50 protein-coding genes and 1 riboswitch (1 of these 51 running past the window's edge) are annotated in these 56,804 nt (G+C 71.3%); of the genes, 23 read left to right on the forward strand and 27 right to left on the reverse strand.

What is annotated here, in order from left to right; all coding sequences use genetic code 11:
- A partial coding sequence (locus ACTWQO_RS13665) for a protein phosphatase 2C domain-containing protein (protein ID WP_443237550.1) occupies positions 1–907 on the forward strand: 907 nt, incomplete at its 5' end.
- A 57-nt stretch (positions 908–964) separates the two neighbouring features.
- Here the strand turns inward: ACTWQO_RS13665 and ACTWQO_RS13670 are convergent.
- Positions 965–2,299, reverse strand: coding sequence for a helix-turn-helix domain-containing protein (locus tag ACTWQO_RS13670; RefSeq protein ID WP_443237551.1), 1,335 nt, complete (start codon positions 2,297–2,299; stop codon positions 965–967).
- 216 nt (positions 2,300–2,515) lie between these two features.
- On the opposite strand from ACTWQO_RS13670, the gene ACTWQO_RS13675 reads away from it, so the two are divergent.
- Positions 2,516–3,124, forward strand: a complete 609-nt coding sequence (locus ACTWQO_RS13675) for a hypothetical protein (protein WP_443237552.1) — start codon at positions 2,516–2,518, stop codon at positions 3,122–3,124.
- Positions 3,125–3,488: 364 nt separating this feature from the next.
- Entirely contained in the window at positions 3,489–3,965 is a 477-nt protein-coding gene (locus ACTWQO_RS13680; protein ID WP_443237553.1) for an ATP-binding protein, read from the forward strand.
- A 57-nt stretch (positions 3,966–4,022) separates the two neighbouring features.
- Here the strand turns inward: ACTWQO_RS13680 and ACTWQO_RS13685 are convergent, their stop codons facing one another.
- Entirely contained in the window at positions 4,023–5,069 is a 1,047-nt protein-coding gene (locus ACTWQO_RS13685; protein ID WP_443237554.1) for a DUF2637 domain-containing protein, read from the reverse strand.
- 304 nt (positions 5,070–5,373) lie between these two features.
- Positions 5,374–6,222, reverse strand: a complete 849-nt coding sequence (locus ACTWQO_RS13690) for a (2Fe-2S)-binding protein (protein ID WP_443237555.1) — start codon at positions 6,220–6,222, stop codon at positions 5,374–5,376.
- Between the two features lie 166 nt (positions 6,223–6,388).
- Between ACTWQO_RS13690 and ACTWQO_RS13695 the strand changes: the two genes are divergently transcribed.
- Positions 6,389–7,216, forward strand: a complete 828-nt coding sequence (locus ACTWQO_RS13695; protein WP_443237556.1) for a GntR family transcriptional regulator — start codon at positions 6,389–6,391, stop codon at positions 7,214–7,216.
- A 57-nt stretch (positions 7,217–7,273) separates the two neighbouring features.
- Here the strand turns inward: ACTWQO_RS13695 and ACTWQO_RS13700 are convergent, their stop codons facing one another.
- Positions 7,274–8,041: a hypothetical protein gene (locus ACTWQO_RS13700; RefSeq protein WP_443237557.1), complete on the reverse strand. Its 768-nt coding sequence runs from the start codon at positions 8,039–8,041 to the stop codon at positions 7,274–7,276.
- Positions 8,042–8,185: 144 nt separating this feature from the next.
- Complete coding sequence (locus tag ACTWQO_RS13705) at positions 8,186–9,859, reverse strand: PucR family transcriptional regulator (protein WP_443237558.1); 1,674 nt, start codon at positions 9,857–9,859, stop codon at positions 8,186–8,188.
- Between the two features lie 377 nt (positions 9,860–10,236).
- On the opposite strand from ACTWQO_RS13705, the gene ACTWQO_RS13710 reads away from it, so the two are divergent.
- From ACTWQO_RS13710 to ACTWQO_RS13735, 6 genes are all read left to right on the forward strand, one after another.
- Positions 10,237–11,127, forward strand: a complete 891-nt coding sequence (locus ACTWQO_RS13710) for an FAD binding domain-containing protein (protein WP_443237559.1) — start codon at positions 10,237–10,239, stop codon at positions 11,125–11,127.
- Entirely contained in the window at positions 11,127–11,714 is a 588-nt protein-coding gene (locus ACTWQO_RS13715) for a (2Fe-2S)-binding protein (RefSeq protein ID WP_443237560.1), read from the forward strand. The genes ACTWQO_RS13710 and ACTWQO_RS13715 overlap by 1 nt, the downstream gene beginning before the upstream one ends.
- 4 nt (positions 11,715–11,718) lie before the next feature.
- A complete protein-coding gene (locus tag ACTWQO_RS13720; RefSeq protein WP_443237561.1) occupies positions 11,719–14,115 on the forward strand; it encodes a xanthine dehydrogenase family protein molybdopterin-binding subunit in 2,397 nt (798 codons plus the stop codon).
- Positions 14,116–14,374: 259 nt separating this feature from the next.
- On the forward strand, positions 14,375–15,832 hold the full coding sequence (locus ACTWQO_RS13725; RefSeq protein WP_443237562.1) for an NCS2 family permease: 1,458 nt from the start codon (positions 14,375–14,377) through the stop codon (positions 15,830–15,832).
- A 37-nt stretch (positions 15,833–15,869) separates the two neighbouring features.
- Positions 15,870–17,027: an XdhC family protein gene (locus tag ACTWQO_RS13730; protein WP_443237563.1), complete on the forward strand. Its 1,158-nt coding sequence runs from the start codon at positions 15,870–15,872 to the stop codon at positions 17,025–17,027.
- Between the two features lie 4 nt (positions 17,028–17,031).
- Complete coding sequence (locus ACTWQO_RS13735) at positions 17,032–17,844, forward strand: amidohydrolase family protein (protein WP_443237564.1); 813 nt, start codon at positions 17,032–17,034, stop codon at positions 17,842–17,844.
- 15 nt (positions 17,845–17,859) lie between these two features.
- Here ACTWQO_RS13735 and ACTWQO_RS13740 read toward each other — a convergent pair whose 3' ends face one another.
- Positions 17,860–18,300: an SRPBCC family protein gene (locus ACTWQO_RS13740; RefSeq protein ID WP_443237565.1), complete on the reverse strand. Its 441-nt coding sequence runs from the start codon at positions 18,298–18,300 to the stop codon at positions 17,860–17,862.
- Between the two features lie 245 nt (positions 18,301–18,545).
- Here ACTWQO_RS13740 and ACTWQO_RS13745 point away from each other — a divergent pair, with 245 nt between their 5' ends.
- Positions 18,546–19,559, forward strand: a complete 1,014-nt coding sequence (locus ACTWQO_RS13745) for a DUF2278 family protein (RefSeq protein ID WP_443237566.1) — start codon at positions 18,546–18,548, stop codon at positions 19,557–19,559.
- 35 nt (positions 19,560–19,594) lie between these two features.
- Entirely contained in the window at positions 19,595–20,818 is a 1,224-nt protein-coding gene (locus ACTWQO_RS13750) for a cytochrome P450 (protein WP_443237567.1), read from the forward strand.
- Between the two features lie 23 nt (positions 20,819–20,841).
- Here ACTWQO_RS13750 and ACTWQO_RS13755 read toward each other — a convergent pair whose 3' ends face one another.
- The 6 genes from ACTWQO_RS13755 to ACTWQO_RS13780 form a co-directional block, all read right to left on the reverse strand.
- Positions 20,842–21,096 (reverse strand): hypothetical protein, encoded by a 255-nt coding sequence (locus ACTWQO_RS13755; protein WP_443237568.1) that lies wholly within the window; start codon positions 21,094–21,096, stop codon positions 20,842–20,844.
- Positions 21,097–21,226: 130 nt separating this feature from the next.
- The gene (locus tag ACTWQO_RS13760; RefSeq protein ID WP_328354039.1) at positions 21,227–21,619 is read right to left on the reverse strand and encodes an SCO5389 family protein; all 393 of its coding nucleotides are present in this window, start codon (positions 21,617–21,619) and stop codon (positions 21,227–21,229) included.
- A gap of 54 nt (positions 21,620–21,673) precedes the next feature.
- The gene (locus ACTWQO_RS13765) at positions 21,674–22,633 is read right to left on the reverse strand and encodes a nucleotide-binding protein (protein ID WP_443237569.1); all 960 of its coding nucleotides are present in this window, start codon (positions 22,631–22,633) and stop codon (positions 21,674–21,676) included.
- A gap of 137 nt (positions 22,634–22,770) precedes the next feature.
- Complete coding sequence (locus ACTWQO_RS13770; RefSeq protein WP_443237570.1) at positions 22,771–23,592, reverse strand: class I SAM-dependent methyltransferase; 822 nt, start codon at positions 23,590–23,592, stop codon at positions 22,771–22,773.
- A gap of 71 nt (positions 23,593–23,663) precedes the next feature.
- A complete protein-coding gene (locus ACTWQO_RS13775; RefSeq protein ID WP_443237571.1) occupies positions 23,664–24,854 on the reverse strand; it encodes a GTP-binding protein in 1,191 nt (396 codons plus the stop codon).
- Between the two features lie 86 nt (positions 24,855–24,940).
- Positions 24,941–25,399, reverse strand: a complete 459-nt coding sequence (locus ACTWQO_RS13780) for a MarR family winged helix-turn-helix transcriptional regulator (protein WP_443237572.1) — start codon at positions 25,397–25,399, stop codon at positions 24,941–24,943.
- Between the two features lie 86 nt (positions 25,400–25,485).
- On the opposite strand from ACTWQO_RS13780, the gene ACTWQO_RS13785 reads away from it, so the two are divergent.
- Positions 25,486–26,901, forward strand: coding sequence for an MFS transporter (locus tag ACTWQO_RS13785; RefSeq protein ID WP_443237573.1), 1,416 nt, complete (start codon positions 25,486–25,488; stop codon positions 26,899–26,901).
- Entirely contained in the window at positions 26,783–27,580 is a 798-nt protein-coding gene (locus ACTWQO_RS13790) for a sigma-70 family RNA polymerase sigma factor (RefSeq protein ID WP_443237574.1), read from the forward strand. Before ACTWQO_RS13785 ends, ACTWQO_RS13790 begins: the two co-directional genes overlap by 119 nt.
- Here the strand turns inward: ACTWQO_RS13790 and ACTWQO_RS13795 are convergent.
- The 10 genes from ACTWQO_RS13795 to ACTWQO_RS13840 all read right to left on the reverse strand — a co-directional run bounded on the left by ACTWQO_RS13795 (position 27,501) and on the right by ACTWQO_RS13840 (position 40,392).
- A complete protein-coding gene (locus ACTWQO_RS13795; protein WP_443237575.1) occupies positions 27,501–28,427 on the reverse strand; it encodes a sugar phosphate isomerase/epimerase family protein in 927 nt (308 codons plus the stop codon). The genes ACTWQO_RS13790 and ACTWQO_RS13795 overlap by 80 nt on opposite strands.
- Complete coding sequence (locus tag ACTWQO_RS13800) at positions 28,424–29,032, reverse strand: nucleoside deaminase (protein ID WP_443237576.1); 609 nt, start codon at positions 29,030–29,032, stop codon at positions 28,424–28,426. The genes ACTWQO_RS13795 and ACTWQO_RS13800 overlap by 4 nt, the downstream gene beginning before the upstream one ends.
- Positions 29,029–30,558: a GMC oxidoreductase gene (locus ACTWQO_RS13805; protein WP_443237577.1), complete on the reverse strand. Its 1,530-nt coding sequence runs from the start codon at positions 30,556–30,558 to the stop codon at positions 29,029–29,031. Before ACTWQO_RS13805 ends, ACTWQO_RS13800 begins: the two co-directional genes overlap by 4 nt.
- Before the next feature lie 48 nt (positions 30,559–30,606).
- Positions 30,607–31,746 (reverse strand): ROK family protein, encoded by a 1,140-nt coding sequence (locus ACTWQO_RS13810; RefSeq protein ID WP_443237738.1) that lies wholly within the window; start codon positions 31,744–31,746, stop codon positions 30,607–30,609.
- A 23-nt stretch (positions 31,747–31,769) separates the two neighbouring features.
- Positions 31,770–32,651: a carbohydrate ABC transporter permease gene (locus ACTWQO_RS13815; protein WP_443237578.1), complete on the reverse strand. Its 882-nt coding sequence runs from the start codon at positions 32,649–32,651 to the stop codon at positions 31,770–31,772.
- A complete protein-coding gene (locus ACTWQO_RS13820) occupies positions 32,648–33,559 on the reverse strand; it encodes a carbohydrate ABC transporter permease (RefSeq protein ID WP_443237579.1) in 912 nt (303 codons plus the stop codon). Before ACTWQO_RS13820 ends, ACTWQO_RS13815 begins: the two co-directional genes overlap by 4 nt.
- Positions 33,560–33,566: 7 nt before the next feature.
- On the reverse strand, positions 33,567–34,865 hold the full coding sequence (locus ACTWQO_RS13825; protein WP_443237580.1) for an extracellular solute-binding protein: 1,299 nt from the start codon (positions 34,863–34,865) through the stop codon (positions 33,567–33,569).
- Between the two features lie 219 nt (positions 34,866–35,084).
- Positions 35,085–37,406 carry a 5-methyltetrahydropteroyltriglutamate--homocysteine S-methyltransferase gene (metE, locus tag ACTWQO_RS13830; protein ID WP_443237581.1) on the reverse strand — a complete coding sequence of 774 codons (2,322 nt, stop codon included), beginning with the start codon at positions 37,404–37,406 and terminating at the stop codon, positions 35,085–35,087.
- Between the two features lie 151 nt (positions 37,407–37,557).
- A riboswitch (cobalamin riboswitch) is annotated at positions 37,558–37,784 on the reverse strand.
- Entirely contained in the window at positions 37,783–39,660 is a 1,878-nt protein-coding gene (locus ACTWQO_RS13835) for a SpoIIE family protein phosphatase (RefSeq protein ID WP_443237582.1), read from the reverse strand. Its footprint overlaps the riboswitch before it by 2 nt.
- A gap of 42 nt (positions 39,661–39,702) precedes the next feature.
- The gene (locus ACTWQO_RS13840) at positions 39,703–40,392 is read right to left on the reverse strand and encodes a class I SAM-dependent DNA methyltransferase (RefSeq protein ID WP_443237583.1); all 690 of its coding nucleotides are present in this window, start codon (positions 40,390–40,392) and stop codon (positions 39,703–39,705) included.
- 160 nt (positions 40,393–40,552) lie between these two features.
- Between ACTWQO_RS13840 and ACTWQO_RS13845 the strand changes: the two genes are divergently transcribed.
- The 5 genes from ACTWQO_RS13845 to ACTWQO_RS13865 all read left to right on the forward strand — a co-directional run bounded on the left by ACTWQO_RS13845 (position 40,553) and on the right by ACTWQO_RS13865 (position 45,446).
- Positions 40,553–41,059, forward strand: coding sequence for a SigE family RNA polymerase sigma factor (locus ACTWQO_RS13845; RefSeq protein WP_443237584.1), 507 nt, complete (start codon positions 40,553–40,555; stop codon positions 41,057–41,059).
- A 10-nt stretch (positions 41,060–41,069) separates the two neighbouring features.
- Positions 41,070–41,582: a hypothetical protein gene (locus ACTWQO_RS13850; RefSeq protein ID WP_443237585.1), complete on the forward strand. Its 513-nt coding sequence runs from the start codon at positions 41,070–41,072 to the stop codon at positions 41,580–41,582.
- 85 nt (positions 41,583–41,667) lie between these two features.
- Complete coding sequence (locus ACTWQO_RS13855; protein ID WP_443237586.1) at positions 41,668–42,939, forward strand: glycosyltransferase; 1,272 nt, start codon at positions 41,668–41,670, stop codon at positions 42,937–42,939.
- Positions 42,936–44,195 carry a hypothetical protein gene (locus tag ACTWQO_RS13860; protein ID WP_443237587.1) on the forward strand — a complete coding sequence of 420 codons (1,260 nt, stop codon included), beginning with the start codon at positions 42,936–42,938 and terminating at the stop codon, positions 44,193–44,195. Before ACTWQO_RS13855 ends, ACTWQO_RS13860 begins: the two co-directional genes overlap by 4 nt.
- A 27-nt stretch (positions 44,196–44,222) precedes the next feature.
- Positions 44,223–45,446, forward strand: a complete 1,224-nt coding sequence (locus ACTWQO_RS13865) for a mannosyltransferase family protein (protein WP_443237588.1) — start codon at positions 44,223–44,225, stop codon at positions 45,444–45,446.
- Between the two features lie 36 nt (positions 45,447–45,482).
- On the opposite strand, the gene ACTWQO_RS13870 is transcribed toward ACTWQO_RS13865, so the two are convergent.
- Entirely contained in the window at positions 45,483–46,271 is a 789-nt protein-coding gene (locus tag ACTWQO_RS13870; RefSeq protein WP_443237589.1) for an IclR family transcriptional regulator, read from the reverse strand.
- 115 nt (positions 46,272–46,386) lie between these two features.
- On the opposite strand from ACTWQO_RS13870, the gene ACTWQO_RS13875 reads away from it, so the two are divergent.
- The 3 genes from ACTWQO_RS13875 to ACTWQO_RS13885 all read left to right on the forward strand — a co-directional run bounded on the left by ACTWQO_RS13875 (position 46,387) and on the right by ACTWQO_RS13885 (position 50,155).
- On the forward strand, positions 46,387–47,346 hold the full coding sequence (locus ACTWQO_RS13875; RefSeq protein WP_443237590.1) for a 5-dehydro-4-deoxyglucarate dehydratase: 960 nt from the start codon (positions 46,387–46,389) through the stop codon (positions 47,344–47,346).
- A 92-nt stretch (positions 47,347–47,438) separates the two neighbouring features.
- Positions 47,439–48,776 carry a gluconate:H+ symporter gene (locus ACTWQO_RS13880; protein WP_443237591.1) on the forward strand — a complete coding sequence of 446 codons (1,338 nt, stop codon included), beginning with the start codon at positions 47,439–47,441 and terminating at the stop codon, positions 48,774–48,776.
- 50 nt (positions 48,777–48,826) lie between these two features.
- Positions 48,827–50,155, forward strand: coding sequence for an enolase C-terminal domain-like protein (locus ACTWQO_RS13885; protein WP_443237592.1), 1,329 nt, complete (start codon positions 48,827–48,829; stop codon positions 50,153–50,155).
- A 43-nt stretch (positions 50,156–50,198) separates the two neighbouring features.
- Here ACTWQO_RS13885 and ACTWQO_RS13890 read toward each other — a convergent pair whose 3' ends face one another.
- The 3 genes from ACTWQO_RS13890 to ACTWQO_RS13900 all read right to left on the reverse strand — a co-directional run bounded on the left by ACTWQO_RS13890 (position 50,199) and on the right by ACTWQO_RS13900 (position 53,818).
- Positions 50,199–51,014, reverse strand: coding sequence for an oxidoreductase (locus ACTWQO_RS13890; RefSeq protein ID WP_443237739.1), 816 nt, complete (start codon positions 51,012–51,014; stop codon positions 50,199–50,201).
- Positions 51,015–51,130: 116 nt separating this feature from the next.
- Positions 51,131–52,222 carry a DUF5937 family protein gene (locus ACTWQO_RS13895; RefSeq protein WP_443237593.1) on the reverse strand — a complete coding sequence of 364 codons (1,092 nt, stop codon included), beginning with the start codon at positions 52,220–52,222 and terminating at the stop codon, positions 51,131–51,133.
- Positions 52,223–52,243: 21 nt separating this feature from the next.
- Positions 52,244–53,818, reverse strand: coding sequence for an AbgT family transporter (locus ACTWQO_RS13900; protein ID WP_443237594.1), 1,575 nt, complete (start codon positions 53,816–53,818; stop codon positions 52,244–52,246).
- A 266-nt stretch (positions 53,819–54,084) separates the two neighbouring features.
- Here ACTWQO_RS13900 and ACTWQO_RS13905 point away from each other — a divergent pair, with 266 nt between their 5' ends.
- Complete coding sequence (locus tag ACTWQO_RS13905) at positions 54,085–55,983, forward strand: CocE/NonD family hydrolase (protein WP_443237595.1); 1,899 nt, start codon at positions 54,085–54,087, stop codon at positions 55,981–55,983.
- Between the two features lie 29 nt (positions 55,984–56,012).
- On the opposite strand, the gene ACTWQO_RS13910 is transcribed toward ACTWQO_RS13905, so the two are convergent.
- Positions 56,013–56,804, reverse strand: the 3' portion of a protein-coding gene (locus ACTWQO_RS13910) for an oxygenase MpaB family protein (RefSeq protein ID WP_443237596.1). It continues 366 nt past the right edge of the window; the window shows 792 of its 1,158 coding nt (coding positions 367–1,158); its start codon lies beyond the right edge, outside the window — the gene reads right to left on this strand; the stop codon is at positions 56,013–56,015.

A 56,804-nucleotide genomic window follows, 5' to 3' on the forward strand; every position in this document is an offset into this window, starting at 1 on the left:
GCCTCCCGCCGACCCGGACGAACTCGACGACCTGGTTGCCGACACCGTGCTCGACGGAGCGCACTACGGGGCCTGTTCGTTGCGGGCTGTGTCGGTGCGTGGGGACTCCGCGCGGTACCGGGGTGAGCCGCGTCGCGACTCGTTGCTCACCGCGCGGTTCGGCAGCGGTGAGCAGGCGCTGATCCTCGTGGCGATGGCGAACGGGGCATGCGCGACAACGGGCGCGCACCGGGCGGCGGCCGAGGCCTGTCACTGGATCGGGCGGGCCGTGGGCCGCAGTCATGCCCGGCTCAGCGAGGACATCCTGGCGGCCCGGCGAGGCGATCTGAAGTCGGGGCTGCACCGGCTCACCGACCGCAGTCTCGGCAAGCTCCGCGCCAGCGCGGCCGAGCAGGGCATCGACCCGGAGGAGTACGCGGCCACCCTGCGCTGTCTGCTGCTGCCCGCCGACCCCGAGTGCCGTACCCGTGTGTTCTTCGGCGTCGGCGCGGGCGGACTGTTCCGGCTCAGGGACGGCGAGTGGCACGACATCGAGCCGTCGGTCGGCGACATCGCGGGCGAGCCCGTCGTCGGCTTCGGTTCGCTCCCGCACGAGACGCCCGAGGGCGACCGGCTCACCATGGACCTGGGCATCCCGACGCCCCCGAGCCCGTATGAACCCGCCCCCGAGCCGCCCCGCGAACCCTTCCGCTTCCGCGCCTCCGTCGCGCGCCCGGGTGACACGCTCCTGATGTGCACGGGCGGCCTGGCCGAACCCCTGCGCGGCGAACCGGAACTGTGCAAGTACCTGACCGGCCGCTGGTCGGGCCCCACCCCGCCCGGCCTCGCCGCGTTCCTCGCCGACACCCAGACCCGGGTCAAGGGATACGCCGACGACCGCACGGCTGCCGCCGTTTGGGAGGCTTGACGCCAACTCGTGACCCCAACGCGTGACCCCAACGCACCGCGCCCGTAAGGGTGTTGCTCACTCGGTCCAGGGGCTCCACTGGAGCTGGTAGTACGAGTACCGGGACAGGCCCTCGATGCTGCTGGTGCGGAACGGGCGGCCGTGGTCGTCGATACGGACCGTTCCGGAGCGCCCTTGGGAGGACCAGTCGAGCTCCAGGAACCAGCGGCAGTCGCAGGTCTTGGTCGTCGCGGTGACCAGCAGCACCTCCGGGTCCTCGGAGGAGACCCGGTAGGGCATGCGCACCGCCGGGATCGGGCCGTTCTCGTCGCCGCCGTCGACCGGGCGGGCGATGGGCCGGTTGATGTCCAGGTCGACGGCGAAGTAGCGCGGCGACAGCGCTCCGCCGCAGCCCTGGTCCATGGAGTACGCCTTCCCGGCGACCGGCTCGCCGCGGCCCACCACCCGGACGCGGAGCGCCTCCAGCACCACGGCCGTGCTGGAGCGCCCCTGCACGGAGATCTCCACCAACTGCTCCCGCCCGTGCACCGCCCCCAGCGCCCTGGCCCAGTTCGCGGCGTCCTGCGGCGCCGGCGGCGGAGGGACCTGCTGCGGCGGCTTGTCGATGACGTAGTCATGACTGCAGCCGAGCGCCCACTCATGGGAGTTGGCGGTCCAGGTGAGCGGAACGGCGGCCGTCCCGGTCGGCGTCTCCTCACCACCGGAGGAGCTGCCGCCGGACGGCCCGTTGCCGGAGGCCGCGCCACCGCCGCCGGTGGGCGGCGCCGAGGTGGCCGCCTTGCCACTGACCGACGGTGACGGTGTGGCGGATCCGGAGGAGGAGGGGCTGGCCGACTTGGGCGAGGCGCTCTTCGGTGCGCCGGACGTCGTCGTACGGGTGGGGTCGGCGAGCCGGCCATCGGCCTCCACCGAGGAGCTCCCGTCCGGCAGCGCGGACAGGGTGCCCAGCGTGGCCAGCAGCACGGCGGCCACGGCAGCCGTGGTGACGGTGAGGCGGCGTCGGCGGTACCAGGGGGTGGCGCGGGAAGCGGGGGCGGCATTCGAAGCTCCGGCTGCCGCGGCTCCCGTAGCAGCGGCCACTGCGGCTCCCGCGGCACCGGCCGGCGCCTGCGTCATCTCCGGCTTCCCGGCCGGCCGCTGTCGCGTCGCCACCGCCGCCAGCCACAGCCGGTGCAGCTCCAACCGCTCCTCCGCGGACGCCCCGCACAGCGCGGCGAAGCGTTCCACGGGGGCGAAGTCGAGAGGGACCGCTTCGCCCGCGCAGTAGCGGTGCAAGGTCGAGGTGTTCATGTGCAGGCGGCGGGCCAGCGCGCCGTAACTGCGGTCCGTACGGTCCTTGAGCTGCCTCAGCAGCGCCGCGAACCGGGCGACGTCGTCCTCTTCCGGCACCATTTCCCCCGTATCCCCTCCCGGGACGCCATCCCAGGCACCCCCTGTATCTGCACGTCGGACGGGCTGGGACGGTTCCACCGTCGCCGATGGTGCGTCGGCGGTTGCGTCCGCCCACCGTGACCGCTGATGCTCTGGGTGCCGCACCGACCAGGACCGGGCCGACCACCCGGAGTCGCGGCGGCTCTTGTCATTCACGCACTCACCACGGGGACACCCATGCCCAAGCAGACCCACGCAGGCGCGCTCACCCTACTCGCCCTCACGGGCCTCACGCTCGGTTCCGTACTCACCGCACCGGCCGGCGCGACACCCCGCACGGGGTTCCTCTCGGCGGCCGACCTGCCGCCGCACCCGTCGTCGTCCTGGACCGCCGGCGAGATCACCGACGGCGTCCCGGAGGAACTGCTGCAGTGCCTGGCGGACGCGCTGCCGGGTTACGACTCCCGCTACCGTGAGTTCCACACCGAACTGGACACCAACGCCCGCCAGTTGACGATCGTCACGGGCACGCCCACCAAGGCCAGGGCCCTCGCCACCCGCCTCAACAAGGAGATACGGACCTGCCCCGCCCGCATCGAGCAGCGGGACCCGGAGATCGAGGCCACGCACAAGAACTACGGCACCCTGCCCGTCGAGGAGGGCGCCCGCGTGCACGGCCTGCACACCGCCGCCTCCTGGGGCGCGACGGACATCCACCTCCTGTCGGTCGGCCGGGACGGACGCACCGTCACCGTCGTGGAGTGGTCGCAGCTGGGCGACTTCGACGACGCGCCGGTGAGCGCCTTCAAGAAGACGACCACCACGGCTGTCGCCAAGCTCCACTGAACCTCCACTGAACAACGCCCGACGGCGGCGATTTCAGGCCAGCTTCACGGGCCGGGGGAACCGGTCGGACCCAACTGCCCCACGGCTTCGTCGCGTACGGCGGGATCGGCAGCGCGCCATGGGCAGTTGGGCCGATCCCCTGCAGCCGTGTCCCCGTACGGCGTGCGGCGTACGAAGGACGATCCGGCCTGCCCCAAGGCGGCCTCCACCAGGGTTCATCGACAGCGCGGACGCTGTCGTACGCATGGCCGAACAGCCCGTCGTTGACGATTCCACATGACTGTCGAGTGAGCCAACGGGCATGGATCCCCGTGAACGTGTTCGAGGCAGGAGGGGAACCGACATCGGCACGCAGGCGGGGGTCATGAAGAGGCAGGCACGAGGAGGCGGTCCCACGGCGATCGGGGCCTTCTCGGCTCACACAGTGGAGGAAGAGGCCGACGGCGCCACGGCGCAGCCGCCGCAGTTGCGGCGCAGACTCGGACGCGCGGACCTCACGGCGGTCCCGGAGGCACGCAGGGCACTGCGCGAGCTGTTACGGCACTGGGGCAAGCCCGGGCGGTCCGAGATAGCGGAACTGCTCACCAGCGAACTCGTCACCAACGCCATCGTCCACACGGACAACGACGCGGTCCTGACGGCCGTCGTGGGACCCCGTGGACTGCGGGTGGAAGTACGGGACTTCGTCGCCCGCAGGCCCAGGCTGTGCGTACCGAACGCCGACGACGGTACGCACGGCAGGGGCCTGGTCCTGGTGCAGTCCCTCGCGGACGCCTGGGGCGTACGGCCGCACGGGGTGGGGAAGGCGGTGTGGTTCGAACTCGACCCGGGGGCCGTGTGACCGGCGAAAGGGGGTACGGCCCCGGGCCGTACCCCCTCACGTCGAGTGCGTCCGTTCCTAGCCGAACTGCTGCTCCAGGTCCTTGAGCTTGCGCTCCAGGGAGTCGAGGCGCGGCAGCGCCATCGTGTCGTCCTCCGCGGTGAGGTCCACGGTGATCGGGTCAGAGCTCTGGCGGACGGGCTGCAGGGAGGGCCGTGAGCGCACGGGCGGCAGCTGCTCCGGGGTGGATATGGCAGGCTCCGCGGTGACTCGGTCGGTGCCGCGCTCCATGGCCGGCACCTCCATCGGCCGTCCGGGGCCGCGTCCGACGAAGCCGCGGTGACCCCGGCTGATCGCCTTGAGCTGGGCCCGCTCGACCCGCTCCTGCTCGCGCCGGCGCAGTCGGGCCGCTTCCTTCTGCCGCTTGTCCTCGCGCACCTCGTCGACGGCCTCGTCCAGGCTGCGTACGCCTTCCAGCAGCATCAGCGACCAGGCCTTGTAGGTCTCGCGGGGCGCCCGCAGCCAGCGGACGATACGGATCTGCGGCAGCGGGCGCGGCACCAGGCCCTGCTCGCGCAGCGCGGCCTTGCGGGTCTGCTTCAGCGCCCGGTCGAAGAGGACGGCCGCCGACAGCGACATGCCGGCGAAGAACTGGGGGGCACCGTCATGGCCCAGACCCCTGGGCGCGTGCACCCAGTTGAACCAGGCCGCGGCACCGGCGAACGTCCACACGAGTATCCGGGAGCCGAGCGCCGCCTCACCATGGCTGGCCTCGCGCACCGCGAGCACCGAGCAGAACATGGCCGCGCCGTCCAGGCCGAACGGGACCAGGTACTCCCAGCCGCCGGACAGGTTCAGGTTCTGCTGGCCGAAGCCGACCAGGCCGTGGAAGGAGAGGGCGGCGGCGACCGCCGCGCAGCAGAACAGCAGGACGTAGGAGGCGGTGCCGTAGATGGCCTCCTTGCGCCTGCGGCGCTCCTCGGATCGCTCCCACGAATCGTCCGCGCTCGCATCCTTCCCCGAGGAGCGCTTGCCGCGCGCGAGCACCGCTACCGCCGCCAGCATGCCCAGGAGCAGTACGGCGCCCGGAAGCAGCCAGTTCAGCGATATGTCGGTCAGTCTCATCTGGGGTCCCTTGCATTGGGATAGGGCGTGTAACGCCCGCCATGGTGGCCCAATTCCACCGCCCCTCAGGGGGTTTCGGGGCAAGAGGCCGCCAAGGAAGTGCAAGGGGATGCCCAGGGCGACGTTCTGCTCGAACTGCCGCTTGAGGGGCGGGAGTTGAGTTCGAATAAGACTACCCGTACGGATGGTTCGACGGAAAGTTCCCGCGAGAAGTGAGGAAATTGTGAATCGCCTGTAACCCTGGGGCTGCCGAGCCGCAGTTGATCTTACGGGGTGTGCGGGGGTGTGGCTGTCCGAGGGGTCCTCAACTGGCCGCGTCGGCCAGGAGCTTGACGACGCGGTCCGCGTCGCAGGTGCGCGGGCAGGTGGCGCAGGCGTCCTCGGGGTCCAGCGTGTAGAACATGCAGCAGCTCGCCCGGTCCCGGGTGGGCAGCGGCTCGCCGCCCGGCCCGGTCAGTTCACGGAAGGCGGCGGAGCCGACGTACGGCTTGGTCGCCCCCGGCAGCAGCAGCTCCAGCTCCCGCCTCGCCCGCTCCTGCTCGCCGAGCACTTCGGCGACGTACCAGAGCCCCTCGACGACCTCGTCGGTCGCCATGCCCCACAGCGCCCGTCCGCGCCGCCGCATGCGCGGACCGAACGCCGCGAGCACGGGTTCCAGATGCTCGGCGACGGCCTCCCGCACCTCGCCGCGCAGTGCCTCCTCGTCGGCGACGACACGGGCGCCGGGCAGGGTGGCGGCGGGGTCGCCGGGCAGACAGGCGAAGCTGTGGGCGCGGACGGCCAGGCGGCCGATGTCCAGGTCCGGGACCGTCCGGTCGTACGAGACGTCCGTCACGTGGAAGCGGGGCACCCGGCGGCTCAGGAACCACGGCACGGTGATCAGCAGACAGGCCGGCCAGGCGTACCGGTGCAGACCGAAGCTGGCGACGACATCCGGTCGCGCTCGCTGTCCGTAGTCCCGCAGGACCTGGGCGTCGTCCCAGGCCAGGAACGCATCCAGCCCGGCTCCACCCTCCGCGAGCGCGTCGGCGGCGATCCAGCCGCCGTCCCGGGGGATCTGCTCCCCGGCGCCGAGCTGTGTGATCGGCAGCCCCGGGAGGACCCCGGCCAGACGCGTGTAGGCGTCCGCGAGGGCCGAGCGGGGCACGGGCATACGGGACCGCCGATCTGGTGTGTCTGCGGGCTGGCTGGAGGTAAGCCTTACCTTACCCAACATCATTGAGATGTGAACCGGCCGCTTCTGGCCCTATGGTGCTTGACGGACGAGTAACAACCCGCAGTAATGACCCCAAGTACCGACAAGGCCGGAGGAGGACCCCGTGAGGCAGAGCGCGCAGGGCTCCACGGAGACGGGGCATCCGGAGCGGGCGCGGATGCCGGCCGGCGGACCGCGGGTGCCGCCCCAGCCGCGGGCGGCCGACGTGGACCGGCAGCGGGACGCGGCAGCCGCGCCCGGGCCGGGCGCCGGGGGCGTCCGGGGTGAGCACACCCACAGCGAGACGCCGATTCCGCGTCCTCGCCCCACCGTCCAGCGGTCCTCCGTGCGCGGGCAGATCCTCGACGCCCTGCGCGCCGCGCTGGTCTCGGGCGAACTGACCCCGGGCGAGCTGTACTCGGCGCCCGCGCTCGGCGACCGCTTCGGGGTCTCGGCGACGCCCGTGCGGGAGGCGATGCAGCAACTGGCCCTGGAGGGCGCCGTCGAGGTCGTGCCGAACCGTGGCTTCCGCGTCATCGAGCGCGGCGCCCGCGAGCTGGCCGAGCTGGCCGAGGTCCGGTCCCTGATCGAGGTACCGGTGATGCTGCGACTGGCGCGGACGGTGCCGGTGGAACGCTGGGCGGATCTGCGTCCCCTCGCCGAGGCGACGGTACGGGCGGCCGGCACCGGCTGCCGGGTGACGTACGCCGAGTCGGACCGGGCCTTTCACCGCGGGCTGCTCACCCTGTCCGGCAACGAGCAGCTCGTGCACCTCGCCGAGGACCTCCACCGCCGGGCCCAGTGGCCCTTGGTGGGCGGCCCTGCCGGACGCGGGCGCGCGGAGCTGCTCGCGGACGCGGCGCAGCACACGGCGCTGCTGGACGCGTTGATCTCACGGGACCTGGACGGGGTGCGGGCGCTGGTGGGGGAGCACTTCGCGGGGGCGAGCTGAGCGCACGCGGCGCGGGCCCTGGTCAGCAGCCCGCCCCCGCTCAGCCCGTGACCCCGCTCAGGCCGTCGCCGCCGGTGGCGCAGGGGGCGCCAACTCCCGTGCCAGCCACGTCGGTACGCCCCCCAGCAGCCGGAACAACCGGCGGGCCTCCTCCCGCAGGCGTGACGCCTCCGGCTCCACCTCCGCGTCGGCCAGGGACACCAGCGCCGGCGCCGTACCCACGAGGTAGCCCAACTCCTCCCGGATGCGCAGGGATTCGGTGAAGCCGTGCCGCGCCTCCGCCAACTCGCCGTCCCGCAGGGCGAGTCCGGCCAGATGGCGCCAGGTGAACGACAGCAGGAGAGGGTCGGAGTGGGCCGTGGCGCCCGCATGGGCCCGGCGGTACGCGGCGCGCGCCGCCTGCGGGGAGAGGGTCAGGTTCTCGGCCAGCAGGCCCCGGCGGAAGTCCAGCAGCGCGCGGCCCGGCGCCCCCGGCGGGATCAGCGCCGTCGCCCGGCCCAGCGCGGCCCGTGCCTCGTCCGCCCGGTCCCGGACCGTGTGCAGCGTGGCGGCATAGGCAAGTTGCCCGCGTTCACAAGCGGCCGCGCCCCGCTCCTCGTCGCTGTGGGCCAGCGCCTCGGCCGTACGCAGCCCGTCCTCGGCCTCCTCCCAGCCCTGCTCGGTGTGCAGACACCGTTCGACCAGCAGCGCGGCCCGCTGCAACGCGGAGGCCGGGGTGTCGGGCCGGAGCAGGGCCGCCGCGTCCGCCCAGCACGCGCGGGAGCGCAGCCGCCATACCGCGGTCTGGAGGGGATCGTCACCAGGGGTCGTTCCGAAACCAGACATGGCGGTATGCGCCACATTGCCCTCCCCGAGCGCGCCGTCGAGCTATGAGTGGTGGCGGCATCTCAGCACGAATCGTCGGCCCTGGCCAAGAGGGAGTGTGAAAGTTTTCACTTGCGCTAAACTCGCGCGGCCACTCTGGTCGCCTCAACTCATGCGCAACGCCAGGAAGAAATCGAGCTTGTCCTCCAGGCGGGACAGGTCACGGCTCGTCAATTGCTCGATTCTGCCGACGCGGTAGCGCAGCGTGTTGACGTGCAGGTGCAGGCGGTTGGCGCAGCGCGTCCAGGAGCCGTCGCAGTCGAGGAAGGCCTCCAGGGTGGGGATCAGCTCGGCGCGGTGCCGGCGGTCGTAGTCCCGGAGTGGGTCGAGGAGCCGGGCCGTGAAGGCACGCCGCACGTCGTCCGGGACGAAGGGCAGCAGCAGGACGTGCGAGGCCAGCTCCTGGTGGCCCGCCGCGCACACCCGGCCGGGCCGGGCCGCCGCCACCCGCCGTGCGTGCCGGGCCTCCTCCAGCGCCCCGCGCAGCCCCTCCGCCGAGTGCACGGCCGCGCTGACGCCGAGCGTGACCCGCCCGTCCTCGTCCAGCCCGGCCGCCAGGGGATCCCGCACGGACTCCAGGAGCGCGTCGGCGTGGATCCCCGACTCGGAGCCGTCGTGCTCGGTCGACACCGCCGGGAGGGGTACGAGGGCGATCGCCTCGTCGCCGGTGTGGGCGACGGCGATACGGTCGGAGGGCTCCGGTCCCGTCGACAGCGGGTCGACGAGGATCTCCTCCAGCAGCGACTGGGCGACCGGCCCGCCCTCGATGTCCCCGCCGTCCCACTCCACCCGGGCCACGACCACCTGCCAGTGCGGCGCGGCACCGAGCCCGGGCAGCAGCACCGGCGCGGCCACCCGCAGCCGGGCGGCGATCTCGGCGGGCGCGGCACCGGTCTGCACCAGCTCCAGCACCTCCTGCGCGAGCCGTCTGCGCACCGTACGGGCGGCGTCCCGCCGGTCCCGCTCGACCGCGATCAGCTGGGTGACGCCCTGGAGCAGGTCGAGCCGTTCCTCGGGCCAGTCCCCGGCGTCCGCCGCGACGGCCAGCAGCCAGTCCGACAGCACCGTCTCCCGCACGTCCCGGGCGCCCTGCGGGGAGCGGCCGCTGCTGCGGATCGGGAAGAGCGCGTACGGCGCGGCGCCCAGCGTCACCCGGTGCGGGCCCCGCCGTCCGGTGCGGGCGGCCGCCAGATGCTCGGCCGCCAACTGCGCGCACATGTCGGTGGGCAGCTCGGGCCCGCCCACCTTCGGGCCCGCGATGAGCCGCCCGGTCGGCGACAGCACCCAGGCGCTCAGGTCGAGGTCGGAGCCGAGGAGGTCGAGGACCACGTCCGGCCCGCCGCCCGCGGGGCCCGAGGTCATCATCCGCCGGTGCCGGTCGACCACCGCCGCGAGGTCCCCGGCGCGCTCGCCCGAGACCTGCCGTACGACATGCTCGGTGATCGTCGCGAACGCCACCGACTCGTGGACCGCGAACAGCGGCAGCCGGTGCTTGGCACAGGCGACCACCAGATCGTCCGGGATGTCCCCGAGCTCGGCCTCACCGGCGGCGAGCGCGGCCACGCCGGCCGCCACCAGGATCCGTACGAACGGCTCGGAGTCCTCGGCGTCCCGGCGCCAGGCCAGGCCCGTGAGCACCAGCTCCCCGCCCGAGAGATAGCGGCTGGGGTCCCTGAGGTCGGTGGTCATCACGCCGCGGACGGTGCGGTCCAGCTCGTCCTCGCCGCCGAGCAGCCTGAGGCCCAGCGCGTCGGTGTCCAGCAGTGCGCGCAGCCGCATTCTCGTCGCCGCCGTTCTTTGTCTCGAAATCTACGATGAATCTTGATGGGTCATGGTGGCCGCGGCCAGATCGGCGGGCCGGTGAGCGCCGCTGTGCGCGGTGCTCGCCTGCTTCCGGAGGTGTCCCAGGTCACAAGGGCTGTGACTGACGTTTCCACGGAAAAACGAGGAGGTTACCGGTGACCTCCATTCATACGAATCTACAAGATGACCTCGCTGGCCAGCCAACTCCTTCATGGTTTCCGTGACTGACCGATGAGACGCACCGCACTGTGTACTGACTTCAATCCGCGTTAACAGAACATGAACGAGCCAGTCCCGCCGCACCCGATCTGGCTCGATCAGTACGACCCACGAGACGAAGAAGAGAGCCGGTCATGGACTTCCTTCGCCCCGCCAGCTGGGAGGAGGCGCTCGCCGCGAAGGCCGAGCACCCCACCGCTGTGCCGATTGCGGGTGGCACCGATGTGATGGTCGAGATCAACTTCGACCACCGCCGGCCCGAGTACCTGCTCGACCTGAACCGCATCGGCGAACTCTCCGAGTGGGAGGCCGGCGAGGACACCGTGCGGCTCGGTGCCTCCGTCCCGTACGCCAAGATCATGGAACATCTGCGTCCCGAGCTGCCGGGTCTGGCCCTCGCCTCGCACACCGTCGCCTCTCCGCAGATCCGCAACCGCGGCGGCGTCGGCGGCAACCTCGGCACCGCCTCCCCGGCCGGCGACGCCCACCCCGCGCTCCTCGCGGCCGGCGCCGAGGTCGAGGTCGAGTCGGTGCGCGGCTCCCGTCTCATCCCGATCGACGAGTTCTACACCGGCGTGAAGCGCAACGCGCTCGCCGCCGACGAGCTGATCAGGGCCGTACACATCAAGAAGGCCGACGGCCCGCAGCAGTACTCCAAGGTCGGCACCCGCAACGCCATGGTCATCGCGGTGTGCGCCTTCGGTCTCGCGCTGCACCCCGAGACGCGGACCGTCCGCACCGGCATCGGCTCGGCCGCCCCCACCCCGGTCCGCGCGAAGGCGGCGGAGGAGTTCCTGAACGCGGCGCTCGAAGAGGGCGGCTTCTGGGACAACGGCAAGATCATCACCCCGTCGGTCGCCAAGCAGTTCGCGGAGCTGTGCTCGGGCGCCTGCAACCCGATCGACGATGTCCGGGGCACCGCGAGCTACCGCCGGCACGCGGTCGGCGTCATGGCCCGCCGCACGCTGACCTGGACCTGGGAGTCGTACCGCGGCGCCCGCCGCATCACCGAGGGAGCTGCGTAATGCGTGTGAACTTCACTGTCAACGGCCGTCCCCAGGAAGCCGACGACGTGTGGGAGGGCGAGTCCCTGCTGTACGTGCTGCGTGAGCGGCTCGGCCTGCCGGGTTCGAAGAACGCCTGCGAGCAGGGCGAGTGCGGTTCGTGCACGGTCCGCCTCGACGGTGTGCCGGTGTGTTCCTGCCTGGTCGCCGCCGGTCAGGTGGAGGGCCGCGAGGTCGTCACGGTCGAGGGCCTGGCGGACTACGCCAAGCAGCGTTCCTGCGGCGACTCCTGTGGCACCTCGCTCGACGAGGCCAAGGGATGGCAGGCCAAGGGCACGGACTCGCAGACCGGCGAGGGCACCGGCTCATCCCCGCGCGCAGCGCTCTCTCCGATCCAGCAGGCGTTCATCGACGCCGGCGCCGTCCAGTGCGGCTTCTGCACGCCGGGTCTGCTGGTCGCCGCCGACGAGATGCTGGAGAGCAACCCGAACCCGACCGACGCGGACATCCGCGAGGCGCTGTCGGGCAACCTGTGCCGCTGCACCGGCTACGAGAAGATCATGGACGCGGTCCGGCTGGCAGCTGCCCGGCAGGGAGAGGCGGTCTAGCACCATGCCCACCAACGGCGCTCCCATCGGCGCTCCCACCAAGGTCACCCAGGGCTCCCACACCAAGGGCGGCATCGGCGAGTCCACACTCCGCCCGGACGGCACCCTCAAGGTCACCGGTGAGTTCGCGTACTCGTCCGACATGTGGCACGAGGACATGCTCTGGGGCCAGATCCTGCGCTCCACGGTCGCGCACGCCGAGATCGTGTCCATCGACACGGGCGAGGCCCTCGCGACGCCGGGCGTGTACGCCGTCATGACGTACGACGACCTGCCGACCGACGTGAAGAACTACGGCCTGGAGATCCAGGACACCCCTGTCCTGGCCCACGGCAAGGTCCGCCACCACGGCGAGCCCGTCGCGATCGTCGCCGCCGACCACCCGGAGACCGCGCGCCGCGCCGCCGCCAAGATCAAGGTGGAGTACCGGGAGCTGCCGGTCATCACGGACGAGGCGTCCGCGACCGGGCCGGACGCGATCCTCGTCCACGAGGGCCGCGACGACCACCACTTCGGCCATGTCCCGCACCCGAACATCGTGCACCGCCAGCCGATCGTACGAGGGGACGTCGCCGCGGCCCGGGAGCGGGCCGACGTCGTCGTGGAGGGCGAGTACACCTTCGGCATGCAGGACCAGGCCTTCCTCGGCCCCGAGTCGGGCCTCGCGGTCCCGGACGAGGACGGCGGCGTCCACCTCTACATCGCCACCCAGTGGCTGCACAGCGACCTGCGGCAGATCGCCCCGGTCCTCGGCCTGCCCGAGAGCAAGGTCCGTATGACGCTGTCCGGTGTCGGCGGCGCGTTCGGCGGCCGTGAGGACCTGTCGATGCAGATCCACGCCTGTCTGCTCGCGCTGCGCACCGGCAAGCCCGTCAAGATCGTCTACAACCGTTTCGAGTCCTTCTTCGGGCACGTCCACCGTCACCCGGCGAAGCTGTACTACGAGCACGGCGCGACCAAGGACGGCAGGCTCACCCACCTGAAGTGCCGGATCGTCCTGGACGGCGGCGCCTACGCGTCGGCCTCCCCGGCGGTCGTCGGCAACGCCGCGTCGCTGAGCGTCGGTCCGTACGTGGTCGACGACGTCGACATCGAGGCGATCGCCCTCTACACCAACAACCCGCCCTGCGGCGCCATGCGCGGCTTCGGCGCGGTCCAGGCGTGCTTCGCCTACGAGGCGCAGATGGACAAGCTGGCCGCCAAGCTCGGCATGGACCCGGTGGAGCTCCGCCGGCTCAACGCCATGGAGCAGGGCACGATCATGCCGACCGGCCAGCCGGTCGACTCCCCGGCGCCGGTCGCCGAACTCCTGCGCCGCGTCAAGGCGATGCCGATGCCGCCGGAGCGCCAGTGGGAGAGCAGCGAGGGCTCGGACGTACGGCAGCTGCCCGGCGGTCTGTCCAACACCACGCACGGTGAAGGCGTCGTACGCGGTGTCGGCTACGCCGTCGGCATCAAGAACGTCGGCTTCTCCGAAGGCTTCGACGACTACTCGACCGCTCGGGTGCGGATGGAGGTCGTCGGTGGTGCGCCGGTGGCCACCGTGCATACGGCCATGGCGGAGGTCGGCCAGGGCGGCGTCACCGTCCACGCGCAGATCGCCCGCACCGAGCTGGGCGTCGCGCAGGTGACCATCCGTCCGGCGGACACTCAGGTGGGCTCGGCGGGTTCGACGTCGGCCTCGCGCCAGACGTATGTCACGGGCGGCGCGGTGAAGAACGCGTGCGAGCTGGTCCGGGAGAAGGTGCTGGAGATCGGCCGCCGCAAGTTCGGTACGTACCACCCGGCTTGGGCGACCGCCGAGCTGCTCCTGGAGGGCGGCAAGGTCGTCACCGACGGCGGCGAGGTACTGGCCGACCTGGTGGACGTCCTCGAAGGCGAGACCGTCGAGGTCGAGGAGGAGTGGCGGCACCGGCCCACCGAGGCCTTCGACCTGCGCACCGGCCAGGGCAACGGCCACGTCCAGTACAGCTTCGCCGCGCACCGCGCCGTCGTCGAGGTCGACACCGAGCTGGGCCTGGTCAAGGTCATCGAGCTGGCCTGCGCCCAGGACGTCGGCAAGGCCCTCAACCCGCTGTCCGTGATCGGCCAGATCCAGGGCGGCACGGTACAGGGCCTGGGCGTCGCGGTGATGGAAGAGATCATCGTCGACCCCAAGACGGCCAAGGTCAGGAACCCCTCCTTCACCGACTACCTGATCCCCACCATCCTCGACACCCCGACCATCCCGGTCGACGTCCTCGAACTCGCCGACAACCACGCCCCCTACGGACTCCGCGGCGTCGGCGAAGCCCCCACACTGTCCTCAACTCCAGCCGTCCTCGCGGCAATCCGCAACGCGACGGGCCTGGAGCTGAACAGAACGCCGGTACGCCCGGAACACCTCACGGGCACGGCGTAAGCGGCACGTCATCACGCCGCTGCCGTCGCGGGCAGTCGTGCCGCAGGGCGGCACGGGTGGGCGCGACGGCACCCCGACGCCGGGCAACGGCTCACCCACGCCCACCCCGACGCCGGTCAAGTCCAGCACCACGCACACGCATCGTTCGTCTCGGGCCGTCCCCCGGGTCGTGCGGCCGAAGCACCTTCCCAAATCCCGTAGCCGCCGCCCCGGCGGTTCCCCATACGGGTGTCCCTATGAACCTTGGGAGCAGGCCCACATGACCCAGCAGTCACTTGAGCCGAGGACCACAGCCGAAGACGCGGGCGAAGGCACCCGCATCCCGGCCGGCAGGTCATGGCTCGACCGGTACTTCCACATATCCAAGCGAGGATCCACCGTCGCACGAGAGGTCCGCGGCGGCGTCACCACCTTCATGGCGATGGCGTACATCCTCCTCCTCAACCCCCTGATCCTGTCCGGCAAGGACGCGGCAGGGGACACGCTCGCCCAGCAGGCCCTCATCACCGCGACCGCGTTCGCGGCGGCCTTCACCACGCTGCTGATGGGCTTCTTCGGCAAGGTGCCGCTCGCCCTCGCCGCCGGCCTCTCCGTCTCCGGCGTCCTCGCCTCACAGGTCGCCCCGCAGATGACGTGGCCGCAGGCCATGGGCATGTGTGTGATGTACGGCGTGGTCATCATGCTGCTGGTCGTCACGGGCCTCCGCGAGATGATCATGAACGCGATCCCGCTGGCGCTGAAGCACGCGATCACCATGGGCATCGGCCTGTTCGTCGCCCTGATCGGCTTCTTCAAGGCCGGTTTCGTGCACCAGGGCGAAGGGACCCCTGTCACCCTCGGCCCGGCCGGTGAACTGGCGGGCTGGCCGGTGCTGCTCTTCGCGGTCACCCTGCTCGCGATCTTCATGCTCCAGGCGCGCGGCATCCCCGGTGCGATCCTGATCGGCATCGTCGGCGGTACCGTTCTCGCCGTCGTCCTCAACGCCCTTGATGTCATCGACCCGAAGCAGTGGGCGAGCGGCGCACCCGAACTGCACGGCGGCGCGGTCTCCATGCCCGACTTCTCGATCTTCGGCAATGTCGAGTTCGGCGGGTGGGGGCAGGTCGGCGCGATGACGGTCGGCATGATCGTGTTCACGCTCGTGCTCGCCGGGTTCTTCGACGCGATGGCGACGATCATCGGCGTCGGCACCGAGGCCAAGCTGGCCGACGACAAGGGCCGGATGCCGGGCCTGTCCAAGGCACTGTTCATCGACGGCGCGGGCGGCGCGATCGGCGGTGTGTCCGGCGCCTCGGGCCAGACCGTGTTCGTGGAGTCGGCGACGGGCGTCGGCGAGGGAGCCCGTACGGGCCTGTCCTCGGTCGTCACCGGCCTGTTCTTCGCGGCCTGCCTCTTCTTCACCCCGCTCACGGCGATCGTGCCGGGCGAGGTCGCGGCGGCGGCCCTGGTGGTGATCGGCGCCATGATGATGATGAACGCGCGGCATGTGGACTGGGCGGACCGGGCCACCGCGATCCCGGTCTTCCTGACCGTCGTCATCATGCCGTTCACGTACTCGATCACCGCCGGTGTCGCCGCCGGCGTCATCTCGTACGTCGCCATCAAGATCGCTCAGGGCAAGGCGCGGGAGATCGGGGCATTCATGTGGGCCCTCACAGGCATCTTCCTGGTCTTCTTCGCCCTCAATCCCATAGAGAGCTGGATGGGCGTGCACTAGGCACGTCCCCACACAATCGCTGTAAGGAGACCGAGAGATGCTGGACATCGCCGAAGAGCTGCACCGGTGGGTCGAGCAGGGACGTGACTTCGCCGTGGCCACCGTGGTGGCCGTCGGCGGCAGCGCGCCCCGCCAGCCCGGCGCCGCCCTCGCGGTGGACGCCGACGGCACGGCGATCGGCTCGGTCTCCGGCGGCTGTGTGGAGGGCGCGGTGTACGAACTGTGCCAACAGGCGCTGCAGGACGGGGAGTCGGTCCTGGAACGCTTCGGCTACAGCGACGAGGACGCCTTCGCCGTAGGCCTGACCTGCGGCGGCATCATCGACATCCTCGTCACCCCGGTCCGGGCGGGCGACCCCGTCCGCCCGGTGCTCGCGTCCGCGCTCACCGCCGCCGCGCGCGGGGAGGCGGCGGCGGTGGCCCGGATCGTCTCCGGCCCGCCGGAGCTGATGGGCCGGGCCCTGCTGATCCACCCCGAGGGCCCGTACGACGGCGGCTTCGGCGCCCACCCCGAACTGGACCGCACGGTCGCCGAGGAGGCCCGCGCCTTCCTGGACGCGGGCCGCACCGGCACCCTGGAGATCGGCGAGCAGGGTTCGCGCTGCGGAGCCCCCCTCACGGTCCTGGTGGAGTCCTCGGTCCCGCCGCCCCGGATGATCGTCTTCGGCGCGATCGACTTCGCGTCGGCGCTGGTCCGCATCGGCAAGTTCCTGGGCTACCACGTGACGGTGTGCGACGCCCGCCCCGTCTTCGCCACGCGGACCCGCTTCCCCGAGGCCGACGAGATCGTCGTCGAGTGGCCGCACACGTACCTGGAGGGCACGCAGGTCGACGGCCGCACGGTCCTGTGCGTCCTGACCCACGACGCCAAGTTCGACGTACCCCTGTTGACGCTGGCGCTCCGGCTCCCGGTCGCCTACGTCGGCGCGATGGGCTCCCGCCGCACCCACCTCGACCGCAACGAACGCCTCCGCGAAGTCGGCGTGACCGAGCTGGAGTTGGCCCGGCTGCGCTCCCCGATCGGCCTCGACCTCGGCGCCCGTACCCCCGAGGAGACGGCCCTGTCGATCGCCTCCGAGATCGTCGCGGCCCGCCGCGGCGGCAGCGGCGTCTCCCTCACCGGCGCCCACACGCCGATCCACCACGACGTGACGTCGGCGTCGGAGCCGACGGGGCGGATCGGGTCGGTAGCCTGACCGCATGCCCGTCATCGACGTATGGATGCAGCACCCGACACTCCGGCACGCCAACCACGAGATGTTCGAGTCCCTGCGCCGCTGGACGGGCATGGAGCGGCTCAAGGAGCCACTGCCGGTCAAGGCGACGGTGGCCGCGATGGCCGCCGCCGACGTCGAGATCGGCCTGGCCACCGCCTGGTACGGCCCTCAGGGACCGCTGATCAGCAACGACGAGGTGGCCGAGTTCGTCGCCCAGTCGGACGGCAGACTGCGCGGCGTGGCCGGCGCGGACCTCACCCGCCCCGTCGAGGCGGTGCGCGAACTGCGCCGAGCCGTGACGGAACTCGGCTTCGTCGCCCTGCGCATCGTCCCCTGGCTCTGGCAACTCCCGCCCACCGACCGGCTGTACTACCCCCTCTACGCCGCCTGCGTCGACCTCGGCATCCCCTTCTGCACCCAGGTCGGCCACACCGGCCCGCTGCGCCCCTCCGAGACGGGCCGCCCCATTCCGTACGTCGATCAGGTCGCCCTCGACTTCCCCGAACTGACCATCGTGTGCGGGCACATCGGCTACCCGTGGACCACGGAGATGATCGCGGTCGCCGACAAACACGCCAACGTCTACATCGACACCAGCGCCTACACTGCCCACCGCTACCCGCCCGAACTGATCGCCTACCTGCGCGGCCGGGGCCGCGGCAAGGTGCTGTTCGGCTCCAACTACCCGATGATCACGCCGAGTCGGGCGCTGGAACACCTCCCCGAGCTCAACCTGGACGACGAGACCACCGAACTGTTCCTGTCCGGCAACGCGCGACGCGTCTTCAGGCTCTGAAAGTGCGGATCCCCGTCACTGCCACCTGAGCAACCGATTCACCGCCCGCCCGAACACATACCGCGCCGCCCGCTTCACCACCGGATCGAAGACCCCGGGCAGCAGCCGCACCCCCAGTTCCTCGCGCCAGACGACGCGCGCCCGGCCACCCGGCCCCGGACGTACCTCGAGTTCCGCCCAGCCGGTGATCACGCGGCCCCGCTTCTCCAGGCGGCACAGGCCCGGGGTTTCGTCGCCCGGTGGGTGCCACACGGTGACCTCCATGCGGTCGTCGAAGGCGAGGGGGCCGAGGCCGGAGCGGGCGACGAACACCGTGCCCTCCCCGGTGGGGGGTGGGGTGATGACGGTGACCCGGGTCAGCGGTACGACCTCGCCGTGGCGGGGCCATTCGGTGAGGCGGCGCCAGGCCTCGGGGAGGGGGAGGGGGGCGGTGCGTTCGAGCAGGAAGTTGACCACGCAATGATCGTAGGGAAGCCGACCGTGAATTCCCGTCCCATCCTGTCCCGACTTCCCGCACGTGCCGGTGTTGTGGAGGGATGGCCCGCTAAGCAGCATTGGCGAAGTCCGGTGCGTTAAGGGGCGCGGGGAACTGCGCGACCAGCCTCCACCGGCCCGCAGGCTTATGGCCGTTCTTCCAGCGGAGCGCTTAGCATGCCCCCATAGGCGGGCAATCCGCCCGCCCTCAGGGGGAGTTGTTCGTCATGCCGCTGAAGGCCTACGGCGTACTGATCACACGTGCGGTCGACACCCGGCGCGAGGGCGCCGACGACACGCCGCACTACCAGATACATCTCACCGACGACGCGGGCACGCACTACCGCGCCGCCGTCAACGTCCTGTCGCAGGAGCGGCCCAGCGAGCTGCTGTACCTCGTCGACGAGGACTTCCGGCACCCCGTCACGGACCGGCTGGAAGGCCTCACCAGCGGCTGGAACACCCTGCCGGCCGGACCCGGCGGCCCGAACCTCGACTTCGTCCGCGGCACCCTCTTCGACCCGGCGCGGATGCGCCCGCTGCCGCCGGACGCGGAAGGGCCCGACAACGACCTCGCCGACGTCCTCGACCACTATGTGCGGCGCGCGGTCGACAACCCGGAGGCCCGGCTGTACGTCTTCGGTGAGCGCTGGGGGCCCGAGAACGGCGCCCAGGACAAGGTGTTCGGCTTCCGGCCCGGCAACGGCGTCCACGACATCCATATGAACCAGGGCAACAGCCGCCGCTTCCGGGGCGACGACGGGGTGTGGCAGGACGGCGGGATTCTGATCCACTTCCCCGGGCAGTCGCGCTGGGTCGGGATCTTCCTCGCCTTCCAGAGCCAGTCCTGGCACACGGACGACATCACCGGCCACGCCCTGGAAGGCGCCGACGGTACGCGCCCCGAGCCCGGCGGTCAGCGGGTGCGGGTCATCGCCGCGCTGGTCAACCCCAGGGGCCCGGCGCCCGAGGCGGAGACGGTGACGCTGCTCAATGCCTCGCCGGACCCCGTCGACCTCACCGGCTGGCGCATCACCGACCGTCTGGGACACGGCTCCCCGGTACCGCCCGGCCCGCTGGCCCCCGGGGCCTTCCTGTCCGTCCCCCTCTCGGCGGACGGCGCCCGACTCGGCAACAACGGCGGCGAGATCAACCTCCTCGACGCGGGCGGCCTGAAGGTGCACGGCGTTTCGTACACCGGGCAGCAGGGGGGACGTGAGGGCTGGACCGTGGTGTTCTGACGACCCGACGACGTGTCGCCACCGGAGGGCGTCTCATGGACCCTGAACTGCACGGCAGGCTCGACGAGTTGCAGCGCGATCCATACCCGCACTACGCGCGCGCCCGGCACTCCGACGGCCTCGTGCACCTCGCCGAGCTGGACGCCTGGCTGGTCGCCCGGGACGCCGACGTACGAGAAGTCCTGCGCCGCCCCGGGGACTTCTCGTCGGCGAACGCGCTGCGGCCGGACGTGCTGCCGTCGCCCGCCGCGCTCGCCGTGCTCGGCGGCGGGTTCGGCGGGCGGCCCGTCGTCGTCACCGCGGACGGGGAGCCGCACCAGCGGCTGCGCGCGCCGATCGTCCGCGGCCTGTCACCGGCGCGCGTCGCCGCCGTGCTGCCGTACGCCGCCGAGCGCGCCGCCACCCTCGTCGACGCGTTCGCCGGGGACGGGGAGGTCGAGCTGATGTCGGCCTACGCGATGCGGCTCCCCGGCGAGGTCATCGGCAGGATCGTCGGCCTCGACCCGGCCGACGTACCCGCCGTCGTCCATGGCGGGTACCGGGCGGAGGAACTGCTCTTCCGCCCGCTGGAGGAGGACGAGCAGGTGGCCGCGGCCGAGGATGTCGTCGCCATGCAGCACATCCTCGACGGCTACGTGCGCGAGCGGCACGCGCACCCCCGCGAGGACCTCTGCACCGAGCTCATCGCCTCTGTCACCACCCCGGGCAAGGGCGAACTCACCCTGGAGCAGCGGCACGAACTCGTCGCACACCTCCAGAACCTGCTCCTCGCCGGACACCTCACCACCACCGCACTGATCGGCACGACCGTCCTGCACCTCCTGCGCCACCGCGCCCAGTGGGAGCTGCTGTGCGCCGAGCCCGGCCGGATCCCGGCGGCGATCGAGGAGGCGGCACGCTACGACACCGCCCTGCAGGGATTCCGCCGCGTCACCACCCGCCCGGTCACCCTCGCGGGCACCGAACTCCCCGCCGGTGCCGCACTGTTCGTGGCCTTCGGCGGGGCGAACCGGGACGCGGTACGGCACCCGCGCCCCGACACCTTCGACATCACCCGCACCCCCGACCGCCACCTCGCCTTCGGGCTGGGCGTGCACAGCTGCCCCGGCTCACAGCTCGCCCGCGAGCAACTACGCCTCACCCTCCAGGAGTTGACCGCCCGACTGCCCGGCCTGCGCCTCGCGGAGGACCACCCGGTCACCATGCGCCCCACGATGATCCACCGCTCCCCGCAGACCCTGCGCCTTCACTGGCCGTAGAAGGTGGCGGGTCGCTCTTGGGCTTACCGGGCCTCAATGGACGGCGGCTGCGGAACGCGTCCCGTGGCGAGGTAGTGGCCGAGCTCCTGGGCGAGATACGGGCACTGGTCCGTGGGGTGGTCGCTCGGGCAGTCCAGCAGATGGGCGAGGTAGGCACGGGCCGCCGTCAGCCGGGCGAGCTGTGCCTCGCATTCGGTGCCGCGCCCCTTCACCGCCGTACGCCAGTCCCCGTCCTTGCCGGTGCCGGCCAGCAGCGCGGAGATCTCCGGCAGGCTCATCAGCGCGGTCCGCTGCAGGAGTTGGATCAGGGGATGATCACGGCAGTGGCGACTCTCGTGGTCGCGGGGCTGCTGATCCCGCTGGCGCGGGAGGGGGCCGCCGTCCCTCCCGCACCGGCGTCGTACGGCCTCAGCAGTCGCGGAACTCCGGCGACTGGTTCAGGATCTGGGCGCGCAGAGAAGTGAAGCGGGTGTACGTCTCACCGCCGCGCGCCTCGGGCGGGAACACGGCGACGCGGTGGCAGTTCTGGAAGGCGAGGGCGACGCCGAAGTGCCGCTCCAGGCTGCCGCGGATCGCGTCGCTGGACAGCGCCCGCAGCAACTGGCCCCGCTCCTTCTCGGAGGGCGGCGGGGTCTGGTTGTCGGCGAACTCGGCCTGACCGGCGCCCAGTTCACCGACCAGCCGGGCGATCAGATCGTAGGCGTACGGCAGGGACGTACGGACCGTATCCACGAAGTCCTCTTCCCGCACCTGGCCGTTCTCGGCTTCGGCGAGCAGCTGCGGGGAGACGTCGAGCGACATGAAGGGGGTGTCCTGTCTGTTGTGCTGGTGGTGGAACACAGAGGTGCGGTGAGGTCAGGCGAAGGCCGCGAGCGCCGCGGGGCCGTGGTCGAACTCGGGGTCGACCTGGTCGGCGAGGTCCCGGCCGGTGGCCTCGTTGGCCCAGGCCGTGGCGTTGCGGAGGTGGAACTCGACGGCATGCCGCTGGAAGGCCGCCCAGTCCTTCGTACGGGCGTCGACGGCGGCCTGCAGCCGCTGCAGCGCCTCGGCGTTGGCGGGCTCCAGCTCGCCCTGGTCGCGGCCCTGTTCCTGGGCGCGGACGAAGGCGGACTGCTCGCAGTGGGCGAGGAGGTCGTCGCCGACGTGCCGGCGCAGGAAGTCCAGGTCGTCCGCGCCGGTGACCTTGTTGCCGACCACGGCGACCGGGATGCCGAACTCGGCCGCGTGGTCGCGGTACTGGCGGTAGACCGAGACGCTCTTCCGGGTCGGCTCGACGACCAGGAACGTCATGTCGAACCGGGTGAACAGCCCCGAGGCGAAGGCGTCCGCCCCGGCCGTCATGTCGACGACGACGTACTCGCCGGGGCCGTCGACCAGATGGTTGAGGTACAGCTCGACCGCGCCCAGCTTGGAGTGGTAGCAGGCCACCCCGAGATCGCTCTCGTCGAAGGCGCCCGTGACCATCAGGGCCACCTCGCCGACCCGCTGGACGTGTCGCGAGTGGATCTCGTCGTCGCCGAGCAGCCGGACCAGCCGGGAGCCGCGCCCGGGCGGCGTGGTCTTCACCATGGCCTCGCGGGACGGGATCCGCGGGTTCGTGCCCCGCAGATAGTCCTTGATCTCACCGGTCCGCGCACTGAGCGGCGGCGCGGCGAAGACCTCGTCCTCGTCGAGCCCGAGGGCGTAGGCCAGGTGCTGGTTGATGTCGCCGTCCATGGCGACGACGGGCGCGCCCGAGCGCGCGAGATGACGGGCGAAGAGTGCGGACAGGGTCGTCTTGCCGCTGCCGCCCTTACCCACGAAGGCCACGCGCATGCCTAACCGCCCCTATTGGAAATGAATGTCATGAACGTAGATTGGTGAGCGCAGGGGGTCGGTGTCAAATCCGCGGACGTTCAACTGAGCGGCGGGCGGAGCGAGTTGAAAATTGGGTAGTAATCCGGGACGGCCCGTCAGGGGAGTCGCACAAGATTGAGCCGGTAGTCCTCTACCTGCGGCAGCTTCATCGCGGCGAGGCCCGTGAGCATCTCCTGGTAGCCGCGCGGCAGTTCGTCGTACATCGCGGACGGCAGGGTGACCAGCGTGTGCGAGGCGAGGACCTGGACCCCGGGGCGCCACTCGGCGAGCCGGGCCGGGTCCGTGCAGTTCCACGTCAGCCGTGCGTCGACCTTGCTGAGCGCGTCGTGCTCGTCCTGGGTGTCGATCATGCCGGGGCCCGTCGTGTCGAAGGCCAGCAGCGAGCCCGGGAAGCGGTCGGCGAGGAGGTCGACGACACGCTGGACGTCCTTCTCCTCCAGATACGGCAGGACGGCCTCGGCGGCGAAGAAGTACGGGCCGTCCGTGGGCAGCGATTCGGCCCAGGACGCGTCCGTCACCGATGCCGGGATCATCGTCCGGCGCGGGGTGTCCGTGAAGAAGGTCCGGCGCAGGTCGACGACGTCGGGCAGATCGAGGTCGAACCACCGGACCCGGCCGTTGTCGACGCGCTCGTACCGCGTGTTGAGGCCGGTGCCGATCTCGACGACGGTGCCCTCGGGGTGTTCGGCGACGAAGTCCCGCACCCAGCGGTCGAACAGACTCGTGCGCAGCACCGAGCCGAGCAGGCTCGGGCCGTCGTCGAAGCGGGCGAAGTCGTAGTCGATCGAGGCGACGATCTCCTCGGCCCGCGCGTCGCGCAGGGCGGGTTCCGGCTTGCGGTTCTCCACCGCGCGGCCGTAGAGCGGGATGAGCAGGGTCTCCTGGACCGTGCCCAGACGTACGGTGTGCTGAGTCATGGCAGCCTCCCGGTTCGGTGTCCGTACCGGGCCGGGCGGTGCCGTGGCTGCGTCCACCGCCCGGCCCGGAGTCAGTGGGCCCCCGCGACCAGTTCGGGGTGCTCTTCGTGCTCGCAGGCATCGTCGATGCCGTACGTCTCCCAGACCGGGAAGGGATCGGTGGCGGGCGGCGCTTCACCGGCCCGCATCAGACAGCCGGACAGCGCGGCCCGCAGCGGCTCGGCCTGCAACTCGGTGCCGATGAAGACCAGTTCCTGCGCGTACGGCGCCTCCTCGTCCCGCGCCGTGGACGGCTCGAAGCGGGCCACCGCACCGGCCTGCGACCACAGCCCCGTCACCTGCGGGCGGCTGGCCAGGGTGAAGAAGCCCTTGGAGCGCAGGACCTCCCCGAAGACACCGCTGTCCAGCTGCTCGCTCACGAAGGTCCACAACCGGCCGGGGTGGAAGGGAAGTTCGGCGCGGAAGACGTAGGAGGAGATGCCGTACTCCTCGGTCTCCGGGACATGGTCGCCGTTCAGCTCCCGGACCCAGCCCGGCGCCTGCTGGGCGCGCTCCAGGTCGAACAGGCCGGTGCCCAGCACCTCGCGGACGTCGACCCGGCCGTGCTCGGCGGGGACGATCCGGGCGGCGGGGTTGAGGCGGGTGAGCGTCGCGCGCAGCCGGTCGGCGGTCGCGGTGTCGACGAGGTCGAGCTTGTTGACGACGATCACATCGGCGAACTCGATCTGGTCCATCAGCAGATCGCTGACGGTGCGCTCGTCGTCCTCGTACTGATCGAGCCCCCGCTCCACCAGTTCGTCGCCGCCCGCCAGTTCGGGCAGGAAGTTCGCGGCGTCCACGACCGTGACCATGGTGTCCAGTCGGGCCAGGTCGCCGAGGGTGGCGCCGTCGTCGCGGGCGAAGGCGAAAGTGGCCGCGACCGGCATCGGCTCCGAGATGCCGGACGACTCGATGAGGAGGTAGTCGAAGCGGCCCTCGCGGGCCAGCCGGTCGACCTCCTCCAGCAGGTCGTCGCGCAGAGTGCAGCAGATGCACCCGTTGGTCATCTCGACCAGGCGCTCCTCGGTCCGCGACAGAGCGGCCTCGCCGCCGCGGACCAGCGCGGCGTCGATGTTGATCTCGCTCATGTCGTTGACGATGACTGCGACCCGCAGGCCCTCGCGGTTGCCGAGGGCATGGTTGAGCAGCGTGGTCTTGCCCGCTCCCAGGAACCCGGACAGCACGGTGACGGGCAGACGGCCGGACGGGTCAAGGGAAGGCATGGCGGTTCTCCTGGGTGGGCGAGCACCGCCACGCTACATGAAAATGGATTCCATTACTACGGGCGAGCGGGCCGCGCCTCCAGTTGTCAGCCGGTGGCAGTGATGTGCTGGAACGCGGTGGCCAGCCTTGCCAGGTCCACGCCTTCGAGGTGGTCGAACAAGTGACGGCGGACGCTCGCGACATGGACGGCCTCGGCCTCGTGCAGGCGGGTCAGGCCGGCGTCCGTGAGGACGGCATTGAAGGAGCGGGCGTCCTGTGCCGACTGCTCGCGCGCCACCAGACCCTCGGTCTCCAGGCGCCGCACGGTGCGGCCGAGGGCGGAGGCCGACTGCTGCACCAGCTCGGCCAGGTCGCTCAGGCGTATGGTGCGCTCGGAGGCCTCGGACAGGAACATCAGCGTGATGTATTCCGTGTGGCTGAGTCCTTGAGCGCGGCGCAGATCCTCGTCGAAGGCCCGCATCAGGGCGGCCATCGCCGGTCGCAGTGCCCGGATCAGCGCCTTCTCCTCTGCTGAGAGTCGGAGCGCCTCGTCGCTGTCGGTCATGTCCTCACTCTAGGCGTTGCTTGCTAGCGCATGCAAGTTTTATAGTTACTCGCGCAAGTAACTAATCTCCTGGTGAGAGGTTGGCCATGGCCACCGAAGAACTGCACCCTCCCGGCGTACTGATCCTGCTGGCAGGCGCATTCCTGCCGATCACGGACTTCTTCATCACCAACGTCGCCCTGCCGAGCATCGACGCGTCCCTGCACGCCTCGACGGCCGCGCTGCAACTGGTGATCGCCGGATACGGGGTCGCCTACGCCGCCCTGCTGGTCCTGGGCGGACGGCTGGGGGACCGCTTCGGCCGGCACCGGCTGTTCCTGGGTGCGCTCGCCGGCTTCGTCCTGGCCTCGCTGGCCTGCGGCCTCGCGCCGGACGTCGAGGCGCTGATCGCGGCCCGGATCGTGCAGGGCGCGACCGCCGCGCTGCTCATCCCGCAGGTCCTCGCGACCTTCCACCACACTCTCGAAGGGGAGCGCAAGGCACGCGCGTTGGCGCTGTACGGGGCGACCTCCGGCATCGCCGCAGTCGTCGGTCAGCTGGTGGGCGGGCTGCTGGTCAGCGCGGACATCGCCGGTACGTCCTGGCGGCCGATCTTCCTGGTCAACGTGCCCATCGGGCTGGCGGTCCTGCTGTTCTCGGCCCGTCTCGTGCCCGCCACCCGGTCCCCGCACCCGGTCGGCATCGATCTGCCCGGCACGGTCCTGTTCGCGGCCACACTTGTCGCCCTGCTCGTCCCGCTGACCGAGGGGCACTCGCTGGGCCGGCCGTGGTGGAGCCGGCTCCTGTTCGCCGTGGCCGTGCTGCTCGGGACCGTCACCTACTGGGTGGAGAAGCGGGCCGAACTCCGCGGTGAGACCCCGTTGCTGCCGCCGTCGCTGCTACGGCTGCCGTCGATGTCCCGGGGGCTGCTCATGGTGTTGGCGTTCAGTATCGGCTTCGGGGCGTTCATGTTCGTCTTCGCGCTGACGATGCAGGACGGGCTGCACACCGACGCCCTGCACAGCGGTCTGGCGATCCTGCCGATGGCCGTGCTGTTCCTCGCCGGATCGGTGCTGGCCCCGCGTCTGATCACCCGCTTCGGCCGGGGCGCCATGTCGGCGGGGGCGGTGGTGCAACTGGCGGGGCTGGCCTGGCTGGTCGCCCTGTTCGTGACGCAGTGGCCGTACGTCGGTCTGTGGGGGCTGGCCGGGCCGCTGGCCCTCGTCGGGGCCGGGCAGTCGATGCTGTTCGCCGGACTGTTCCGCAGTGTCCTCGCCGATGTGCCCGCCCACCTGGGCGGCATTGGCAGCGGGGTGCTCATCACGCTGCAGCAGAGCGGCCTGGCCCTCGGCGTCGCCACGCTCGGCACCCTCTACGTCAGCCTCGCCCCGCACAGCGTCCCGGATGCCTTCGCGGATGTCGAGTACGTGCAGATGGGCATCGTCGCCCTGCTCGCCGTCGGTGTCGCCGCGCTGCCCCGGTTCACCCGGGCCACTGTCGGCGCGCCCGTGGTCGAGGTCTGAGGACACTATGAGGACGTACGACGGCGGTCCCCGCACCCCGGACCGCCAGGCCCACTTCGAACCCGCCCTCGAGCACCTGGACCGCCTCTACTCGGCCGCGTTGCGTATGACCGGCCACCCGGCCGACGCCGAGGACCTGGTCCAGGAGACGTATGCCAGGGCCTACGCCTCGTTCCACCAGTTCCACGACGGCACGAACCTGAAGGCATGGCTGTACCGCATCCTCACCACCACGTTCCTCAACACCTGCCGCAAGCAGCAGCACCGGCCGCGCCGCGACGACGGCACGACGGAGATCGAGGACTGGCAGCTGGCGCGCGCCGCATCGCATGCGTCGACGGGGCTGCGGTCCGCCGAGTCGGAGGCGCTCGACCACATCCCCGACGCCGACGTCGAGGCGGCGCTGCGGGCCATACCGGAGGACTTCCGGGTCGCCGTGTATCTCGCCTACGTCGAGGGCTTCGCCGTCCGGGAGATCGCTGACATCATGCGGACGCCGGTCGGCACGGTGCTGTCCCGGCTGCACCGCGGGCGTACCCAACTGCGCGCACTGCTGGCGGAGTACGCCCGCGAGCACCGGCTCGGGAACGAGGAGCCGGTCAGGCCCGGGCCTCCCGCGCGACGGCCGTGCCCGCCCGGAGCGCGGCGACGGGATCGGCCGCCTCGTCCAGTTCGATGAGGACGATGCCGGCGCCGGGCGTGCGGGACATGGCGTCGGCCCATCCTCTCCAGTCCACGATGCCGGTGCCCAATTCGGCCATGTAGGGCTGCTGTTGGGCGAAGACCGTTTCGTCGATGGTCAGGTGGACGTCGATCGGCTTGACCGCGTCCTTCCAGTGCGCCAGCGCGATGCGCTGCGCATGGCGACGTGCCACGGCGACCGGGTCGCCTCCGCCGAGCGCGATATGGCAGGAGTCAGGGCACAGCCACGCGTACCGTGGATCGGTCAGCGCCATGAACAGGTCGATGTCGCGCTCGTACCAGAGCGTGCTGTTCGACTCCGTGTGGAAGGCGAGCTTCACCCCGTGCCGGGCGACGGCCTCGCCGACCGCATGGGCGATGTCGGCCATCCGCGTCATATAGGCGGCGTCGACGAAGAAGGGCGGGCGCGTGCCGAACGTCGTTCGCATGGGCAGTCCGGCGACGAGAAGTTCGGCTCCCATGTCGGCGAGGAAGGCCGCGCGTCGCTCGGCGTCGGCGACGATCGCGGGCAGGTTCTCGGTGTCCCGCCAGTCGGGGGCGTCGCTCCCGGCGATGAACGCGCTCACGACGGACAGGCCCCGGGCCTGAAGCGCGCGGCGGAACGCCGGTGCGCTGCCGAAGGAACGGAGCGCCGAGTCGATGTCGCCCGGCGCGAAGGTCAACTCGATGCCGGTGACGCCGGCCTCGGCCAGCGCGTCCATCACCCGTTCCCAGAAGCTCTCAGGGTTCGCCGAGGCCCAGGCGCGCACGGCGTCCGCGGATTCGAGTCCCCAGAAGTCCGGGTGGTAGAAGGTGATGATGTCGGTCGCGAACCGCGGTGTCATACGGCACCTCCGCGCGCGTTGTAGACGACGGCACCCTCGGTGTCGACAACGGCTCGGTAGTTCCGGAACACGGCGAGCGCCTCGTCCCGGAGCACATCCCGTACGACCCCGATGCCGCGGGCCTCGAACTGCTCGGCCCAGTCCGCGCCCAGCGGGCCTTCGTCGAACGTGGTGATCTCCTCCAGCTCCGGGCCCTCGCCGGCGACCACGAGGCCGCGCACCCCGGACCACATCGTCGCGCCGTAACACTGCACGCACGGACGCCAGTTCACCACCAGCTCGTGGCTCGGCAGGCCGGGGCCGCCGAGGTCCCAGCCGCCGGTCGCCAGCTGGGCGAGGCCCAGCGCGACGACCTCGGCGTGCGCGCTCGAGACCCCGGAGGTGAGCACGACGTTCACGCCGACGGAGACGATCCGGCCGGTGTCCCGCTCGGCGACGAGTGCCGCGAACGGGCCGCCGTTGCCCTCGCGCCAGTTGCGGTCGGCGAGGCGGTGCACGAGGCGCATCCGCTCGTCGTGGCCGAGGAGGACGGAGGGCACGTCGGCCAGCTCGTCGTCGATCCACGTCGGCAGTGCCACGCGGTATTCCTTCGCGATGTCGATCATGACTGAACTCCTGTGAGTGCGTGGCGCTCGGCGACGGCGCGTGCGGCCCGCACCGCCGTCACCGCGCCCGTCAGTGTGACGTTGGCGGCCATCGCCGTCGGGATCACCCCGTTGCCGGCGAGGTACAGGTTGTCGAAGCCCCACACCCTGCCGTCCGGGTCGCACACGCTGGTGCCGTCGTCGGCGGTGCCGGACCGGACGGTGCCGGTCAGGTGCAGGGACGAGCCCGGCGGAAGCAGCGCGCGTTCGGTTCGCGGATCGAACGGGCCGAACTCCTCGGCGAGCGACCCGACTTCGGCCAGCGCCCGTCGTATCAGCGCGCGGTCGGCGTCGGAGTAGCCGAACTCGACACCGATCCGCGGCATACCGGCGAGGTCGGTCTCGGTGTCGGAGAACACCAGCCGGTTCTCGGGGCGTGTCTCGACGGGGACGTACAGCGAGAGGCCTACGGAATGTGCGAGAGGGCGGCCCCTGTCGTCGACGTACGTCCGGTTCATGATCTGTCCGTGGAACGGCTGTGCCGCGCCGTTCCGCGGCAGCCAGAGGGAGTCCGTGCAGAACTCGCCCGTGCGCGGCAGGGGCAGGGCGTCCAGGGCGAGGCCGAACCGGTCGAGGTCGAGCAGCACGCGGGCGGTGACGAAGGCGTGCTCGTTGAGGTGGCGGCCGAGCGCTTCGGGCCGTATGCCCGAGGCGAACAGCAGCTGCGGGGTGCGCAGCGCGTCGGCGCACACCACCACGGCGGCCGCGCGGAGTTCGGACTCGGCGCCGTCGGCGACCCGACGCAGCCGGGCGCCGGTGATCCGGCCGTCCGGCGCGAGGAGGGACGTCACGAGCGTGCCGGTGACCAAGGTGAAGGCCGGGTCGCCGCTGGTCGCGAGCGGGGGGAAGACCGTCCCGGGAGCGGTGCGGGGCAGGGGGCCCGATGCGGACGCGGTGACGGCCATGGGCATCGGCTGCGGGCCGCGGTCGTCCGGTCCCGTCCCGTCGTACCGTCGACGCAGTACGTCGAGTACCAGTCGGCCGGCCTCCGTCGGACCGATCGGGGAGGGGGTCACCGCGAGCGCCCGGCGCGCGGTGTCCAGATCCGCCGCCCAGCGCGCCGGGTCGCCGAAGTCGAACACCTCGTCTCCCGCGGGCCACGGTGTGGCGGCGGTCCAGTGCACGCCCATGCCGCCCGCGTTCCAGGCGAGCGCCGTCGCGGGCATTGCCTCGGCGTCCTCGCCGAAGGCGAGCGCGTGGAACATGCCGGGCGGCAGATCGGTGAGGCTGCCGGCCACGTCGCGCACCACTTCGGCGCCCGTGTACATGCCCTGGATGCCGGTGGTGACCTGTTCGTTGTGGCGCGACCACAGCACCGGGTCGTCCACGTCGTGCAGATGACGGCCGGGGACCTCGCCGATCGCGGTGCCGCCGTCGACCATCGTGATGCGCAGCGCCGGATCGGTGTCGCGCAGCAGTCGGGCCACGACGGATCCCATGATGCCGCTGCCGACGACGAGGACGTCGGTGCGCGGGGTGTCGGTCAAGGAATGCTCCTGTCTTGCACAAGGGGCCGAGTGAGGGGGCGTACGCGATCACGCACGGGGGATCAGCGGGCCGAACAGCTCGGTGTCCATGCGGTCCAGCGCCAGCTTGACGGCGCCGATCAGCGGGGCGTCGCGGCCCAGGCCGGTGGCGCGCAGCTCGACCGCGGGGGTGCGGGCACGGCGCAACGCCTCGCGCACCCGGGGCAGCAGCACATCGGCCGCGTCCTCCAGACCGCCGCCGAGCACGATCAGTGAGGGTGCGATCGTCCACGACAGGGTGGTGAGGATGGAGGCGATGTTCCTCACGAACTCGTCGACCTCCGCGAGCGCGGTCGCCTCGCCGGAGCGAGCCGCGTCGAACCGGCCGAGTGCGACGCCGCGTTGGGCCGGCTCCGGTGAGGTCAGCCCGGCGACGGGGTGGTTCTCGACCGAGCCCGTCGGCATCGACACCGCTTCGACGATTTCACCGGCGGCGCCGTCGAGACCGCGGTGTACGGCCCCACGGATGAGGATGCCGAGACCGGTGCGGTTCCCGAGCACCGCCCAGACGACGTTGTCGTGGTCGCCGGCCACACCGCGCCAACGCTCCGCGAGGGCACCGAGGTTGGAGTCGTTGTCGGCGAACCAGGGCACAGGGATGCGGTGCGCGAGTTCATCGGGCAGGCGCACGCCTTCCCAGCGCGTCGTGTGCACCAGGCGCCGTACGATTCCGTCGTCGTCGATGGCACCGCCGGCCGCGACCGCACCGGCCCGCAGCCGGTCCTCCGAACCGCCCGCGTCGTCGAGCGCGGCCCGCACCAGCGCCGCGACGTCGTCGAGGGTGACCTGCGGATCCTGGTAGGCGCGCAGCGGTCGGTGCGCGCGGCCGAGGACACGGCCGCGTACGTCGGCGACGGCCGCCGACGCATCCGAGGTGGTGATGCGCACCGCGGCCAGCAGGGCGTGCTCGGCCCGCAGTTCGTACCGCCGGGCGGGGCGCCCGGCACCGCCGCTCGTCGGAACCCGGTCCAGCTCGATCACCCAGCCCGCCTCGACGAGCGAGTCGAGGATCAGCTCGATGGTGCGGCGGGAGAGACCGGCCTGCTCGGCGAGCGCGGTCAACGTCGTCGGCTCGGCCGACACCGCCAGCGCGCGCAGGATGACGGAGGTGTTGACCCGTCGTACGGCGCTCTGGTTCAGGCCGTTCATGCCGGTGGTCGGCGCGGCCCGCGTCACCGCATGCCCGTTCCGGAGATGCCCTGCACGAAGTAGCGCTGCAGGAACAGGAAGAGGACGAGCACGGGCAGCATCACGACGATCGCGCCGGCCAGCATCAGGCCGTAGTCGGTGACGTGTGCCGCGGCCTGACTGGTGGCGGCGAGGCCCACCGGCAGCGTGTAGCTGGACATGCTCTGGGCGACGATGAGTGGCCAGATGAAGTTGTTCCACGAGGTGAGGAACGACATGATCGTGATCGTCGCGACCGCGGGGCCGGCCAGCGGCAGGAAGATCCGGAAGAAGATCCGGAACTCGCCCGCGCCGTCGATCCGCGCCGCTTCGAGGAGTTCGTCGGGAACCGACATCGCGTACTGCCGCATGATGAACACCGACAGCGGCAGTGCCATGCCGGGCAGGGCGATTCCGGCGAGGGTGTCCGCCAGGCCCAGGTCGACGGTGATCACGAACTGCGGGACGAACACCGCGGTGAGCGGAACCATCAGTGCCGCCATGACCGCGCCGAACGCGATCCGCCTGCCCGCGAAGTCGAGCTTGGCGAGCGCGTAGCCGGCGGCCGAGGCCGTCACGATGTTGCCGGCCACCACGAGGGCCGCGACCACGATGCTGTTGACCATGAACCGGCCGAAACCTTCGGTGCTGAACAGCCGTACGAAGTTGTCGAAGGTGACGTCGTGGGGGAGCCAGGCGCCGGGGTCGGAGCGGATCTCGTCGAGACTGCGCAGCGAGCCGCTGATCACCCAGAGGAACGGCAGCATCGTGAGCAGCGCGCACAGCACCAGCGCGCCGTACAGCAGCGGCCGGGAGACGGACCGACGGCGCACGGCGATCCGGCCGGTGGTCAGGTGAGCGTCTTCGAACGCGGCGACGGCGGTCATGTGCGGGACCTCAGCAGTCGGAACTGGACTAGACTCACCACGGCCACGAGCACGAGCATCACGAAGGACGCGGCGGACGACATCCCCAACTCCCCCGCCCCGAACTGGTGGTAGGTGTACAGCGCCACGGACTCGGTGGAACCGAGCGGGCCGCCGTCCGTGAGCAGATACGGCTCGTCGAACACCTGGAGGAAGAAGACGGTCAGCAGCACCGAGACCAGCAGGAGGGTGGGCAGCAGCAGTGGCAGGGTGATGTGCCTCAACTGCCGCCACCGGCCCGCCCCGTCGAGCGCGGCGGCCTCGTACACGTCTCGGGGAATCGCCTGCAGACCGGCGAGGAACAGCACCATCGCGATGCCGAAGTTGCGCCAGATGCCCAGCAGGATGACCACGGGCATGGCCAGGTTCGGGTCGTCCAGCCAGTTCGGTCCGGCGAAGCCGACGGCGCCGAGCACCTTGTTGACGGTGCCGCCGTCGTTGAAGGCGTACTGCCAGATCAGGGCGACCGCCACGACGTTGGTGACGACCGGTGCGAAGAAGACCGTGCGGAACACTCCGCGCAGTCGCCGGATGCCGGAATTCAGCGCCAGGGCCAGCGCGAACCCGGTCCCCATGGTCAGCGGCACGCCGACGGCCACGAAGACGGCGGTGTTCACGAGGTCCCGCAGGAAACTCTGGTCCCGGAACAGCCGGAGATAGTTCTCCACACCCGTGAAGTCGACCGCGAACGGATGCCGCAGATCCGTGCCCCGCAGATCGGTGAGGCTGAACCCGAGCGCGGCGACGGTGGGGAGCGCCGTGTAGAGCAGGAAGACGACGGTGAACGGTGCCAGGAACAGCCAGGCGACAGCCGTTCGCCGGGCGCCGCCGCCCCGGCGGCGGCGCACGTTGACGATGCCGGTGGTCATCCGTGGATCACTCCGCACCGGTGCCGACGCTCTCGGCGTACGCCTGCACGTTCGCGGCGGCCTTCTCCGCGCTCTCCGTGCCCTTGGCCACGGCCTCGATCTCCTTGCCCAGCCGGGTCGCTACCTGCTGCCAGGTGGTCACCTGGGGGAACGCCCGGGTGTTCTTCATCTGCGTGAAGAAGGCGTCCAGCAGCGGCTGGTCCGCGATGGCCGGGTCGTCCCAGGCGGAGATGACGGCCGGCAGCGAGCTGTATGCCTTGTACTGCGCGACCTGGGTGCTCGGCTCCGCGAGGTGGCGGACGAACTTCCAGGACGTGTCCGCGTTGTCGCTGTCGGCGAGTACGCCCCAACTGCCCCCGGCGGAGAAGGAGGCGCCGCTCGAGTCCCCGGCCGGCAGGGGCGCGGTGGCGACGTGGGACGCCGTCCAGCCGTCGTTGCCCGCGGCCTTGTCGAGCTGGCCGATGACCCAAGGGCCCGTGATCATCGAAGCGGTCTTGCCGGAGGTGAAGTACGGCTGGGCGTCCAGGAAGGTGGGCGTGCTGGTGTCGGCGGCGCCCGAGGTGAAGAACGACGCGTTGTACTTGATCGCCTCGGCCATCTCCGGTGTGTCCAGGGTCCACTTGCCGTCGGAGGAGAACAGCGAGCCGCCGGCCTGCCAGGCGTACATCGCGACGTCCTGGCCGTTGAAGTTGTCCCAGCCGATGTCGGCCCCGAGGCCACGTACCGCGCCGGCGTCCTGCATCGCCTTCAGGAAGGGAACCGTGTCCGTCCATGTCGTCGGCGCCTTCACGCCCGCCTTGTCGGCGAGGTCGGAGCGGTAGACGAGCGCGTAGGTGTAGGCGTACCAGGGGACCGTATAGGCCACGTTCTTCGCGACACCGGCGTCCCAGAGACTCTTGAAGAAGCTGCCCTTGTCGACGAGTCCGTCCGGCACGGGCCGCAGGATCGACGGGTCGAGGAACTGCGCCTGCGACTCGGGGAAGAACTGGGCGACATCGGGTCCCTTGCCCGCCGCGACCGCCGACTGGAGCTTGGTGTAGTACTCGCCGTTCGGGATCAGCGTGAAATTGACCTTGACGTCGGGGTTGTCGGCCTTGAAGGGCTCGATGACCTTCTCGAGCACATCGGCGTCGCCCTGGGCGGCCCAGACATCGACGCTGCCGGTGGCCGGAGAGTCGTCGACGGGCTCGGCGGTGCCCGTCGCGGCGGTGTCACCGCCGCGCCCGCAGCCCGCAAGGGCGAAGGTGCAGATGAGCGCTATACCGGCGGTCAGCCGAAGGGCGCCGCGGCGCAGGGAATGGGGCACGCGGGGGCTCCTGTCTCCTGAAGGCACTGAGGGCAGAGGTGCGATTCCAGGAAGGTATGGAGCGCGCATTTCGGCCAAGTGGCGCACCCGTCACGAATAATTTCGGAACTTGTAGCGAAATCCATTCGTCCCGATATGCGCATTCACCTCTGCTGCGGGGTCGTGCGCTGAACCCGGCCGGGGCGCGCGGTGCGGCCCCGGCCGGTGGGAGGCAGGTCGTCAGGGCGTGGGCAGTTCGGCGCGGACCGTGTGGGCCGCGGCGACCAGGTTCTCCAGCGAGGCACGGGTCTCCGGCCAGGCGCGGGTCTTCAGGCCGCAGTCGGGGTTGACCCACAGCCGGTCGGCGGGGATCGCCTTCAGGCCGGTGCGCAGGAGTTCGGCCGCCTCCTCGGCGCTCGGCACGCGCGGGGAGTGGATGTCGTACACGCCGGGTCCGGCCTCGCGCGGATAGCCGTGGCCGGCGAGTTCGCGGGCGACCTGCATATGGGAGCGGGCCGCCTCCAGGCTGATGACGTCCGCGTCGAGGTCGTCGATGGCCTGGACGATGTCGCCGAACTCGGCATAGCACATGTGGGTGTGGATCTGCGTGTCCGGGCGCACGCCGCTGGTGGTGAGGCGGAACGCCTCCGTGGCCCAGGCCAGGTAGGCGCGGTGGTCGGCGGCGCGCAGCGGCAGGGTCTCGCGCAGGGCCGGTTCGTCGACCTGGATCACCGAAGTGCCCGCCGCCTCAAGGTCGTTCACCTCGTCGCGAAGCGCCAGCGCGACCTGTCGGGCCGTCTCGCCGAGCGGCTGGTCGTCGCGGACGAAGGACCAGGCGAGCATGGTGACCGGGCCGGTGAGCATGCCCTTGACGGGGCGCGAGGTGAGGGACTGGGCATACGTCGTCCAGCGCACCGTCATCGGCTCGGGACGGGAGATGTCGCCGGCCAGGATCGGCGGGCGGACGTAGCGGGTGCCGTAGGACTGGACCCAGCCGTGCTGGGTGGCGAGGTAGCCGGTGAGCTGCTCGGCGAAGTACTGGACCATGTCGTTGCGTTCGGGCTCGCCGTGCACCAGGACGTCAAGCCCGGTCTTCTCCTGGAAGGAGATCACCTCCTGGATCTCCGCCCTGATCCGCTCCTCGTAGCCGGCCGTGTCGATCCGGCCCGCTTTCAAGTGCGCGCGTGCCGTGCGCAGTTCGCCGGTCTGCGGGAACGAGCCGATGGTGGTGGTCGGCAGTGGCGGCAGGCCGAGGTGGGCCCGCTGGGCGGCGGCCCGCTCGGCGTACGGCTGGGAGCGGCGGGCGTCGGCCGCGGTGACGGCCGTGGCGCGGTCCCGTACGGCCGGGTCGCGGGTGATGGGGGAGTGGGCGCGGGAGGCCAGGTCGGCGCGGTTGGCGGCGAGTTCGGCGGTGATCGCGTCGGTGCCGTGGGCGAGGCCCTCGGCGAGGGTGACGATCTCGGCGGTCTTCTGCCGGGCGAAGGCGAGCCAGCGCAGGATCTGCGGCTCGATGTCCCGCTCGGCCGCCGTGTCGAGGGGGACGTGCAGCAGGGAGCAGGAGGCCGCGACGTCGACCCGATCGGCCAGGCCCAGCAGGGTGCCGAGCGTGGCGAGCGACGCCGACAGGTCGTTGACCCAGATGTTGCGGCCGTTGACCACGCCGGCGACCAGCCGCTTGCCGGGCAGCCCGCCGACCGCGGCGAGGTCGTCCAGGTTGGCGGCGGCGGCCTCGGTGAAGTCCAGCGCGAGCCCGTCGACCGGGGCCTTGGCCAGCACCGGCAGCGCATCGCCGAGCCGGTCGAAGTACGAGGCGACCAGCAGCCTCGGCCGGCCGGTGAGGGCGCCGAGATCCCGGTACGCCCGCTCGGCGGCGCCCAGTTCGGCCGGGGTGCGGTCCTGGATGAGGGCGGGCTCGTCCAGCGGCACCCACTCGGCGCCGGCGGCGCGCAGGTCGGCGAGGACCTCGGCGTACACCGGCAGCAGCCGGTCGAGGAGGGTGATCGGGTCGAAGTCGGCGGCCACGCCGGGTGCGGGCTTGGCGAGCAGGAGGTAGGTGACGGGGCCGACCAGGACCGGTCGGGCCGCCGTCAGTCCGAGGGCGAGGGCTTCCTTCAGCTCGGTGACCTGCTTGGCGGAGTTCGCGGTGAACACCGTGTCCGGGCCCAACTCCGGCACCAGGTAGTGGTAGTTGGTGTCGAACCACTTCGTCATCTCCAGCGGCGCCACGTCCTGGGTGCCGCGCGCCATGGCGAAGTAGCCGTCCAGGGCGTCCGCTTCGACTGCGGGCCGGTGCCGCTCGGGGATCGCGCCGACCATGACGGTGGTGTCGAGGACGTGGTCGTAGTACGAGAAGTCACCGGTCGGCACCTCGTGGATGCCGGCCCCGGCCAGTTGCCGCCAGTTGCCGCTGCGCAGTTCGGCGGCGGTGGCGCGGAGGGCGTCGGCGGTGACGCGGCCCTTCCAGTAGCCCTCGATCGCCTTCTTCAGTTGCCGGTGCTGTCCCTGGCGGGGGTAGCCGTACACGGTGGCCCGTGCTGCCGCGGCTGCGGGCTTGCCTGTCACGGAGATCTCCTTCGCGAGATGAATCCCTGAGATCCCGGAGACGGGACGAGAACGCGAAGGGTGACCAACCGGACGGCAACGGCCACTGGCCGTTCGCTCGGTGGTACGCCGACCCGCCCTCGAGGTCACCGGGATGTCCGCGCACGAGTGGTTCGCGCACGGGCAGTTGGCAGGTCTTCGGACTCACGGGCACGTCTCGTCGTCGTACGAGGAGACATCTACTGGCCGTCGCTTCCCAGGGCCGTTTCATGGACCCAGTGCGTATGACGGCGGTCGTTCCCGTTCACCGCTGCGGGGCAGTCCCGGAATTTCACCGGGTTCCCTCTTGCGACGCATCCCGCCTGGCTGACGGGGCGAACCAGCTGCGTCGGCCAGCTTAACCCGCGGGAGGCAGTTGCTGCTCGAACCACACAACCTTGCCCGTACTCACCCGAGTTGCTCCCCAGCGCTCTGCCAGCTGGTCGACCAGGAACAGCCCGCGCCCGCCCTCGTCGCTGAGCCGGGCGTGCCGCATCCTCGGCACCGCGGGTGAGTCGTCGCCGACCTCGCAGCGCAGCACGTCCGTGCAGAGCAGCCGCAGGGTGATCGGGCGGGAGGCGAAGCGCACGGCGTTGGCCACCACCTCGCTGACCATCAGCTCGGTGGACTCCAGCAGGTCGTCGAGGTCCCAGCCGTGCAGGGTCCTGCGGGTCAGCCGGCGGGCCTGGCGCGCGGTCTGCGGGCGCGGAGCCATGTACCAGTAGGCGACGGTCTCCGGCAGGATGCCCTCGAACCGGGCCGCGAGCAGCGCGATGTCGTCGTCCCGGCCACCGGCGCCCAGGGTGCCGAGCGCCTGGTCGCACAGGTCTTCCAGGGTCGGCGGCGCGGATTTCGGGCCGGTCGCGCGCAGCCGGCCGCACAGCCGCTCCACGCCGGTCATGACGTCCGAGTCGCGGGACTCGACCAGGCCGTCGGTGTACAGCAGCAGCGTCGCCCCGGTCGGCGCGTGTGTCTCGACGGACTCGAATCCGCCGCTGCCGACACCGATCGGCGCTCCGGGCGGGACGTTCAGCACCTCCACGGTGCCGTCGGGACGCAGCAGCACCGGCGGCAGGTGGCCGGCGCTGGACACGATCAGCCGGTGCAGTACGGGGTCGTACAACGCGTACAGACAAGTCGCCGTGTGCTCGCTGCCCAAGCGCCCCGCCTGCTCGTCGAGGTGGTGCAGCACCTCGTCCGGCGGCAGATCGAGCCCGGCCAGGGTCTGCACGCTGGTCCGCAGCTGGCCCATGATCGCGGCCGAGGTCATGGAGTGGCCCATCACATCGCCGATCACCAGGGCCACGCGGTTGCCGGGCAGTGGGATCGCGTCGTACCAGTCCCCGCCGACCTGCGCGGTCCGCGAGGCCGGCAGATAGCGGCTGGCCAGCCGGACCCCGGGCGGCTCCGGCAGCGACGGCGGGAGCATCGTGCGCTGCAACGTGTCCGCGACGGATGCCTCACGCTCGTACAGCATCGCCTTGTCCAGCCCGAGGGCGGTGTGGGTGGCGAGCTGGGAGGCCACCAGCAGGTCGTCGCCGGTGAAGTCGGGCCGGTCGCGTCCGCGGATCAGGACGACGCTGCCCAGGGCGTGGTTGCGGCCGTGCAGCGGGGCGATGATCAGCCGTCGCCCGGGGGGTGTCGACCAGGGTATGTGCACCCTCCCGAGCAACTCGGCCGCCGCCGAGGCGACGCCCGGGTCGTTGCCGAACACCGGCCGTCCGTCCTGCAGCAGCTTGGCGAGCAGTCCGGTGGCGGCCGGGTGTACGACCTCGGCCGCCTGGAGGGGGTGCGCGCTCGGCGCGGGTGACTCGGCGCCCTGGCCGGCGGGGACCCGAAGGGAAGCATGGTCCACGGTGTGCAGCCGCAGGATCTTGGGGGCCGCGCCGATCTCGTCGCCGACCGGCAGGGGAGCGTACAGGTGGACGAACGCCGTGTCGGCGAACGCCGGGACGGCCGCGCGGCACAGCTCGTACAGCGTCTCGTCGAGGTTCATGCCGCGGGCGATCTGCCGGGTCGCGGCGTCGAGATAGCGGAGCCTGTCGGTCTGCGGCGGGGTGACGTCCGGTCCGTCGCCCGGTGCGCGTCCGGCGGGAGCGTCCGCGGCCGGCGGGCGCACGGTCACGCCGCGGTTCTCGGAGCCGGACGGCTGCGGCCGACGCATGACAGCGGCGAGGTCCTGCGCACCGGGCGCAGGGTCCCCGGTGTCGTCACCGGTTCCGAGCTGCTTCGTCATGCGTGTCCTTCCGGGCGTGCGGCCCGCGCCCCAGCGAGCGGATCAGGAGCCGTCGGGCGTGCGCCGGCAGTGCAGGAAGATCTGTACCTCGGGCTGGATGTCGGCGACCGCCGGAGCGTAGGTGTACGAGGACTCGTCGCCGATCTCGAAGCCCGCCGTCTCGACGACCTCGCGCAGCTCGTCCCTCAGGTAGCCGGAGACGCGGATGCTCCTTCCGATGAAGGGGATCGAGAAGTCGTCCACGTCGGCCTCCACCATCGACAGGGCGAGCAGGCCGCCCGGACGCAGCAGATGACGGACGGTGCGCAGGGCGAGGGGGATCTCCGCGCGCGGGAGCATGAGCAGGGAGAAGAACGCGGCCACGCCGTCGAAGCGGCCGAGGTCCAGGGGGCCGCCGGGCCGCAGGTCCGCGATGTCCGCCTGATGGAACTGGCCGGTGGGCACATGGCCGCGGGCCAGCGTGAGCATCCCGTCCGACAGGTCCACCCCGACCACTTCGAAGCCCGCCTTGGCCAGCTGGCGCGCGGTCGGGAGCCCGGTGCCGCATCCCAGGTCCAGCACCCGGGCCCCGGCCGGCAGGGAGCCGATGAGCCATGCGGCCGCCGCGACCTGCCCTTCCTTGTGCGGGAAGGCCTCGTCGTAGCGGTTGCCGATGGCGTCGAACGCCTCGGCCTGACCTGTGCGGTCCCGCCGTAGCGTTTCGTAGTCGAGCCTGTCGCCAGGGTTGCTCACCGGGTCTCCTCGGGTGCCTTATGCGTCAGTTTTTCACATTCACTTGGTTATGTGCATGCTTCGTTGTGATCCAGATCACCGGCTGTGAATGCAGCGTGGAGGGACTGTCAGTGCCTTCTCCCTTGTGTAGGCGAGCCGGCGAGAACTGGGGACAGCGCGGATGGAACAAGATCGGGCCGGTGAGTTCGACGAGTTCGTGGCCGCCCGCTGGTCGGGGCTGTTCCATCTGGCGCGTCTGCTCACCGGAGGCGATCGGCACCGGGCCGAGGACCTGTTGCAGGAGTCCCTGGTCAAGCTGTGGTTCGTCTGGCCGAAGATCGCCGACGAGGCCCCGGAGGCCTACGTGCGCAAGGTGCTGTCGCGAGCGGCGGCTCGCTCGGCCCGGCGGCGCTGGTGGGGCGAGCGCCCCGTGGAGCAGTTGCCCGAGGTGGCGGTGACGGGCGATGTGTCCGCGACCGTGGCGGAGCGTTCCCGGCTGGAGGCCGCGCTGGCCCAACTGCCGGCCCGGCAGCGGGCCGCGGTGGTGCTGCGCTACTACCAGGACCTGCCCGAGGCGCACGTCGCCCAGGTGCTGGGCTGCCCGGTCGGCACGGCCCGGTCGCACGCCTCGCGTGGGGTGGCGCGGCTGCGCCGGATTCTGGCCGATGTCATCGAGCCGGTGGGGTGAGGGAGAAGTCATGGATCACTTCGAGCGGCAGTTGGCGCAGCTGATGCGCGACACCCAGGAGCACACCCCCTACGAGCCGAAGCATCAGGACCGTCTGCGGGCGGGCGTACGAGCACGCCGCCGGGCCCGCGCGGCACAGGCGGCCGTCGGCTCCGTACTGGCGGTCGCCGGACTCGGCGTCGGGCTGTTCCTGCTGCCCAACGGCCAGGTCAGGGACGAGCCCAGCGCTCCCCACCCGCGGCCCGCCGCCAGTCCGTCGTCCCCGGCGAGCACGAGCTCGCCGCCGGACCCGTCGCCGAGCGCGACCCCGTCCCCGACCGGCTCGGTGGACCCGCATGGGCCCACCACCGCACCCCCCACGTCGACGGGGAGCGCGACCTCGGACGCCGGGGATCCGTCCGTGGGCGCCACTGGGCATGGCGCCACGAGCGCGACCAGTCCGCCACCCACATCGACGGTGGGCGTGCCGGAGACAGGGGAGCCGTCGGCCCCCGAGTCGTCCGTCATCGGTTCGGCCGACTAGAACCCCACTCGACCGCCCCAGCGATCACCCCGCGCCGCGTGTGCCTTCCGCACACCCTGCGCCGGAGCGCAGACAAGGACGAACCATGACAAACGCAGGGACCGTCGCCTTCATGGGAAGGGACCGGCTGCCTCGCCCGGCACCGCTCCCCGCGCATCACCCGGAGCCCGTCCTGGACGTGGTCGTGCCCGTGTTCAACGAGGAGGCCGATCTGGAGCGGAGCGTACGGCGGCTCCACGCGCACCTGCGGGAGACGTTCCCCTACCCGTTCCGGATCACCGTCGCCGACAACGCCAGCACCGACGCCACTCCACGGATCGCCGCCCGGCTGGCCGGCGAGTTGCCGGAGGCGGACTGGATACGGCTGGAGGAGAAGGGGCGCGGCCGTGCGCTGCGGGTGGCCTGGTCACGGTCGCGGGCGCCGGTGCTCGCGTATGTGGACGTGGACCTGTCCACCGGACTGGCCGCGCTGCTCCCGCTGGTGGCCCCGCTGATCTCCGGCCACTCCGACATCGCCATCGGCACCCGGCTGGCCCACGGTTCCCGGGTCGTGCGCGGCCCCAAGCGGGAGATCATCTCCCGCTGCTACAACGTGCTGCTGCGCTCCACGCTCGCCGTGGGCTTCTCGGACGCGCAGTGCGGCTTCAAGGCGGTGCGGCGCGAGGTCGCGGAGCGGCTGCTGCCCCTGGTCGAGGACTCCGCGTGGTTCTTCGACACCGAGCTGCTGGTGGTCGCCGAACGGGCGGGGCTGCGGATCCACGAGGTGCCGGTGGACTGGGTGGACGACCCCGACAGCCGGGTGGACATCCTCGCCACCGCGCTGGCCGACCTGCGGGGCATCGCCCGGATCGGCCGCGCACTGGCCCGCGGCACCCTGCCGTCGGCGGAACCGTCCGGGGGAGCCGAGGCCCCGTCGCCCGGACTGCTCACGCAACTGGTGCGCTTCGCGGCCGTAGGAGCGGTGAGCACCCTGTGCTATCTGATCCTGTACGCGGCGCTGCGTCCGCCGCTGGGACCCCAGGCCGCCAACGCACTGGCGCTGCTGGCCTGCGCCGTCGCCAACACGGCCGCGAACCGGCGGCTCACCTTCGGGCTGCGCGGCCGGGGCGGCGCCCTGCGTCACCAGGCCCGCGGCCTCGTCACCTTCTCCGTCGGCCTGGCCCTCACCAGCGGTTCGCTCGCGGCCCTGCACCACATCGCGCCCACCGCCGACCACCGCATCGAACTCGCCGTACTGGTGGCCGCCAACCTCGCCGCGACCCTGCTGCGCTTCCTGCTCTTCCGGGCCTGGGTCTTCGGCACCCGTGCCAACCGCGCCACCCGTTCCCCTCGTTCCCTGGGGCGGACCGCCCGATGAACACGACGCTCACGGTCAGCCCCGACCACACCGCACCCCCGCACCGCGCCGTGCCCGACCCACGGCAGCGGCTGCACCGCATCGCCGTGCGCTACGGACCGCCGCTGGCGATGTACGGCGCACTGAAGCTCATCGGCTTCTCCGTCTTCATGTACCTGCTGGACTCCGCAGGTGACTTCCGGAAGAAGAACCCCCGCTTCGGCGGCGGCGCCCACCCCTGGGACGTCCTGGGCACCTGGGACGGCTGGTGGTACCAGCAGATCGCCGCGCACGGCTACCACCCCGAACTCCGCCCGATCCCCGGCGCCACCGGTCTGATCACCCTCGAAGGGAACTCGGCGGCGTTCTTCCCGCTCTACCCGGCCCTGATGCGGCTCGTCTCCGAGGTCACCGGCCTGGGCGCCTTCGGCGCCGGACTGCTCGTCTCGGTCGTCGCCTCCTTCGCCGCCGCCCTGGGGATCTACGCCGTCACCGCGCACCTCGGCGGCCCACGCGCCGGGCTGACCGCGGCCGGGCTGTGGGCCGTCTGGCCCGGCTCCGGCGTGGAGTGGGCGGTCTACTCCGACTCCCTCTACGTCGCCCTGGCCGCCTGGTCCTGCTACGCGGTCATGCGCCGGAACTGGCTCACCGCCGGTCTCCTCACCTGCGCGGCCGGCCTCAACCGACCCACCGCCGTCGCCCTGATCGCCGCCCTCGCCGTCGCCGCACTCCTCGCCATCCACCGGCACCGGCGCCACGAAGGCATCCTGCGCCCGCTGGTGGCGGTGGCCGTCGCCCCGCTCGGACTCCTCGGCTACCTGCTGTGGGTCGGCCATCGCATGGGCGACTACGGCGGCTACTTCAAGCTCCAGTCGGGCGCCTGGGCCCACGAGTTCGACTACGGCAAGTACACCCTCGACGTCCTCACCTCCGTCCCGGTGGGCCACAACGACTACCTCTTCGCGTGGCCCTTCGCGGACATCGTCGGCGTCTGCGTGGTGCTGCTGGCGGCCGTGCTCGTCCCGTTGCTGATCCGGCTGCGCCCCCCTGCCGTCCTGGTCGTCTACCCGGCCGTCACCCTCGCCCTGGTCCTGGGCAGCCAGCAGATCTTCGGCAACGTCTCCCGCTATCTGCTCCCGGCGTTCCCGCTGTTCATCCCGCTCGCCCTGGCGCTGCGCCGGCTCAGCCTGCGCCTCCAGCTCACGGTGTTCTCCATCGCCGCGGTGGCCTCCGGCTCGTACGCGGGCTACGTCCTCTTCGAACTCGGCGTCCCGTAACCCGGCGGCCCCAGGAATGGATGCACGATGACCGCGACCCTGCCCGAGCGGAACGTCGCAAGTCCCGTAAGGAAAAGACCTCGTGCCGCCCCGCCCCGGCGGCGGCTGCTCGACCGGCTGACCCCCGCGGACCGCCGGGTGCTGCGGCTCTACGCACTCACCCGCCTGGGACTGTGGCTCGTCACCTACTGCACCGCGTGGCTGTTCCCCGCCGACGGGAACGCCAAGTCACCGGCCCCGTGGCTGTCCCACTGGGAGCGGTGGGACTGGGCCCACTACCAACACATAGGCGAGTACGGGTACTTCGGCTCCTTCCCGGGGATGGACCCCGCCTCCGACAACCGGGTGGCCTTCTTCCCCGGCTTCCCGTTCGCCCTCCGCGCCGTACACACCGTCCTCGCCGACTGGACCGTGGCCGGGCTGTTGATCTCCCTGGTCAGCGGCGCCGTCGCGGTGGTGGCGCTGGGCAGGATCGCCGGGCTCGGCCACCCGGACGGTGCCAGGGCGGGCCAACGGGCCGTCACCTTCCTGCTGTTGTCGCCCATGGCGGTGTTCCTGGCCGCCGGATACACCGAAGCGCTCTTCCTCGCGTTCGCGCTGCCGGCCTGGCTCGCGGCGAAGAACCGCAACTGGCCCCTCGCCGGCCTGCTCGGTGCCGCGGCCACCACCACCCGGGTCAGCGGCCTGTTCCTGGCCGCCGCGATAGCCGTCGAGTTCCTGCTGGCCCGGGACGACCGCCGCGGCAAGCACCGGCTGCGCGCGCTGCCCTGGTGCGCGGTGCCCGTCCTGCCCGCCGCGGCCTACACGGTCTACCTGCACGCGCGGACGGGTGACTGGATGGCCTGGAAGCACGCCCAGGAACGCGGCTGGTACCGGGACTTCCACACCCCCGCCGAAGCGTTCCGGCACACCTGGGACAACGCCTTCGACCACCTTCTGACCACCGGCTACGCCTGGGAGTTCCAGCTGGAGCTGGTCGCGATGGCGACCGGGCTCGTGCTGCTGTCCCTGCTGCTGTACCGCCGCCGCTGGCCGGAGGCCGTCTTCATCGCGCTCAACCTCTGGGCCCTCGGAACGTCGTACTGGTACCTGTCCGTTCCCCGCGCCACGCTGCTCTGGTGGCCCCTGTGGACCGGCCTGGCGCACTGGAGCCTGCGGCGCGGCTGGGTGAAGGAGGCGTACGTCGCCGTGGTGGCGCCGCTGATGGTGGTCCTCGCGGTGACGTTCACGTCGGGCCGCTGGGCAGGCTGAACCCGGCCTCCCCGTGAGCGGGCGCACTCGCGGGGCTCAGCGCCAGTCCGGTGCCCCGGGGGCACGCGGCAGATGGGCCTCGATCTTCGCCCGGATCTCCCGCATCACGGCGACGATACGGGCCTCGTGGTCCGGGGTGAGCCGGGCCACCGGGACCGAGCAGCTGATGGCGTCGGTCGCCGGGGCGTCGTACCGCAGGGCGAAGCCGAAGCCCGCGATGCCGGGCACCGTCTCCTGGCGGTCGACGGAGTAGCCGCGCTCGCGTACCCCGGCGAGGTCTGCCAGCAGTGCGGCGCGGGTCGTGTGCGTGTTCTCCGTGAGGGCGGTCAACGGGTCGTCGGGGAGCGGGAGTTCGCCGTCGGGGCGTTCGGCGAGCAGGGCCTTGCCGAGGGCGCCGGCGTGGGCCGGGACGCGGCGGCCGACCCGGCTGATGGTGCGCAGATACTCGTGGGACTCGCGGGTGGCGAGATAGACGACGTCGCCGCCGTCGAGCCGCGCCAGGTGGATCGTCTCGCCGAGCGCGTCCGACGCCTCGTCCAAGTACGGGCGGACCGCGCGGATGCGCCGGTCGCCGTCGAGATAGCTGGTCCCGGTGAGGAGTGCGCGGATTCCGATGCCGTACAGCGAGCCGGTGGCGTCGGTGCGGACCCAGCCACAGTCGACGAGGGTCCGCAACAGCTGGTACATGCTGCTGCGCGGTACGCCCAGATCCTCGGCGAGCTGATCCAGCCGCGAGGGCTCCTCGCCCCGGGCGGCGAGCAGTTCCAGCAGCGCCACGGTCCGGGACGCCGACTTCACGCCGCGGACACCTCTCCCGTCCGACATGGGGACATCGTAAATCTGCGGCAGTCCGCACCCGGCCACCCATTGACCCAGCCCGTTCACCCACCTAGCCTCCATCTTCATACGTGGACGCCATCTGCATATAGGGATGAGATTCGTGGCAGAGATCAGTGCGGAAGCCGAACGGGTCGTCCAGCGGCTCCGGGACGGAATGGCGGGCGGGGTGCTGTCCTTCCCGCTCACGAGCTTCCACGACGACGGCCGACTCGACCTCGACGCCTACCGGGCGTACCTGGCCGGCCGGCTGGCCACCGCACCGGGGGCGGTGTTCCCGGCCTGCGGGACCGGTGAGTTCTTCTCGCTGGACGAGGACGAGTACCGCGCGGTCGTCGAGGCCACGGTCGAGGTCGCCGACGGCCGGCTTCCGGTGGTCGCGGGCACCGGCTACGGCTGGGCGCAGGCGCTGCGGTTCGCCCGTATCGCCGAGGAGGCGGGCGCCGACGCCCTGCTGGTCCTGCCCCACTACCTGGTCGGGGCGCCGCAGGACGGTCTGGTGGCACAGCTGCGCCGGATCGCCGCCGGCACCCGGCTGCCGCTCATCGCCTACCAGCGGGGTCAAGTGGCGTTCGGAGTGGACGCGTTGAGGCGGATCGCACAGATCCCAGGCGTCATCGGCCTCAAGGACGGCCACAGCGACCTCGACCGCCTCCAGCGCCTCACCCTCGCCGCCCCCGACGGCTTCCTCTTCTTCAACGGCGCCGCCACCGCCGAGGTCCAGGCCCGCGCCTACGCCACCGTCGGCGTCCCCGCCTATTCCTCCGCCGTCCACGCCTTCGCGCCCGAGATCGCGAACGCCTTCTTCGCCGCCCTGCAGAGTGGCGACGACGCCTCCGTGACCAGGCTCCTGCGCGAGTTCTACGTCCCCCTGGTCGAGCTGCGCGACCGGGTGCCCGGCTACGCCGTCTCCCTGGTCAAGGCCGCCGCCCGGCTGCGTGGCCTCCCGGTCGGCCCGGTGCGCGCCCCGCTCACCGACCCCGGCGCGGACGATCTCGCCGACCTGGAGAAAGTGCTGGACCACGGCCTGAGCCTGGTCGACGCCGTACGGCGACCCGCCTGACGCATCCGCCGCCCGCCCACGTCACCACCACCCGCCGCTCCGCCCCGGCGGAGCCTTCGACTGCCCAGTGAACAGTTCAAAGGGGAACTGCCTTGCCTCTCCTCGTAGTCGGGATCAGCGTTGTGATCCTGCTCCTCCTCATGACCAGGCTGAGGCTCAACGGCTTCGCCGCGCTGCTGCTCGTGGCGGTCGGCGTCGCGCTGGTCCAGGGCATACCGGTGGCGACCATCCCGGACGTCCTCTCCGAGGGCATCGGGGACCAGATCGGCGACACCATGCTCACCATCGGGCTCGGCGCCATGGTCGGCCGGGTGATGGGGGACTCCGGGGCCGCGCAGCGCATCGCCCGCAAGCTCCTCGACGCGTTCGGGCCGCGCTGGGTCCAGGTGGCCATGGTGGTCACGTCCATGCTGATCGGCGTGACCATGTTCTACGAGGTCGCGTTCATCATCATCGTGCCCATCGCCTTCACCCTGGTCAGGGTGACCGGAGCGAGGCTGCTGTGGGTCGGGCTGCCGATGTCCATCGCACTGTCCACGATGCACAGCTTCCTTCCGCCGCACCCCGGCCCCACCGCCGTCGCCGCGACCTTCCACGCATCCGTCGGACTGACCCTGTTCTACGGCCTGTTCATCGCCGTCCCGGCCGGTGTGCTCATCGCGCTGGCGTGGCCGCGCCTGCCGTTCGTCAGGGCGATGAACCCCTCCATCCCCAAGGGGCTGGTCAGCGACCGGGAGTTCACCGACGAGGAGATGCCGGGGCTGGGCTGGTCGCTGTTCGTGGCGCTCTTCCCCGTGGTGCTGATCGTGGCCGCCGCGATCACCGACATGGCCACCTCCGGCGAGAGCCCGCTGCTGAACACCGTCGCCTTCGTCGGCTCGGCGCCGATCGCACTGCTGCTGACCCTGTGCCTGGCGATCTGGGCGTTCGGACCGCGGATCGGCCGCAGCCTGGCCGAGGTCGGTGCCTCCTGCGGCTCGGCGGCCCAGGCGATGGCGATGATCCTCCTGGTGATCGGCGCCGGCGGGGCCTTCAAGAACGTCCTCGTCGAAGGCGGGATCTCCGACTACATCAAGGACGTCACGGACGGCTGGGCCATCTCGGCGATCGTCCTCGCCTGGCTCGTCGCCGTCATCCTCCGCGTGGCCCTCGGCTCGGCGACGGTCGCCGTCGTCACCGCCTCCGGCGTGGTCCTGCCGCTGCTCGCGGACAGTGGGGTCCACCCCGAGATGATGGTGCTCGCGGTCGCCTGCGGCTCGATCGCCTGCTCCCACGTCAACGACCCCGGATTCTGGCTGTTCAAGGAGTACTTCAACCTCTCCGTCATCGAGGCGATCAAGGTGCGTACCTCCTATACGACGGTGCTCGCCGTCCTCGGCCTGGGCGGCGTTCTGCTCGGCGAGTGGGTCCTCGACGTCCTCAGCCTCTGAAGCCCCTGCCCACGGCCCCTCCACCCCCGTACCCAAGGATCTTGATGAGCATGAGCCAGCCGACCGTCACCGCGTTCTCCGTCTATCCCGTCGCCGGCCGGGACTGCATGGAGCTGAACCTCTCCGGCGCCCACGGCCCCTACTTCACCCGCAACGTCGTCGTCCTCACCGACTCCGAGGGCCGCACGGGGCTGGGGGAGGTGCCCGGCGGGGAGAAGATCACGCAGACGCTGCGGGACGCCGAGTCACTGGTCGTGGGGGCGCAGGTGGGCGACTACAAGCGTGTCCTGCGGGAGATCGGCGACCGTTTCGCCGACCGCGACGCCGGCGGTCGCGGCGCCCAGACCTTCGACCTGCGCACCACCGTCCACGCGGTCACCGCCGTCGAGTCGGCGCTGCTCGACCTCCTCGGCCAGCACCTCGACGTCCCCGTCGCCGCCCTCCTCGGCGACGGCCAACAGCGCGATTCCGTACGGGTGTTGGGCTACCTCTTCTACGTCGGCGACCCCGACCGAACGGACCTGGAGTACGTCCGTGAACCGGACGCGTCGGTCGACTGGTACCGGATCCGCCACGAGGAGGCCCTGACGCCGCAGGCGATCGTCCGCCAGGCGGAGGCGGCCTACGACCTGTACGGCTTCCTGGACTTCAAGCTCAAGGGCGGTGTCCTGGAGGGCGCGGAGGAGGTCAGCGCCGTACGGGCGTTGAAGGACCGATTCCCCGATGCGCGCATCACCCTCGACCCGAACGGCGCGTGGTCCCTGCGTGAGGCCGTCGAACTGTGCGGTCCCCTCGTCGGCACGCTCGCCTACGCCGAGGACCCCTGCGGAGCCGAGGACGGCTACTCCGGGCGGGAGATCCTCGCCGAGTTCCGCCGCGCCACCGGCCTGCCCACCGCCACCAACATGATCGCCACCGACTGGCGTCAGCTCACTCACGCCCTCGCCCTCCAGTCGGTCTCCATCCCCCTGGCCGACCCGCACTTCTGGACCATGCAGGGCTCGGTCCGCGTGGCCCAGCTGTGCAACGCGATGGGCCTGACCTGGGGTTGCCACTCCAACAACCACTTCGACATCTCCCTGGCCATGGTCACCCACTGCGGCGCCGCGGCCCCCGGCGAGTACAACGCCCTCGACACGCACTGGATCTGGCAGGAAGGCCTGGAACGGCTCACCACCGCCCCGCCTCGCATCATCGACGGCGAGATCGCGATCCCGGACGCCCCCGGACTGGGCATCCACCTCGACATGGACCGCCTGCTCGCCGCCCACGACCTCTACCGGACGAAGGCCCTGGGCGCGCGCGACGACGCCCTCGCCATGCAATACCTCATCCCTGGCTGGGAGTTCAGCAGCAGGCGTCCGTGCCTGGTGCGGTAGCCGATCCTGTCGCAGAAGCGGCCGTGACGTCGAAGCCTGCGCGTCAGCCGGCCAGCCGGTTCATCTTGCGGATCTGCTTGTCGAAGACTCCGGCGGGAGCGACGCGGCGCAGTACGCTCGCACGTCCGGCCATGGGGCCGGCGGTGTAGCGCAGCTTCGGTTTGGCGTCGGTCGCCGCCGCGACGATCGCCTTGGCGACGACGGCGGGGGCGTCACCGTCCCTGACCGCCTCCGCCATCACACGGTCGACGGTCTGCCGCTGTTTCTCGTAGGCGTTCAGGGGCGTGTCGGGCTTCGCGCTGTTGGCCTCGAATCCGGTCCTGGTGTAGGCGGGTTCGACGATGAGCGCGCGGACGCCGTGGTCGCGGACCTCGTGGTCCAGGGACTCGGTGTAGCCCTCGATCGCGTGCTTGGAGGCGGCATAGGCGGCCATGTAGGGCTGAGGCAGGAATCCGAGTACGGACGAGATGTTGATGATGCGCCCGCGTCGCTGAGCGCGCATGTGCGGCAGGACCTCGTTCACCATGCGCATGACCCCGAAGACGTTGGTGTCGAAGACGCCCTGGGCCTGCGCGACGGAGGTTTCCTCGGCCGCGCCCATCGAGCCGACGCCGGCGTTGTTGACCAGGACGTCGATCCGTCCGAACAGCTCGATCACCCGCTGGACGGCTGCGGTGACCGACTTGTCACGGGCCACGTCGAGGTCGAGGAACGTCACACCGCCGAGCGGGGCGACGCGTGAGGTGTCGCGGCCTGTGCCGACCACGTCGAAACCCGCTGCGACCAGGGCGAGCGCGGTTTCCTTCCCGATGCCGGACGACGCACCCGTCACGAGTGCCACCGGCCGATTCGTCGTCATCATGGACTCCCGCACTCGTTGAGAAACTGATCGGTTTCCGCTCACTGTAAACCGATCGGTTTCCGAGCGCAAGCTCAAGAAGGAACTGATCCGGGCCGGCTCTTCCCCCTGTCGGTTCACCGCGCCACGGTGGCGAGGACATCGTGGCCCAGGCGCTGGATGACGTCCGTGGCGAGCCGGTGCCGTACCAGCTTGCCGTCCCGGGTGGAGCGCACCAGGCCCGCGTCGCGCAGGGTGCGCAGGGCGCGGGAGACCTGGGGTTCGCTGGAGCCGAGTCGGGTGGCGAGCTCGGACGTGGTGATGGGCTCGCCCAGCAGATGGCGGCACAGCTCCATCCGGGCGGGCGAGGTCAGCGCCATCAGCCGGTCGTGCAGATCCCGCAACGTCAGCTGTCCGGCCGGGGTCGTGCCGCGCGCCGCGTACTGCACCACCACGCACGACGGGTGCTCGTTCTTGACCGTCAGATGCGGCCACACCCGGGCGGACGGGACGAGGACGAGGGGGCGCGGGGCCACCTTCACCTCGTCGATCTGCAGCTTGTCCAGCCGGATCCGTTCTCCCGGCCCGACCCGGGCCGCGGTCGGCAGCAGCTCGGTGAGCACCTCCGCGGGCGACCGGGCTGCCAGTCGGCGACGTACTTCTCGCGCGTGCTCCTCCAGAGCCGGCCGCAGGGTACGCCAGTCCTCGGCGAAGAACGCGGTGTCGGCGGCCCGCAGCACCGCCAGCAGCCGGTCCCGCAGCTCCAGCGGCGCCGCCACCAGTTGCCGCGCCAGCTCACCGCGGGCATAGGAGCGGCGCAGGCAGCGGCGGGCGTAGTCCTCCGCGGCGGTGGTGTCGGCGTGCAGCTCGCGGGCCGACGGGACGGGCTGCGCGCTGGTGCCGAGGACTCCGGGCGCCACCAACTCGAGGAAGTTCTCGGCCGGCAGCTCCCCGATCGCCGCCAGCTCCTCGTCCAGGCCGGCCGCGAGCGGCACCGTACGGGGAAAGAACAGGCGGCAGCGGAAGCGGGCCCACAGCGGGGCGAACACAGCCAGCTCGTCGCGCAGTTCGGGGTCCGCCGTGATGGCGCGGGCCGCCCAGTCGGCGGCCTCCGGGTGGTGCTCCGGTTCGGCGAGCACGTGCAGGCTCGCCATCAGTTCCGACAGCGCGGAGGGCCCGACCACGAGGTCCGCGGGGCCGAGCCCTCCGAGGTCGAGGACGATGCTCACGCCGTCAGCGTACGGCCGAGTTCACCGTACGGGCGCGCCCGGACCGAGCGGGATGCCCAGCAGGTACCAGGCGAAGAACAGCACGACCCAGACCACCAGCATGATCATGGCGAGGGGCAGGGTGAAGGAGACCAGGGTGCCGATGCCGGCCTTGCGGCGGAGCGTCTGGAGATAGCCGACACAGAGCATGAACGACGTACTCATCGGCGTGATGGAGTTCGTGCAGGAGTCGGCGATGCGGTAGAGCGCCATGGTGGTGGCAGGGCTGGTGCCGAGCAGCATCAGCATCGGCACGAGTGCGGGGGCGACCAGGGCCCACAGGGCGGAGCCGGAGGTGATGAGGAGGTTCATCAGCGCGACCGCGACGATCAGCAGGGAGAACAGCGCCAGTGTGGGCGCGCCCAACTCCCGGAGGAAGTCCGCGCCTTCGACCGCGACGACCGTGGCGATGTTGGTCCACTTGAACAGGGCGAGGAACTGCGACACGGCGAAGAAGAGCACCAGGAGCGGCGCGATCGAGCGCACTCCGTCCGCCATGAACTCCGGTATCGCGCGGCTCCCGCTGATCCGCCCGGTGAGCCGTCCGTACACGGCGCCGATGAGCAGGAAGAAGACGGTGAGGAAGACGGCGATGGCGTTCATGAAGGTGGACTCGACGATCGCGCCGCCCTCGCCGCGGAGAGGTGACGAGGCGGGCAGCATCGCGAGCACGATCAGCGTGGCGTAGCCGAGTACGGCAAGGCCGGTCAGCCTGAGGGCCCGCCGCTCGGTGGCGTCGTCGACCCCGGCGGCGACCACCTGCTGCGCCGCTGCCGCCTCCAGGTCGGCGTCGGGGATCAGGTGGTGCTCCCGCTTGGCGAGGACCTTGTCCACGACCAGGGCGATGGTGCCGGCCAGCACGAACGCCGAGACGGTGGTGAAGTACATGTTGTCCGTCGCGCGGACCACCACGTCCTTGTCCACGAGCTGCGCGGCCTCGGTGGCCACGGAGGCGAACAGCGCGTCACCCGGTGCGATCAGCGGGTTGGCGTCGCCCGCGGCGTTGATGGACACGAACGCGACGATCATGCCGAGCATGGGGGAGCGGCCCACGGCGCGGAAGGCCACCGCCCCGAGTGGGATGAGGACCACGTACGCCGAGTCGGACAGGAACTTCCCCAGCACCCCGCCCAGCGCCACGCCCAGGACGACCGTGCGCGGGGACAGGCCCGACAGCATGCGGCGCGCCAGCGCTTCGAAGAGCCCCGACCGCTCGGCGACCGCGACGCCCAGCATCACCATCAGCACGGTGCCGAGCGGGCCGAAGGTGACGAAGGACTCCTCGGCGCCGGTGATCAGGTCCCGTACGGCGTCCGCCGACAGGGCACTGCGTACGCCGACCAGGTCGCCCGAGGACGGGTCTTCGACCCGCAGGCCGGAGGCGTTCAGCGCCCAGCTGACGCAGGCGACGATCCCGCACAGGATCCAGAACAGCCAGAACGGATGGGGCAGTGCGTTTCCCGCCCGCTCGACCAGGTCGAGGAACCGGGAGCCACGGCCCCCCTCGCCGGGCTCGGTGGCCTGCACCTCCTCGGCGCGGCTGTCAGGTGTGCTCATGGCGGCCTCCTGTAAGGACTGGGAAAGGACGGGAGATGACGGGAGAGGACTGGGAAACGAGGGCATGGCGCGGCTGCGCCGCGAGCGATGTGAAACGGGACCCGGAGCCGCGCACCATCACGATCCGTCGCGATGGCCTGCGGGGCGTTCCCGGGTTGCGCTGCACAGTAGGTCCCGTGTCCGGTCCCGTCACCTTCCGGCGGAACAGTTGACCTGATGACGTCAAGTGATCGCCATGACCTGGGCCATTGCTTAGCGTCACGGGAGTGACCTCGTACGACACCACTCCCACGTGCCGACCCGAACCCCTGCAGGGCGGTGCCCTGTGGCGCCGCACCCTGCGCATCCCCATGCGGGACGGCATCCGTCTCGCCGCCGACCTGTACTCCGCCTCACCCGAGCCGGAGGCGACCGCGCTTCCCGTGCTCCTCGAACGCACCCCGTACGGCCGGCGCGCCCAGCGCGGTTCGGACCAGGACCGCAGCGACGCGCCCGTCCCGCAGCCCGAGGACATCGCCCGGCACTTCACCGAAGCCCGCTACCACGTAGTACGGCAGGACTGCCGGGGCCGGGGCGACTCCGAGGGAGCGTTCGTGAAGTACCTCGGCGAGGGCCCGGACGGCGCGGACACGATCGCCTGGCTCCGGAACCAGTCGTGGTGCGACGGCAGGGTGGTGATGGCGGGGGTGTCCTACTCCGCCCACGTCCAGGCAGCCGCAGCCGCCGAAGGGGCGACCGGGCTGGCCGCCATGTTCCAGGACTCTGGCGGTTTCTCCTGCGCGTACGACGCGGGGATGCGGATGGGCGGCGCCTTCGAGCTGAAGCAGGTGACCTGGGCACTGCGGCATGCGGTGCACAGCCCGGAGGCGGCGGCGGATCCGGTGCTGGCCGAGCAACTGCTGCGGGTGGACGCGACGGGCTGGTTCGGTGCGATGCCGTGGCGACCCGGCTGCACGCCGCTGCGGCACCTGTCGGCGTACGAGGACTTCCTGCTGGAGCAGTGGCGCCAGGACACCTTCGGGGACTACTACCGCAATCCGGCGATCTACGGGCGAGGCTTCTACGAGCGCTTCCCGGATGCGCCGAGCCTGCACATGGGCAGCTGGTACGACCCGTACGTCCGCTCCACCATCGAGAACTTCACCGCCCTGCGGGAGCTGAAGTCGGCACCCTCCTACCTGGTCATGGGCCCGTGGACGCACGGACACCACTGCGAGACGCATGCCGGAGACGTGGACTTCGGTCCACGGGCGACGCTGGACGGCAACCTCGCCCCGTCGTACCTGGAGTTCCGCCGCCGCTGGTTCGACCGGGCGCTGGGCCGGGCGAGCGACGGAGACCTCCCCGCGGTGCAGTACTTCCTGATGGGCGGTGGTGACGGGCGGCGGGACGCGGCCGGGCGGATGCGGCACGGCGGGGAGTGGCGCACCGACACCCGGTGGCCGCCGACGGTGACGGCACCGGTCGACCTGTACCTCACCGCCGACGGCGCCCTCGACGTCACCCCGCCCACCGTGGCCGACGCGTCGGTGACCTACGACTTCGACCCGCGCCACCCGGTCCCCACCATGGGAGGCCAAGTCACCTCGGGCGAGCCGGTGATGACGGGCGGAGCCTACGACCAGAACGCCCCGGACGCCCGGGTGTACGGGGCTCGTGCGCCGTATCTCCCGTTGGACTCCCGCCCGGACGTGATCAGCCTGAGCACCCCGCCACTGGAGCGGGACGTGGTGCTGGCCGGCCCGGTGTCGGCAAGGCTCCACATCTCCACCACGGCCCCGGACACCGACTTCACCATCAAGCTGATCGACGTCCATCCGCCCAACGCCGACTACCCGCACGGCTTCGCCATGAACCTCACCGACGGCATCGTCCGCTGCCGCTTCCACCGCTCCTACGAGAGCCCGGAGTTGCTCATTCCCGGCAAGGTCTACGAGATCGAGGTCACCGCCCCCGACACGGCGAACCGCTTCGCCGCCGGCCACCGCCTCCGGCTCGACGTCTCCTCCAGCAACTTCCCCCGCTTCGACGTCAACACCAACACCGGCGAACCAGAAGCCGCCGCCCGCCGCACCGCCACAGCCGCGAACACCGTGCACATGGATGCCGAGCACCCCTCCCACCTGCGAGTGTGGCTGGAAGGGGGAGCGGACGCGCTCGCGTAGCCGGACGTTGCCTCTGAGCGCGAGGGTCGTCAGACGGTGGCGGCCGGCGGGATCCATCGGTGGGTGTGGGGGACCGCGCTGGTGACGCCGTAGTCCTTCTTGAGGGTTTCGGGGATCGCGTAGTGCATGACGCGTCCACGGGTGAGGGAGGACAACTCGAGGACCGTGGTGAGGTGGCCGAGGCGGTCCAGGGCCCAGGCGCCGAGCGGGGAGCGGTCCTCGATGGTCTCCAGGACGCCGAGGAGGTGGGGCACGGCCTTCACGACGGTGTCCCACGATGTGCGCGGCACGTGGAGCCAGTCGGCGCAGGTGTCGCCGATGAGGTGGCGGATGAGGGCGGAGACGATGGGGTCGAAGAGGGTGCCGGGCACCACCTCTTCGTAGAGGTCGATCAGCTGCCGGGTCAGATGGGTGCCCTCGTCGGAGGGCCCCATGTGCCGGACCATGTAGAGGTCGAGGAACTGGCGGGCCTCGTCCAGAGTTCGGGGGACGGCGTCCTGGTCGACGCCGAGCATGGCACCGACGACGCGCCACGCGTAGTAGTACGCTTCCGCGCCCTCGGCCGACATGTGGATGCCGAGGCGGTGCAGGCTGTCCAGGACGAGCAGGGAGAAGAACATCTGCCCGCCGATCATGTCCTCCTGGCAGATCGGCGTCCCGTGAGCCGCGGTGTCCCAGCGGTTCTCGCGGGTGAGGTGGTGGCGGATGGAAGCGTGCAGCAGGCGCACTTTCTGGGCGGCGGGGATGAAGCGGCTGCCGGCCTCGAAGGCGTCGGGCTGCATCAGATGGACGGTGAACTGGCCGGTCTCCGCCATCCGTTT

It is taken from the genome of Streptomyces sp. 4N124 (assembly GCF_052245395.1).
Classification (GTDB): domain Bacteria; phylum Actinomycetota; class Actinomycetes; order Streptomycetales; family Streptomycetaceae; genus Streptomyces.

Excerpts from the sequence above, each read along its gene's own strand:
- ACTWQO_RS13670 (WP_443237551.1), bottom strand. The coding sequence starts at position 2,299 with ATGGTGCCGGAAGAGGACGACGTCGCCCGGTTCGCGGCGCTGCTGAGG.
- ACTWQO_RS13675 (WP_443237552.1), top strand. The coding sequence starts at position 2,516 with ATGCCCAAGCAGACCCACGCAGGCGCGCTCACCCTACTCGCCCTCACG.
- ACTWQO_RS13680 (WP_443237553.1), top strand. The coding sequence starts at position 3,489 with ATGAAGAGGCAGGCACGAGGAGGCGGTCCCACGGCGATCGGGGCCTTC.
- ACTWQO_RS13685 (WP_443237554.1), bottom strand. The coding sequence starts at position 5,069 with ATGAGACTGACCGACATATCGCTGAACTGGCTGCTTCCGGGCGCCGTA.
- ACTWQO_RS13690 (WP_443237555.1), bottom strand. The coding sequence starts at position 6,222 with ATGCCCGTGCCCCGCTCGGCCCTCGCGGACGCCTACACGCGTCTGGCC.
- ACTWQO_RS13700 (WP_443237557.1), bottom strand. The coding sequence starts at position 8,041 with ATGTCTGGTTTCGGAACGACCCCTGGTGACGATCCCCTCCAGACCGCG.
- ACTWQO_RS13705 (WP_443237558.1), bottom strand. The coding sequence starts at position 9,859 with ATGCGGCTGCGCGCACTGCTGGACACCGACGCGCTGGGCCTCAGGCTG.
- ACTWQO_RS13710 (WP_443237559.1), top strand. The coding sequence starts at position 10,237 with ATGGACTTCCTTCGCCCCGCCAGCTGGGAGGAGGCGCTCGCCGCGAAG.
- ACTWQO_RS13715 (WP_443237560.1), top strand. The coding sequence starts at position 11,127 with ATGCGTGTGAACTTCACTGTCAACGGCCGTCCCCAGGAAGCCGACGAC.
- ACTWQO_RS13720 (WP_443237561.1), top strand. The coding sequence starts at position 11,719 with ATGCCCACCAACGGCGCTCCCATCGGCGCTCCCACCAAGGTCACCCAG.
- ACTWQO_RS13725 (WP_443237562.1), top strand. The coding sequence starts at position 14,375 with ATGACCCAGCAGTCACTTGAGCCGAGGACCACAGCCGAAGACGCGGGC.
- ACTWQO_RS13730 (WP_443237563.1), top strand. The coding sequence starts at position 15,870 with ATGCTGGACATCGCCGAAGAGCTGCACCGGTGGGTCGAGCAGGGACGT.
- ACTWQO_RS13735 (WP_443237564.1), top strand. The coding sequence starts at position 17,032 with ATGCCCGTCATCGACGTATGGATGCAGCACCCGACACTCCGGCACGCC.
- ACTWQO_RS13745 (WP_443237566.1), top strand. The coding sequence starts at position 18,546 with ATGCCGCTGAAGGCCTACGGCGTACTGATCACACGTGCGGTCGACACC.
- ACTWQO_RS13750 (WP_443237567.1), top strand. The coding sequence starts at position 19,595 with ATGGACCCTGAACTGCACGGCAGGCTCGACGAGTTGCAGCGCGATCCA.
- ACTWQO_RS13755 (WP_443237568.1), bottom strand. The coding sequence starts at position 21,096 with ATGAGCCTGCCGGAGATCTCCGCGCTGCTGGCCGGCACCGGCAAGGAC.
- ACTWQO_RS13760 (WP_328354039.1), bottom strand. The coding sequence starts at position 21,619 with ATGTCGCTCGACGTCTCCCCGCAGCTGCTCGCCGAAGCCGAGAACGGC.
- ACTWQO_RS13765 (WP_443237569.1), bottom strand. The coding sequence starts at position 22,633 with ATGCGCGTGGCCTTCGTGGGTAAGGGCGGCAGCGGCAAGACGACCCTG.
- ACTWQO_RS13770 (WP_443237570.1), bottom strand. The coding sequence starts at position 23,592 with ATGACTCAGCACACCGTACGTCTGGGCACGGTCCAGGAGACCCTGCTC.
- ACTWQO_RS13775 (WP_443237571.1), bottom strand. The coding sequence starts at position 24,854 with ATGCCTTCCCTTGACCCGTCCGGCCGTCTGCCCGTCACCGTGCTGTCC.
- ACTWQO_RS13780 (WP_443237572.1), bottom strand. The coding sequence starts at position 25,399 with ATGACCGACAGCGACGAGGCGCTCCGACTCTCAGCAGAGGAGAAGGCG.
- ACTWQO_RS13785 (WP_443237573.1), top strand. The coding sequence starts at position 25,486 with ATGGCCACCGAAGAACTGCACCCTCCCGGCGTACTGATCCTGCTGGCA.
- ACTWQO_RS13790 (WP_443237574.1), top strand. The coding sequence starts at position 26,783 with ATGCCTTCGCGGATGTCGAGTACGTGCAGATGGGCATCGTCGCCCTGC.
- ACTWQO_RS13795 (WP_443237575.1), bottom strand. The coding sequence starts at position 28,427 with ATGACACCGCGGTTCGCGACCGACATCATCACCTTCTACCACCCGGAC.
- ACTWQO_RS13800 (WP_443237576.1), bottom strand. The coding sequence starts at position 29,032 with ATGATCGACATCGCGAAGGAATACCGCGTGGCACTGCCGACGTGGATC.
- ACTWQO_RS13810 (WP_443237738.1), bottom strand. The coding sequence starts at position 31,746 with ATGAACGGCCTGAACCAGAGCGCCGTACGACGGGTCAACACCTCCGTC.
- ACTWQO_RS13815 (WP_443237578.1), bottom strand. The coding sequence starts at position 32,651 with ATGACCGCCGTCGCCGCGTTCGAAGACGCTCACCTGACCACCGGCCGG.
- ACTWQO_RS13820 (WP_443237579.1), bottom strand. The coding sequence starts at position 33,559 with ATGACCACCGGCATCGTCAACGTGCGCCGCCGCCGGGGCGGCGGCGCC.
- ACTWQO_RS13835 (WP_443237582.1), bottom strand. The coding sequence starts at position 39,660 with ATGACGAAGCAGCTCGGAACCGGTGACGACACCGGGGACCCTGCGCCC.
- ACTWQO_RS13845 (WP_443237584.1), top strand. The coding sequence starts at position 40,553 with ATGGAACAAGATCGGGCCGGTGAGTTCGACGAGTTCGTGGCCGCCCGC.
- ACTWQO_RS13850 (WP_443237585.1), top strand. The coding sequence starts at position 41,070 with ATGGATCACTTCGAGCGGCAGTTGGCGCAGCTGATGCGCGACACCCAG.
- ACTWQO_RS13855 (WP_443237586.1), top strand. The coding sequence starts at position 41,668 with ATGACAAACGCAGGGACCGTCGCCTTCATGGGAAGGGACCGGCTGCCT.
- ACTWQO_RS13860 (WP_443237587.1), top strand. The coding sequence starts at position 42,936 with ATGAACACGACGCTCACGGTCAGCCCCGACCACACCGCACCCCCGCAC.
- ACTWQO_RS13865 (WP_443237588.1), top strand. The coding sequence starts at position 44,223 with ATGACCGCGACCCTGCCCGAGCGGAACGTCGCAAGTCCCGTAAGGAAA.
- ACTWQO_RS13870 (WP_443237589.1), bottom strand. The coding sequence starts at position 46,271 with ATGTCGGACGGGAGAGGTGTCCGCGGCGTGAAGTCGGCGTCCCGGACC.
- ACTWQO_RS13885 (WP_443237592.1), top strand. The coding sequence starts at position 48,827 with ATGAGCCAGCCGACCGTCACCGCGTTCTCCGTCTATCCCGTCGCCGGC.
- ACTWQO_RS13890 (WP_443237739.1), bottom strand. The coding sequence starts at position 51,014 with ATGACGACGAATCGGCCGGTGGCACTCGTGACGGGTGCGTCGTCCGGC.
- ACTWQO_RS13900 (WP_443237594.1), bottom strand. The coding sequence starts at position 53,818 with ATGAGCACACCTGACAGCCGCGCCGAGGAGGTGCAGGCCACCGAGCCC.